Raw genomic sequence first — 55,800 nt, forward strand, 5'->3', positions numbered from 1 at the left:
CGGCGCCCGGTGAATACACCGGTCCGGAGCCCATTGCCGGTCTGCTGCAGCGCTTTCCGCGCCTGCGGCTGATCATCGCGCATATGGGCACACCCGAGTATTCCGAATTCCTGGATCTGGCACAGGACTACCCGGACGTGCACCTGGACACGACGATGGTGTGGACCGACTTCTCTGAGGCGAATGCGCCGTTCCCCACCTCGGAGCACGGTAGGTTGCGCGACTTCGGCGACCGGATTCTGTTCGGCAGCGACTTCCCGAATATCCCGTATTCCTATGGTCATTCGATCTTCGCGCTGGAACGCCTCGACTTGGGCGACTCTTGGCTACAACAGGTCTGCTACCGAAATGCCGCTCGGCTCTTCGAGATCCAGTAATTCCTAGGCCGACGCGACGGTGAACCTGGTCCGCCGGTGCGCGGGCCGCTCGGCCTCGTCGAGCAGCGCGACCGCGAAATCCGCCATGGAGATGGCAGAGACGCCGTCGGCGCGGGTGAGCAGTTCGTCCGCGCCGACGCGGTAACTGCCGGTGCGCGGTCCCGGCACCAGTTCGGCGGGTGGGCTCAGATACGTCCAGTCGGTGGCGGTTTCGGCGCGGCAGATGGCCAATTGATCGGCGCAGGCCTGCGCGATGGCACGCAATTCGACCGGGAAATCCGGGCTTTCGTGCAACGTCACCGCCGCCGAACCAGGCATGAGCAGAGTTGCCGCGCCGCCGACTACGAGCAAGCGGACGCCGGTGCGCGCCAGACCGGTCAAGAGCACCGAGGTGATCGCGGGGAGTTCGTGCTCGCGACCGGGTGCGGGACGGGTCGCGGTGATCACCAGATCCTGGCCCGCACTGAGGGATACGACATCATCGAGATTCGCGGCATCACCCGTGCGCAGGGCGGCCGCGGCGGGCACCGCACCGGCCCGCGCGGGATCGCGCACCACCGCCGTGACCTCGTGCCCGCGCTCCAGCGCCTCGGCCACTACCCGACTGCCTACATCGCCCGCTGCTCCGAACACGGTGATACGCATGATGATTCGCCTTTCATCGAGAATATCGATTGCTTAGCTCTAAGGAACATAGCTTAGCGTTAAGCAATTCCCGCTATGAGATACCTCACCGCTGAGATATTCGCTAGGCTGCGGACGTGACCGATCATGTCGAACGGGTCCTCGATCAATGGCGCACCCAGCGCCCAGACCTGGACGTCTCGCCGATGGCCGTGCTCGGCAGGCTGACCAGACTGTCCCAGGTCGTCGGCGCCGAACTGCGCAAAACCTTCGCCGCACACGGACTCGACGCCGCCTCCTTCGACGTACTCGCCACCCTGCGCCGCAGCGATCCACCCCACGCCCTCACCCCCACCGAACTCATGCGCTCGGCGATGATCACTTCGGGCGGGGTCACCCAGCGCCTCGACCGCCTCGAGGAACGCGGCCTCGTCACCCGCAGCCGCAGCGAATACGACCGCCGCGGCATCCAGGTAACCCTCACCGAACCCGGCCGCGACCTCATCGACGCGGCCCTCCCCGACCACGTCGCCACCGAAGCGCGCCTACTCGAACCCCTCACCCCCGGCCAACGCGACCAACTGGCGACGGCCCTGCGCACCCTGCTGGAGGCCCTCGGCGATTCGGTCTGACGCGACTAAGCCGCGGGGCGGTAGCGGTCGGCGCGAGTGCCGGCACCGACCACGCGCAGTGCGGTGCGCAGACCCCAGTGGTTCATGCGATTCGGGACGATGCGACCGCCCTGGGCGAGCGCGGTGGACATCGCGGCAAAGGCGGCGGAATCGGCATTGCCCCAGGGGATTTCGAAGCGATCGCGCACCACCTCGGGGAGGCAGCCGTAGGTGAGCAGGCGCAGCGGGGGTGAGAGCACGACTCCCGCGGCGCGCCCCAGCCGGTCCGGCGCCATGGGTACGACATTCAGGTTGCCCGCGCCGCGCTCGGCGATATGCAATGCCCGGGCCGCCGAGGGGGTCAGCTCCAGCACCTCGGTGCAGATGTGGCGGAATTTCGCTTGGAACGCAGCGTAATTCGGTGGCACGGGGCGGGTGCTGACACCATAGCGTTCGTACCATTCGACGCTCTCGTCATACAGACGCTGCTGTTCGGCGACGGTCAGCGTCTCCGGATGGAAGAACTGGACCGACCGGAAGATCTCCCAGGTGAACGTGGCATGCGCCCACCAGAAGGTCTCCGGCTGCAGCGCGTGGTATCGACGCCCGCGCGCGTCGACGCCGCCGATACCACGGTGCAGATCCCGGATGTGGTGGGCGCGTTCGGTGCCCTCGGGCGTCAGGATGGTCGCCCAGATCTGCGGCACCGATCGGGTAATGCGCTCGAATGGTTCGTTGAAGAAGTCCGAATGCTCCTCCACTCCCGCACCGAGCTGCGGATACATCAACTGCATCACCCCGGCCGCAGTACCGGGCAGCAGCGAACGCATATCCGCCGCGTACCGCCGCAGCAACGATTCGGAACGACTCATCGAAACCTCCCACAACCACGCTGTTGTCCCACCACGGTAAGGCGACTGAGACAGTGAATCAACGCTTGCCTCAGTCTTGTTGACGACTCGTTAGACGCGGCGACTGTGTTGGTTCGGCTACCGGGGTTCAGTCGGTCAGGTCGATGCGGATGGTCAGGAGGTTGGTGCCGAAGGCGCGCACCATTGCGCTGTTCATGCGCGGGAGGGTGGCCAGGCGGGCCGTTGCGTCGTCGTCGGGCAGCGGGTGGGCGATGCCGCTGTGCCAACGGCCGTCGATGCGGACCCGAACGGCGGGGTCCGCCTTGATATTTCGCACGTAGTCGGAGTGCTCGCCATGGTTGGAGACCATCCAGAACTGCTCCCCCACTACCTTCCCGCCGACCGGGGTGCGCCGCGGTTCGCCGGACTTGCGGCCGGTGGTCTCCAGCAGGATCTGATCGCGCATGCGCGTGGTGATCGGGTTGGCGAGGCGGCGGTGGAAGGCGTGATCGAGACGCAGCCGCCAGGAATTCTTAGCCGGTGATGTCATGGTTCGAGTGTTGTCGAGACTGACAGTCTCGTCAAGGTAGCATTGGTCATGGCCGAAAACGCGAGCACGCGCGCACACACCGGATCCCGCCGCAATGCGGCGGCGCGCGCGGCGATCCTGACCGCTGCCGCCGAACTTCTTGCCACACACGGGAGTTCGGGGGTCACCGTGGACCGCATCGCGGCGCACGCGGGCGTCGGCCGTCAGACCATCTACCGCTGGTGGCCGTCCAAGGACGCGGTCCTACTGGACGCGCTGGTCCACTCGGCCGAACAGGCCGTCGCGATCCCCGATACCGGTAGCCTGCGTGGGGATCTCGAAATCTTCCTCCGCGAGACCTTCGCCGCCGCGCACGCCGAACGCAACCGTCAAGCCCTGATCGCCGCCGTGATCGCCGCCCAGGACGACTCGAATCTCGAACAAGCCCTCGGCGAATTCCTCGCCCGCCGCCGAACGGCACTGACCGAGGTCATCGAACAGAGCCGATCGCGCGGCGAGATCCCCGGCGCGGCCTCGATCGAACTGGCCGTCGAGCAGGCCTTCGGCGTGCTGTGGTATCGAATCCTGTTCCAGCCCAACGCCCTACAGGCCGAAGGTGCCGCCGAACTCGCCTGGGCGCTGGCCGCCCAACTCGCCGCCGTCTATCCGTTCGAGTGAGTGCGAGGCGACAACTCGCAGCCGCGCTGGCTGCGGGTTGTCGCCACTGACGCTCAGCTATCGAAGGCGTCGAGAATCTGTTCGGCCGCCAGCGCGGCGGTCAGCGTACCCTCGCGCACCTGTTTCTCCACTTGGGCGCGAATGGCGTTGACGTTCGAGTTCTCCGCGAGGCGGCGCAGGAGTTGGTCGTGCACCATGGTCCAGGTCCAGTCGACCAACTGGCGGCGGCGCTTTTCGGCGAACTCGCCCGCCTCGGTGAGTACCCGGCGGTGTTCGAGGACGGTGTCCCAGAACTTGTCCAGCCCATGGCCTTGCAGGCCGCTCATGGTGAGCACCGGTGGGCGCCACAGCGCGTCGTGCGGATGGATGAGGCGCAGCGCCCCGGCCAGCTCGCGGGCGGCGGCCTTCGCCTCCATCTCGTGTTTGCCGTCGGCCTTGTTGACCGCGACCAGGTCGGCGAGCTCGAGAACACCCTTCTTGATGCCCTGCAACTGATCTCCGGTGCGGGCCAGGGTGAGAAAGCAGAAGACGTCGACCATATTCGCGACCGTCACCTCGGACTGGCCGACCCCGACCGTCTCCACCAGGATCACGTCGTAGCCCGCGGCCTCGAGCAGCACGATGGTCTCGCGGGTCGCCTTGGCGACGCCGCCGAGAGTGCCCGCGGTCGGTGACGGACGGATATAGGCGTTGCGCTCCAACGACAATCGCGCCATGCGGGTCTTGTCACCGAGGATGGAGCCGCCGGTGCGGGTGGAGGACGGGTCGACGGCCAGCACCGCCACCCGATGCCCCTTACCGATCAGATCCATGCCGAGCGCGTCGATGAACGTCGACTTGCCGACGCCCGGAACACCGGTGATACCAACACGATTCGAGGTGACGGTATCGGTCGGCGGGGTCAGCTTCAGCAGCAGTTGCTGCGCCAGCTCCCGATGATCGGCCCTGGTCGACTCGACCAGAGTGATGGCCCGCGCCAAGGCGGCCCGCTCCTGGGAGCGAACCGCCTGCGCGAGTGCGTCTATATCAATGACGCGCTGCCGCCCGCCCGTGGCCCGACCACCACCCCCCATGGGATCGCTGCGGGATGCTGAAATCATTGGCCGCTGCCGCCACCGATCTCGTGACCGAGCTCGCCCGCCAACTTCTTCAGCAGATCGATCGCGGCATCGGCGATCACGGTGCCGGGCGGGAAAATCGCCGCCGCACCGGCCGCGTACAGCTCCTCGAAGTCACCGGGCGGGATGACGCCGCCGACGATGACCATGATGTCGGGTCGCCCGACATCGGCCAGTGCCTGCCGCAGGGCGGGCACCAGCGTGAGGTGGCCAGCCGCCAGCGAGGACACACCGACGACGTGCACGTCGTTATCGGCCGCCTGCTGCGCCACCTCTTCCGGGGTCTGGAACAGCGGGCCTACGTCGACGTCGAAGCCGAGGTCGGCGAAGGCCGTGGCGATCACCTTCTGACCTCGATCGTGCCCGTCCTGGCCCATCTTCGCGACCAGGATGCGCGGTCGACGGCCCTCCGCCTCGGCGAACTCCTCGACGAGTTCGATCGCCTTGCTGATATTGGTCACCTTCCCGGCCTCGTCGCGGTACACACCGGAGAGGGTACGGATCTCGGCCTGGTGGCGGCCGTAGACCTTCTCCAGCGCATCGGAGATCTCGCCGACGGTGGCCTTGGCGCGCGCGGCGTCGATCGCCAGGGCGAGCAGATTGTTCTCCATGCCGCCTTCGGAAGAGGCCGCGGCGCGGGTCAATTCGTTCAGCGCCCGCTGCACTGCCTCGGGGTCGCGGTCAGCGCGCAGCTGCCGCAGCTTCTCGATCTGCTCGGCGCGCACCCGCGAGTTCTCGACCTTGAGGACCTCGACCTCGTGGTCCTCCTCCACCTGGTACTTGTTGACGCCGATCACCGGCTGCTGGCCGGTGTCGATCCGCGCCTGGGTCCTGGCGGCGGCCTCCTCGATGCGCAGCTTCGGGATGCCCTCCGAAATCGCCTGCGCCATACCGCCGTGCGCCTCCACCTCGGCGATGTGCGCGCGGGCACGGTTGGCCAGCTGGTGGGTGAGCCATTCGACGTAGTACGAACCGCCCCATGGATCGATCGGCCGGGTGGTGTTGGACTCCTGCTGGATCAGCAGCTGGGTATTGCGGGCGATGCGCGCGGAGAAGTCCGTGGGCAGTGCCAGGGCCTCGTCGAGGGCGTTGGTGTGCAGGGACTGGGTGTGGCCCTGGGTCGCGGCCATGGCCTCGATGCAGGTGCGCGCCACATTGTTGTACGCGTCCTGCGCGGTCAGCGACCATCCGGAGGTCTGCGAATGGGTGCGCAGCGAGAGCGATTTCGCGCTCTTGGGCTCGAATTTCGCGACCAGTTCGCTCCAGAGCAGCCGTCCCGCACGGAGTTTGGCGACCTCCATGAAGAAGTTCATGCCGATGGCCCAGAAGAACGAGAGCCGGGGCGCGAACTTGTCGACCTCCATACCCGCGGCGATACCCGCGCGGATGTACTCGACTCCGTCGGCGAGGGTGTAGGCAAGCTCCAGGTCGGCCGTGGCTCCGGCCTCCTGAATGTGGTAGCCGGAGATGGAGATCGAGTTGAACTTCGGCATCTTCGCGCTGGTGTAGGCGAAGATGTCGGAGATGATCCGCATGGAGGGCTTGGGCGGATAGATGTAGGTATTGCGGACCATGAACTCCTTCAGAATGTCGTTCTGAATGGTTCCGGCCAGCTGTTCCGGTGCGACGCCCTGTTCCTCGGCCGCGACCACATACAGCGCAAGGATCGGCAGCACCGCGCCGTTCATGGTCATCGACACCGAGACCTGATCCAGCGGAATGTGATCGAAGAGCTGACGCATGTCGAGAATGGAGTCGATGGCGACACCGGCCATACCGACATCGCCCTGCACGCGCGGGTGATCGGAGTCGTATCCGCGGTGCGTGGCCAGGTCGAAGGCGACCGACAGCCCCTTCTGGCCCGCCTGCAGATTGCGACGATAGAAGGCATTCGAATCCGCGGCGGTGGAGAAGCCCGCGTACTGGCGGATGGTCCACGGCTGGTTGACATACATGGTCGGATACGGACCGCGCAGGAACGGCGCGATACCCGGCACGCTGTCGAGCGGATACCCCTCGGCCGCAACGGCATCGCGATCGGCCTTGGTGAAAACCGGTGGCACGTCGATACCTTCGGGCGTCGACCACACCAGCTGTTCGGGGGTGTAGTTGTTCGCCTCGGCCGCCGTGCGCACGTAGGCGTCGACCTGCGTGGCGTCCACCTCGGCGGGTTCCGCCGGATGCTCGGCCAGCGGCACTTCGGCGAAACTGCCGATCAGATGCTCGACCGCATCCGGCTTGTCGATATGACTCAGTGTCATCAGGCTCCCACCTTCTCCAGCAGGTCGGACAGTGCGGCGACCGCATCGATGCGGGCCGCGAGATAGCCGTCCGGGCGCTGCGCCTCGCTCAGTTCGGCCACGGCCTTCTCCGCACCGGCCAGCAGCACCGTCTCGATTCCGGCGGCGCGCAACTGTTCGACGGCCGCACCCGCCTGTTCGGCATAACGCTTGTCCGAACCACACAGTACGGCGATCGCCGCTCCGGATTCCGTTGCGGCCGCACCGATTCCGGCCACCTCCAGCGGGCCCGGATGCAGCGTTTCGATGCCGCCGGAAGCCAGCAGGTTCGCGATGAACGTCACCCGCACATTGTGCTCGGCCACCGTGCCGAGCGGCACCAGCAGCGCACGCGGGCGCGCACCGTTGGCGGCGAGGTAGGCATCCGAGCGGTTGCGCAGCGCCTCGAAGGCGGCGCCGTAGCGTGCCACCTGCCCGGTCTGTCGCGCGGCTTCCGACAGCGGCTGTTCGGCCAGATTCGGGAATTCGTTCACGCCGGTGACCGCCGTCTTGCGGTGTGCCACATCGGCATCCCGGGCCGATCGGGTGGCGGCGATCCGCTCGGCGAGCAGTCCGGAATCCAGTGCGGCCGGATACCCGCCGGCGGCCTCGATCTCCTGCATGAACTCCCACGCCTTTGCGGCGAGCGCGGCGGTGAGATCCTCGACATACCAGGAGCCAGCGCCCGGATCCTGCACATGACCGAGGTGCGACTCCTCGAGCAACAGCAGCTGAGTATTGCGAGCCATGCGGTCCGCGAAGGACTTCGAGACGCCGAGTTCGCCGGGCGGCAGTGCCGAATCGAAGGGCAGCACGGTAACCGTATCCGCGCCACCGACACCCGCGCCGAATGCGGCCAGGGTGGTGCGCAGCATATTCACCCACGGATCGCGCTGGGTCATCATCGCCGCCGAGGTCACCGCGTGCTGCGGTGCGTCGCCGAAGTCGGGTGCTCCGCACACATGCGCGACGCGGGCCCAGAGCTGGCGGGCCGCACGGAATTTCGCGATGGTGGCGAACTGGTCGTCGGTCGCGGCGAAGCGGAACTCCAACTGTTCGAAGGCATCCGCGATGTCCTGCCCCTCGGTGAGCGCGCGCAGATAGGCCAGACCCGCGGCCACCGCGGCACCCAGTTCCTGTGCGTCCGAGGCGCCCGCATTGTGAAAGACGGTGCCGTCCACCGTGATAGCACGCACCGTTTCCGGTCGCGTCACCGCCGCACCGGCCAAGGTGATCGCCTCCGCCAGCTCGACATCGGCGGTTCCGGCGAAGCGGCTGGTGAGCGGGGCGGCGCCGAGCGCCACCTGGATACCGGACCGGTCGGCCACCTGGTAGCCGTCCAGCACCGCGAACACCTGCTGCGCCGCAGCCGAAACCGCGGTCCCGGCATCGATGGTCAGCGGCGCCAGCTCGAACAACAGACCGGATAGTGCCGCGGGCAGTTCGGCCACCGGCACACCGCGCTCGCCGACGCCGAGCCACAGCGCGCTGATCCCGTTCTCCAGACCGGCCAGGATCTCGCGATTGGCCGCGGCGCCAGCTGCCGCGCCGACGAAGGCGCTGACATACCAACCGCGGTGCACGTCCCGGGTGGCGTCGCGGCCACGCACGAACGGATACTCGCCCGGCAGCGGCAACTCGGCCCGCTCATCGCGGCGGGTGTACAGCGGGGCGATGGTCAGCCCGTCGTAGGTCTTCTCCTCGAGCAGCTTCTCGGGCTCCTCAGGAAGCTCGGCGACGTCGACCCGACGGGCCTTCGCGAGCACCCCGGCCACGCCCTTACGCCATGCGGCGTAGTCGGGAACGTCTGGTCGCTCCGCTCCGGCCAGCGGCTCTGAAGCAATCGGCATAGCTGCTGTTCCTCTTCTCCTCGACGCACACCCCGTGTGCGCCCGAAACTGTTGCATTCGCCCAGCTCAGCGAGCACATCAGTTAACGAGCATTCGTCCCGTTTCTTTTGATGCTAGCGGCAGCGCCGCAGCCGGTTGACCGTGGCCGCCACTACCAACCGGTAACCTGACCCGGGTGAACCGGCTGATCCGTGACCCACGCGTCGTCGCCCTGCTCGTCGGCGGCGCGGCGCTGTTCATCGCGGCCATGCTGGTTCCGCTGCCGACACCACAGCAGCTGCAGGACTGGGCCACCTCGGTCGGCCCGGTCTTCCCACTGCTGTTCTTCGTGGTCCACGCGCTGGTCACGGTGGCGCCGGTGCCGCGAACGGTGCTGACGGTGAGTGCGGGCGTGCTCTTCGGCCCGGCCCTCGGCATCGTCTTGGCCGCCTCCGCCACCACCGTGAGCGCCGCACTGGCCATTCTGCTCGTGCGCGCCCTCGACCGCGACCGCGTCGCCGCCCACCTCACCCACCCGGCGGTGCGCTCCATCGATGAGCGCCTCGAACGCCGCGGCTGGCTCGCCGTCGGCTCGCTGCGGCTGATCGCCTTCGCCCCCTTCTCGGTCATCAACTACTGCTGCGGCCTGTCCTCGATCCGCTTCTGGCCCTACATGATCGCCACCGTCATCGGCATCCTCCCGGGCACCATCGGCACCGTCATCCTCGGCGACGCCCTCACCGGCAACACCCACCCCGGCATGCTCGTGGTCTCCGGGATCCTGATCGCCATCGGCATCATCGGACTCGTCGTCGATGCCCGCTGGTCGCGAACTCACGAGCTGACCACGGAACCCACCACCGCGGCACCAGCCCCGATCGCGCAGCGCTAGTCGACGGTCAGTTCGATGGGAATGGCGAATACGTCGACCATGGCGCCGTTGCGCAATACCGTCACGGGCATGGAGACGCCGATGGCGTCGCCGAAGAGTTGGCGTTGGATGCCCTGGGCGTCGGCGACTTCGGAGCGGGCGACGCTGAGGACCAGGTCGCCGCGGCGCAGGCCCGCGTGGTCGGCGGGGCCGCCGCGGACCACTTCGACGATGCGGACACCGGCGTGCTGGCCGGTGCGGGCGGCGACGGATGCGGGGAGCGGGGCGGGGACGCCGACGAGGCCGAGGTAGGCGCGGCGGACTCGGCCGTCCTTCAGCAAGGTGCTGATGATGCGGCGGGTGGTGGCGTTGATCGGGATCGCAAGGCCCAGACCAACTCCCGCCACCGCGGTATTGACGCCGACCACCCGACCCGCCGAATCCGCAAGCGCGCCACCGGAATTGCCGGGGTTCAGGGCAGCGTCGGTTTGGATCACGTCCTCGATCACCCGTCCGGCGCGACGGGAGGCGACCGGGACCGCGCGGCCGAGCGCACTCACCACGCCCGCGGTCACCGAGCCCGCCAACCCCAGCGGGCTCCCGACCGCCACCACCAACTGTCCGACCACCAACTTGTCGGCATCGCCGAGGACGACCGCGCCCGGGGCGCCGCCGCGGGCCCGCAGCACCGCCAGATCCGACAGCGGGTCGACGCCGACGATATCGATGCGTGACTCCACGCCGTCGGCGAAGACGACATCACCGCTGCCCGCCGAGCCGACCACATGGGCATTGGTCAGCAGAAATCCGTCGTCGGTGAAGACCACCGCGGATCCGCTCCCCCGCCTGGTCCGCACGCTCGCCACATGCGGGGTGACCGACGCCGCCACCGCGACGACGGTGCGCGAGTACGCGTCCATCGCGGATTCGTCCAGGTTGTGTTGTCGTGCGGCGTCGCCCCGACCCGACAACGGGACCGACTCGTCGTCCACGCTGACCACCATCCTGCTCATCGGGCGCGCACTCGATTCGAGGGCGCCGTCTCCAGCATGCCCCGCCGCAACGGCCCGTGCACCGTGTTCGCCACAGGCGCAACCGGATTCGTCCGACGATGGCGTCCGAGCCCGCGCGTCCGGAACGGCGTGTTGGTATCAATCCGCGCAAGGGTCTTGCCTCAACCGTCTCAGACGGTATCGTACTAGTAGTACCGCATACCCACGGTATCGAGCCCAATGAGGTGCGCTATGACGGAGCAGACTGTGCGGGCAAAGGGCCGCACCACCCCCGGATATCCCAAGGCCAGACGAATCGCCTTCCGCTTCGGTGAGCCGGAGCCCATGTCGAAGTACTTCGCGCACGGCGATATGGTCTTCAGCCATTTCATCGCCGGACTCTCGGCGGGCTTCCCGCCCGGCGAGGAGTCGTTCATCAGATCGGTCCGCAAATTCGCCGATCAGATCACCGATCCGGGGCTGAAGAAGCGGGTCGCCGGCTTCATCGGCCAGGAGGCGACACACGGCCAGGAACATCGGCGGCTCAACGAGAAGCTGGTCGATATGGGCTACCGCATCGAATGGGTGGACGCCCCGACCGCGATCGAGCGGCAGATGCGCATCGAAGCGCGGCTGCCCGACAAGCTGCACCTGGCGGCCACGGCAGCCGCCGAGCACTACACCACGGTGCTCGCGGGCCGGGTGCTGACCACACCGGAGATCCAGGCGCTGGCGGGCGACGATGAGGTCCGAAACCTGTTGAACTGGCACGCTTTCGAAGAGGTCGAGCACAAGTCGGTGGCGTTCGACGTGTACCGCAGCGTGGGCGGCACCGAGGCCATGCGCATCCTCACCATGGCCACCCTGCTGGCACTGACGGTTCCTCTCACCGCGGTCACGATGGGCCTGTCACTCGGACGCGACCCGCACGCCAGGCAGCACCCGCTGACGCTGGCCCGCGAGGCGTACACGCTGTTCCGCGGTCCGATCTTCAAGGGCATCGGCCGCGAACTCGCGGTGTATCTGCGTCCCGGGTTCCACCCGGACGATATCGATACCCGAGAACTGCTGCAGCGCTGGCAGAAAGAGCTGTTCGGCGCGGACGGCGTGCTCGTCGATCACCTGAAGTAATAACCGAATACCCCTTGAATCAACGGAGATTCACATGGCTACCAGCGTGAAATCCAACGGCGGCTATCCGAGGGTGCGCCGCATGCGGTTCCGGTTCGGCGATCCCGCCCCGATGCGCAAACACTATGTCGAGGACGACATCGTGATGAGTCATCTGACCGCCCTGCTGTCCTCGGCCTTTCCACCGGGCGAGGAGTCCTTCATCCGGTCGGTGCGGCGGGTCTCGGGCCAGATCACCGATCCGGCGCTGAAGAAGCGGGTGGCGGGCTTCATCGGCCAGGAGGCTATGCACGGACAGCAACACCGCGTGCTCAACGACAAGCTCGTCCAGATGGGCTATGTGCTGGTGCGGATTCCGAATTTTCCCGCCGACAGCTGGCGCGAGCGCGTCATCATCCGCGCGGAGCGGCTGATCCCCGCCCGGCTGCATCTGGCCGGAACCGCGGCGGCCGAACACTACACGGCCATGCTCGCGCGCCGTGTGCTGAGCAGCCCTGAGCTGCAAGCGCTTCCGGCCGATCAGGAGGTACGCAACCTGCTCAACTGGCACGCGCTGGAGGAACTGGAGCACAAATCCGTCGCCTTCGATGTGTACCGGGCCGTCGGCGGCACCGAGCGGATGCGGATCGGGCTGATGATCTTCCCGTATGTCGGTGCCATTCCACTGGTTTCGGCGGTGGTGCTGTTGTCGATCCTCACCGATCCGTCGGCTTGGCGGCCGATCGAAGTGGCCCGCCAGAGCATCGCGGTACTGCGCGGTCCGCTGGTGAAGGGACTCACCGCCGAGGTCCGCGAATACCTGCGTCCGGGCTTCCACCCGGATGACCTCGACACCGAACCGCTGGTACGCCGATGGCAGCGCGAACTCTTCGGCGCCGACGGCGAATTACTCGACCGGGTCAGATAGGCGGAGCCAGCTCATGACCGGACAACACTCCCCCGACCACGAGGTGGTCGTGGTCGGCGCCGGATTCGGCGGTATCGGTGCGGCCATCGCGCTGCAGCACAAGGGCATTCACGACTTCGTCATCGTGGACAAATGGGATCGGGTCGGCGGCACCTGGCATGCCAACACCTATCCCGGTGTCGCCGTGGATATTCCGTCGTTCATCTACAGCTTCTCCTATGAGCAGCGCGGTGACTGGTCGCGGATCTTCGCACCCGGCAACGAGTTACGCGACTACGCGGATCAGATGGTCGACAAATACGGGCTGCGCGATAAGTTGCGGCTGAACACCACGATCGTCTCGGCGGTTTTCGACGCCGAGGACAGCATCTGGCTGCTCGGCACCGATAGCGGGCGATCCATCACCACGCGCTATGTGGTGATGGCCGTCGGCGGCCTGGAACGCCCGAAGATGCCCGATATTGCCGGCCTGCACGATTTCGGCGGCACGCTGATGCACACCGCGCTGTGGGACGACGATGTCGCGCTGGCGGGCAAACGGGTCGCGGTGATCGGCACCGGGGCGACGGCGCTGCAATTGGTGCCCGCGATAGTCGATGAGGTGGCGCATCTGACCGTCTTCCAGCGCACGCCGATCTGGGTATTCCCCAAATCCGATGCGGCGGTGGGCCGGATCGGCCGAGCGGTCCTGGAGCGGCCGTGGCTGCGCTCGTGCATTCGCCTGGCGGGCACCATCGCGACCGAGGTCGGAATGGGCGGCATGGTGGTCGGCCCGAGCTGGCTCACCGATACGGGCAGGCGGTTGGCCGAAATACCGGTGCGGCGGTGGATGCGGGCACAGGTGCACGATCCGGTCATCCGCGACAAGTTGACGCCCCGATACGGGCTCGGCTGCAAGCGGCCATCGATGTCCAACGACTACCTCTCGATGTTCAATCGCCCGGACGTCAGCCTGGTCACCGAGCCGATCGGGTTCATCGGCGAACATGGTGTGGTCACCGACGACGGCATCCATCACGACGTTGATGTGCTGATCTGCGCGACCGGATTCAAGCTGTGGGAGAAGGATTCGGTCCCACCGTTCCCGGTGCTCGGGCGCGACGGCCTCGATCTCGGCGAATTCTGGGACCGGCACCGATTCCAGGCCTACCACGGGGTTTCGGTGCCCGGTTTCCCGAATATGTTCAGCATCACCGGCCCCTACGGTTTCGTGCTCGGCTCCTATATCTGGATGATCGAGGCCACGGCCGCACATCTGAGCCGAGCCATCGCCGAGACCAAGCGGCGCGGCGCGACCGTCTGCGAGATCAGCCAGAGTGCGCATGCGGCGTACTTCGCGAAATGTCTACGCCGCCAACAGAAGAACTTCCTGTTCACCCCGACCTGCGCCGGCTCGAACACCTACTACATCAACAGCCACGGCGATTCACCGTTCCGTCCCTCGACACACGGCGAGATGTACTGGCAGAACCGACATTTCGACCTGAACGACTACCAGTACGGCAATGGCGTCAGCGCACGCCGCACCGATCCCGCGCTCGAGGAGTCCGCATGAAACTCGATACACACAGGCCCGAGCTGGTGGTGGTGACCGGTGCGGGCAGCGGCATCGGCCGAGCCACCGCGATCCGATTCGCCCGTGCCGGAGCCCATGTCGTGGTCTCGGATCGGGATCTGGATACCGCGCGCGCGACCGAGGCGATGATCCACGCGCGCGGGCTCCGGGCCTCTGCGGCGCGGTTGGATGTCACCGATCCGGACGCGTGGGAGGCCTTCGCCCGGGACGTGCTCGCCGACCACGGTATCCCCGATGTGCTGGTCAATAATGCGGGCATGCTGGTCAGCGGCGCATTCCTGGAGCTGACCCCGGCCGACTGGGACCGCCAGCTCGGCGTCAACCTGCTCGGTGTCGTGCACGGCTGCCGGGTGTTCGGTCGGCAGATGATCGAGGGCGGCCGGCGCGGTCATATCGTCAATATCGCCTCGGCGGCCGCCTTCACCCCGACCCCGGTGATGTCGGCGTATTCGGTGTCCAAGGCCGGGGTGAATATGCTCACCGAATGTCTGCGACTCGAGTTCGGCCCCAAGGGTATCGGCGTCAGCGCGATCTGTCCCGGGGTGATCAATACCAATATCGGCGAGCATGCGATCACCGTCGGTGTCGATCAGGAACTGGTCGAGCGCGGCAAGCAGATCGCGCGTCGAGTCCAGGACGTGGCGGCGAGGCTGCCGTTCTCGCCGCTGAGTCCGGATCTGGTGGCGCGGGCGGCGCAGCGGGCCGTGCGCTACGACCTCGCGGTGGTCCCGGTGCGCGCCGAGGCCTGGCTCGGCTATTTCATGCTCCGAATCGCGCCGGGTGTGAATCGCCGGATAACCCAACCGCTCTCGGTGGATCTGCTGGAGCGGCTCGGTCGGCGGGCGCTGGCGAGATGAACCCACGCGCCCATGTCGTGAAGGTCGCCGAGGTCATCGTCGAAACCGCGGACGCCGCCACGCTGGTCTTCGACATTCCCGGCGATCTCGCGGATCGATTCGCCTATCGGCCGGGTCAATACCTCACGCTGAAGGTGCCCAGCGACCGCACCGGGTCGGTGGCGCGGTGCTATTCACTGTGCAGCAGTCCGCGCTGCGACGACCGGCTCGCGGTGACCGTCAAACGTACAGCCGGCGGCTATGCGTCGAATCTGTTGTGCGACACCGTCGCCGCCGGTGACCTCATCACCGTGCTGGAACCGGCGGGTACCTTCGGACCGCGCGATTTCGATTCCGATGCGCTGCTCTGCGCGGGCGGCAGCGGGATCACCCCGATCATGTCGATCATGCGGACGATGCTGGTCGCCGGTCGCGCGAAAATTCTACTGCTGTATGCCAATCGGGATCGGGAGTCGGTGATCTTCGGGCGGCGGCTGCGGGAGATGTCCGTTCGGTATCCCGGTCGACTGCGGATCGTGCACTGGTTCGAGACCGATCGGGGTCGGCCGACCGGCGCCGCCGTTGCCGACCTCTTGCGACGGGATGCGCGACGTGAATGGTATGTATGCGGCCCGGTCGGATTCACCGATGTGATCCACCACGCCGCCACGATGTTGCGGGTGCCGCCGGGGCGCGTGCATCGTGAGGACTATCGGTCGCTGGACCATAATCCGTTCGAGAGCGCTTCGGAGACAACTACATTCGCTATGCCGAGCCCGGGAGCGGGAAGTGCTGGCAGCATCGGTGACTCCACCGTATTGCAAGTCGAAATCGACGGGCAGACCCACACTTTCGACTGGCCGAGGCGAACGAAACTCTTGGACCTGTTGTTGGACAAGGGGATCGACGCACCCTACGTCTGCCGGGAATCGGCCTGCGGCACCTGCGTCTGCTCCGTGAAACAGGGCCGAACGCGGATGCTCCAGAATGAGGCCCTCATCGACGACGAACTGGCCCAGGGCCTCACCCTCGCCTGCCAAACCCTCCCCGAATCCCCCCGAGTACACATCGTTTTCGACCAATAGGGATTCAGTTCGCCTCGAAGGCCAGGTGCGCGGGTTTGTCGACATCGATGGGCACATTGTTCAGCTGCGCCACCCCGTCGAGCATGCCCATGGCGATGGTGTTCACATGTTCGGTGAACCGCTCCGCCGACATCACCTCGTCCCTGGCGCGATTCGCACCCAGCCACCAATCAGTCGCCGACCCCACCGCCCCGAAGATCGCATAGGCCGCCAATTCCAGACTGCCCGTATCAACGTCCTGCCCTTCCAGACGTTCCTCGATCAGCCGCGCCACTCGCAATGCCGAGCGCTGTGCCACCTCGATCGCCCGCTCGGGCTGTTCGGCCTGCTGCGCCAACCGGCTGTGCACGAGAAAACGGAAGACATCGGGTTGTTCCTCGACCACCGCGACATATTCGGTGATCGCGGTGCGCACCAGCGCCGCCACCGAATCGTCGATCAGGTTGACCCGGGCCAGCACTCGGTCCCACAGCGTTGCCTGCACCCGGTCGAGTATCGCGAGATAGAGGTCGGTCTTATCGTCGAAGTGCCGGTACAGCTTGGGTTTCGCGCATCCGGCCGCGCGGGCGATGTCGTCCATGCTGACATCGGGCCCGTGCTCGGCGAGGGCGCGGAAGGTGGCGTCGACGAATTCCGCGCGCACCTGTTCTCGATGCTCGCGCCAGCGTTCGGTGCGGGCATCCGGGCGCGACGCGGACGCGGTGGTGCCACGCGAAGCGCTCCTACCGGCGGCCGTCATGGTGTCATGGTATTCAATACCGCCGGTACCGACGGCTGATCAGCCGCTACGCCAGGCGGTTCGTGAACCCGAATCCCGCCGCCACCGCGCGATCCGGCGTCCGATATCGGTGACCGGCGGTTCGCCGAGAATCCATTCGCGCGCGATCCGGTGCCAGTTATTGGTCACCGTCAGCTGGCCCAGCGTGCCGAAGGTCATCAGCTCGGCTCGACGCGAGAACAGATGTTCGGCGGGCAGCGTGTCCAGCCGCCGCATGGCGGAGTCGAATCGCGGGTCGACGGCGCTGGCGAAGGCGGCCGTCGCGACGTCGGGTGTCACCGTGATCTCGGCGTCGACCAGACTCCATTCGGCCGTGGCCGCCACATATTCCAGACATGCGTCGGCGCTGACATCGGAGCCGGCGCCGACGATCCCGCGTCCGATCAGCAGCGTACGGATGTCCTCGGCCCGGCCAGCCAACGCGGCACGCAGACACTCGAGTTCGAATTCCACCGGTGCGGGCGCCATCCGATGGAACAGTCCGAAGTCGATGAAAGCGACCGTCCCGTCCGCGGCCAGCAGCACATTGCCCGGATGCGGGTCACCACAGTACTCGTGGTCGACATACAGCGACCCGACGTAGAACCGGTACACGATCTCCGCGATCCGGCTGCGCTCGGCCGCGGGCAGCGCGCGTGCCGACTCGAACGGTTTGCCGTCGACCAACTCGGTGACCAACACCCGCGGCGTGCACAGCGCGGGCACGATATCGGGTACCCGCAGGTACGGATGCCCGCGATGGCGTCGCGCCATATGCCGTTGCGCCCGCGCCTCGGCGACGTAGTCCAGTTCGCCGCGGATGGCCAGTGACACCTCGTCGAGCAGGGTCGAGTCGGCCAGCGCGGGTATCACCGAGCGCCAGAACTTCGCGAACAGCCGCAGATTCGCCAGATCGGCGCGCACCGCGGCATCGATGCCCGGATACTGCACCTTCACCGCGACGGCTCGGCCGTCGCGCAGCCGAGCCCGATAGACCTGGCCGATCGACGCGGCCGCGAGGGGTTGCTCGTCGAAGTCGGCGAACACCCGGCTCAGCGCGCCCAGTTCGGCCTCGAGCACGCCACGCATTTCCGCGAAGGACGCCTTGGGTGCCTGATCGCACAGCACCGCCAGCCGGGATCGGAACCGTTCCCGATGCGACTGCGGGAACATGTCCACATCGAGCATGGACAGCATCTGGCCCAGCTTCATCGCCGCGCCCTTCATGCTGCCCAGAATCGTTACCAGCTGGTCGGCGGCCTGCAGGGTGGACCGTTCGGCCAGCCGCGCCCGCACCTGTTCCGACCGGCCGAGCATCGATATCCGTGCCCCGCCGCCGCGCAGCACCGGCCCGGCCATCGCCCGGCCGAGCCGGTGCGCGCGAACCACGCGGTTGGTGGGAATCCGGTCGGGCACACCCCATCGTGGTTGCCGTCCGAGCGCGGTGTCAACGCGTGCGGATCGGGTCCGGAAACACCTTGTGCCGGTCCGGAATTCGACTACGCCCCCGGCACCCGGTCCAGGAAACCGTGCACACCGAGGATGCGACCGTCCGCGGCCAGCGTGATCACATCGGTCCCGGCGACCGGCGCGCTCCCGTCGGCCACCGACACCAGCTCCCAGGAGAAGCGGGCGGTGTCGTGGTGGCCGTCCACCGCGCCGAGCTGACGGAATTCGAAGCCGGGGAACTGTTGGTGCACTCCCCCGATGGCGGCGCTCAGCTGGTCGTGCCCGGCGACATCGGCGAGCGGATCGGTGTAGAAGCCGTCCTCGTGCCAGGCCGCGGCCACCGCCTTCGCGCGCACATCGTCATCGGTGGCATTCCACGCCGTGAAGTACCGTTCGACCGCGTCCTCATACTGCGACATAGCGAATCATCCTCTGCTGGAAGGTATTTCGGTCATCCGCCAGTGTTTCCGAGCGGATACCTCAACCTTGCCCGCTGCCGATCACGGAGTCGATTACGCGCGAGGTAAGGATTACCGGGCGAACCACCGCGGCCATTGGTAGCCGCGCATCCAGACCGTGTCCCCGGAGACCACGATGAGGTCGCAGACCTCGGTGACCGCACGCCGCGACGCCCAGATGTGCTCCCTGCTCGGCACGATCACCGCACACGCGCCACAGCGCGCGATCGCCGCGAGCAGCCGCACGACCGGGTCACCCTGCGGACCCACCGTCATCGGGACCAGGGCGTAGCCCAGCCGGGCCGCACAGGTGCGGATGCGCCGCACCTCGTGATCCACCACCGAACCCGAAATATCCCACCGCACGAACCCGATCGCCCATGGTTTTGTCGCCACCCTGTTGCCAAGTGCTCCCATTTCGCTTCGCACCGGCTCGACAACCTCACATGACTCGGACCCGCTCATATCGCACACATCCTGTCTGCCGGCCCCCAATGCAACGGTAGGAAACCGGACGTGCCAGACACCATGGTTTTGCGAAGATTTGCGGAAGTTGTTGACCCTCATGGCGCTGACCGGCGACGATTATGCGCAGCCAGCGCAATTCTCACGCGAGACGAGGCCACTCTGATGCGTATACAACTGCTCGGCGGACCTACCAACAACACCGGCTCACCACGGCTCTGGATCGACGAGGATCGACATCTGTACCTGGTCCAGGGCTACCGGGTGGCCCATCACGCCAACCGCGTCGAGATACCCCATATGTTGCTGGGCTGGCTACAGCCGGGCACCTATATCGGCGCTCCCCTATACGATTCCGGGCACGGATCCTTCACTCTCGCCGGGCAACCGGTCACCGATCCGGATGCCTTGGCGCACATGCGGATTCCCGATCATGAAACCGCGATAGCGGTCCCGGTCGGACAGAGTCCGTGGGAATGGTAATCCAATGCTGTTCTTCACCATCGAGGAAACCAATGCACTCATTCGCGAGACCCGCAGCGATGCTTTCCATCTCGAAGTATCCGATGATCACTCCAAGGTCTCCGACGAGACCGAGCCGATGCGCCGGGTGCTGGCGGGGCTGCCGCCCTTCGAGCAAGAGTCCTATCCGCCGTCATGGCGGGCCTGGGAGGAACTCACCAGCGAGGTCGCCGGACGCGGCGTGCCGATCCGGCGCGTACGGGTAGTGTCGGAGCCGCTCACCGACTACGTTCGATTCCTGCACGCACTCACCGACCGAAATCAGCGCTATGGCGAGGATATTCGCTGGCTGCCGCGACATCTCGCCGATCCTTCGGAGTACACCGACGACGAATGGTGGCTGCTGGACGAGACGGTCGCCTTTACGATTTTCACCAAGTCCGGCGATCTTGCGGGCGCCGCGGTAACCACCGACCCTGTCCTGGTGGCACGATGCACGACAGTACGAGATATCCTGTGGAACAAAGCAATTCCGCACCACGACTACATGCCCGGCGGGCGGAGTGGATGACCGGTGTCGAACAGTCCCGGCAAGCCTTCGGGGCACGATTACGTGAAATGCGCAAGGCTGCACATCTGACCGGTGTGCAGCTCGCCGCCAACGCGGGCTGGCATTCGGCGAAGGTGTCGCGCATCGAACACGGCAAGCAGACGCCCAGCGATAACGACCTCGCGGAGTGGTGCCGGTTGTGCCGCGCCGAGCTGCTGCTGCCGGATCTACGTGCGGCGCTGGCGAATATCGAGGCGCTCTGGCAGGAGTGGCGGCGCATCGCCGCGACCGGACATGCCCAGCAGCAGCGCCGCCGCATCGAATTGGAGGCGCGCGCCGGCACGATCCGCAACTACGAGAACGCGGTGATCCCCGGTCTGTTGCAGACCGAACCCTATGCCAGGGCGGTCCTGGAGACCTGCATCGACTTCGTCGGCGGCATCGACGATATCGACCGCGCGGTGACGGCACGCATTGCCCGCCAGCGGATTCTGCACCATGGCACCCATCGCATCAGCATCCTGCTGGCCGAACAAACGCTCTACACCACCGTCGGCGGCGACGATGTGATGACCGGTCAGCTGGAACGGCTTCTCGACCTGATGCCACTGCCACGCCTGGGCCTCGGCATCATTCCGCGTACGGCGAATTTCCTCTACACCACCACCTGTTTCGTGCTGCTCGACAAACGCGTCGCCGAGGTGGAGACGATCTCGGCGGGTCTGACCATCACCCAACCCCGGGAGCTCGCGTACTACGAGAAGACCTGGGCGGCGCTGCACCGGCAGGCGCGTTATGGCGATGCCGCCCGTGCCTTGATCACCGACGCGCTGAAGCAGCGATAACGCATCTACAGTGCCGCACGGAGCTTCGCCGCATTCTCGTAATCGCGCTGCCATTGCGGGCCCGTCGGGGCGAGGATGACGCGCTCGACTCCGACATCCCGGTGCGCGGCGAGCAGGTCGGCGGCCGCCGCGTGATCTTCGGGCAGCGCTGGCGCGACAACGGTGACCACGGGCACCGGCCGGTCGAATTGCGCGGCGAGCGTGCGTAATTCGTCGATATCGGCCGCCAGTTGGTCGAGGCCCGGCTGCAAGGTGATCCAGCCGTCGGCGTACTGGGCCGCCCGCCGCCGTGCCCGAGTCCCGTTGCCCGCCACCAGGACAGGTGGCATAGCCGATCCCGGCGCCAAACTCACGTCCACGCCGTTGACCGTGGCGATTGATCCGGTGACGAGATCGGGCAGCACCCGCAAGGCCTCATCGGTGCGGCGGCCGCGATCCTCGAAGGCCATACCGGCCGCGCGCCAGCCGATATCGCCGTGCGCCGGATTCCCGGTGCCGACGCCGAGCAGCAACCGGTTGCCCGAAACGTACTGCAGCGTGCTGATCTGCTTGGCCGCCCAGGCCACCGGGCGCAGCGCGAGCAGCATGACGTTGTAGCCGATCCGGATCTGGTCGGTGACGGCCGCCGCCGTCGCGAGCGTCACGGTGCTGTCGAGCATGGGCGCACTCGCCACGAGATGGTCTGTGGACCAGACCGATTCGAGTCCGAGTTGTTCGGCGAGCCGAGCACTGGCCCGCACATCGCCGAGGATCGGCCGCGTGGGATCGGGGGTGGAGGTCGGGAGGATAACGCCGAGGTCGAAGGTCATGAGCCCAACATTAGGCATCGGAGGTGAGCGTTCCAATGGCCCGATCGCTCACCCCGATGTCCCGAACGCTCACTCCGAAGCGGCTGCCTGCTCGGCGGGCTTGCGGTGCAATCCCTTTCGGTCGTAGTACAGGGTCACCGCGGCGCCGACGGCCAGGCCGATACCCAACCCGAGCACCGCCATCCAGCTGCCGCGCGCGGCCCCGGCGTCGCCGTTGGCATTGAAGTACAGGATCGCGCGCACCCCGAGGAATACCTGATGCATCGGTTCGAAGGTGGCCAGCCACGCGAAATAGGTCGGCGTCGCCTCGATCGGCACGCTGCCGCCCGATGAGGGCAGGCCGAGCACGATGAACAGGATCAGATTGACCAGCAAACCCGCGGTGCCGAGCGCGGCGAGCACCGCCAGCGCGGTAACCCCGACCGCGATGATCGCGAGCACGCAGTAGAGGAACAGCGCGAGCGGATGGTCGAGCGGCACATCCAATGCCGCTGCGACGCCGAGGAATACCGCGGAGACGATGGGCGCGGTGACGATCAGGATCGCCCACTTCAGCAGCAGCGTGCGGAACCGGGAGATCGGAGCGGTCGGGTAGTGCACGTACCACGGCCCGTATTCGGTCGGTGCGAAGCCGAGCGCGGAGTCGGTCATCGAGTGGATGATCATCGCACCGGTGAAACCGGCGAGCAGCACCATCAGCGTGTAGAAGAACGCGGACAGCCCCTGTCCGGTGCCGTCGGGCAGCGGCCGATACGGTGCGACCACCACCTGGATCGGATGGGCCAGCATCAATTGACTGGCTCCGGCCAGTTCGGGCGCCGCGCCGCCCCCCGCGGGTCGCAGCTGGGCCTGCACGGTGTCGGTGAGTTGTTTGCCGACGGTCTCGTCGACGCGACTCAGCGCCTGCTCGGCGACGCGCTGCATGACCCCGGTGGCGAAACTGCCCGCGCGCGGGTTCGTATGCACGGTGATGATCGGCTGTTCGACCTTGCCGGGCACCACCCCGGCCGCGCCGAGAATGGCCAGCCGCTTGGTGAAGTCACTGGGAATGACGATCGCGCCATAGGCCCGGCCCTGGCTCAATTGCCGTTGCGCCTCGGCGAATCCGACGACCTGCAGGTCGATCTTGTCGGCGGGCAGGCCCGCGATGAGCGCTTCGGTGATCTGGTTGCCGACATTGGTCGGCTTGCCGCCGAGGGTATCGCCGTCGTCCTGATTGACCAGTGCGACGCGGAAATCGTGCAGATTCTTCGCCGGATTGACCACGTACGCGAGATACATGGTGGCCAGTAGCGACATGAGCAACGTGACCACGGCGATCGGGGCGATCCAGGCCCGTGGCCGCAGATGGCGGGCGGCTGTGTCCTCAGTCGTCATGGGCGCACGGTAATCCGTCGGGGCTGGGTTTCGGTACCGATCGGGCGGGTATCGGCTGCTGGTCACATCGCGATGGCGGAAACCATCACCGAGACCGCGATCACAGCCTCAGCGCACCAGCCCGGATCCGCGCCGACACACTGGCATCATGCGCTCTGTGAACCTTTGTTTCGGAATCCAGCTGGCGCCGACTGCCGACGAACTCCCCCGCATTCGCGCCCTCGCCCGACTCGCGGATCGGGAAGGGCTGGATCTGCTCGGGATTCAGGACCATCCCTACGCCGGTGGACTCGCCGACACGTTCGCGGTCATCGCGACCGTACTCGCCGAGACCGAGCGCCTGCGGGTATTTCCCGACGTGGCAAGCCTGCCGCTGCGCGGTCCGGCGCTGCTCGGCAAGCAGGCGGCGACGCTCGACCTGCTCAGCGGCGGGCGGTTCGAGCTGGCACTGGGAGCCGGGGCCTTTTGGCCCGCCATCAGTGCGATGGGCGGTCCCGCCCGGACGAATCCCGAAGCGCTGCAGGCACTCACGGAGGCGACGCAGATCATCCGGGCGATGTGGGTGCCGGGCGCGAAGGCGACGGTGCAGGGTGCGCATTACGCGGTGAGCGGTGTGCAGTCCGGTCCGGCTCCGGTGCATCCGGTCGGCATCTGGTTCGGCAGTGTCGGGCCGAAGGCAAATGCGCTGACCGGACGGATTGCCGACGGGTGGGCGGCCCCGATCCCGCACTACCTGCCCTACGAGAAATGGCAAGGCGCGCAACAGATCATCTCGGCGAGCGCGATCGACGCGGGACGCGATCCCGGCGATGTCATGCGGATGGCCCAGTTGGTCGGCGATATCACCGAGGCGCCCGGCTCGGTGAGGTTGCGTGGCGAGGAGCCGATTCGCACCGATGCGGCCGGATGGTCGCGCATCCTGGCCGATCTCGCCACCGAGACCGGGTTCGACACGTTCGTGTACTGGCCAGAATCACCGGATGAGACGCAATTGCGCCGGTGGGTCGCGGATGTAGTGCCGCGCGTGCGCGAACTCTGCGCCTGATCTCGGACGGCCGTCGCAGCGCGCGGGCGCGACGGCCTAACGAGTCGGCCCGTCGCTGGCGGCGCGCACCGGTAACCTTGGCACGTACTCGCTGGGCCCGGTTCCAGGAAGGGAGGGACGTGGCCGCATTCCGCACGCGCGGCGTCGGACTGGCCGTGCTCGCGATCGCGGGGCTGACCGGCTGTTCCGGCAATGCCACGCCGGACGCGGGTCCGACCGCCGCACCGACGGCCAACTCCCTGACGAACTGCACACCGCTGACCGATGAGCAGATCGGCCGAGCCGCACAGGCCGACACCCTCACCACCCACCACCGTCCACCGGTCTGCGTCTGGCAGGCGCAGCGCGGCGATGCCGAATCCGACCTGACCTTCACCTACACCGACCGCGAATCGCTGCAGCAGACGTGGCAGCGGGCCGAGAACGATGGGTTCCAGACCGAGCACCTGACGATCACCAGACAGATCTTCGGCGCAACGGTCACCGCGACCGGCTTCTACATCCGCAATCCACACGATCCGGGTGACTGCGCGGTCGCCGCCGCCGATAACGGCACCATCGTCTGGCGGGTCCAAAATCACTCGCACCCCACGACACCGGACCCCTGCGCCATGGCGCTCCAATTGGCAACGCTGACCATCGATCTCGCGCCGTAGTGCCGAGGGGGATCGGCGCGCACATCGCCGTCGGAACACCGAACGAAACCGCCCCGGACCTACGGGATCCGGGGCGGTTCGTTCGACTCCTATTGTGACGGCGGCTGCCAGGGACGACCCTGCGGCCCGGGCCCGTCCGGGTGGTACGGCGGTTGCTGCGGTGGAATCTGCTGCTGCGGCGGCACAACCGGCTGGTGTGCCGACTGTTGCGGCTGCCGGGTCGCCGGAGTCGACAGACCCTCCACCGATGCGCGGGCATCGGCCTCCGCCGCGCGCACCGCCTGTTCGATGGCTGGGTCGCGGGCAGTGTCGAACCAGCCCGCCACATCGGAATCGTCTTCCGGCTTGCTCTCCACCTCGTCGGCCGGGGCCGGCTCGTAACGGAATACGCCGTCCTCGCCCTTGGTGGCGAAGTTCTGTGCGAAGCCCTCGAGCGCCTTGCCGAAATCGCTCGGCACCAGCCACACCTTGTTCGCATCGCCGCGGGCGACCAGCGGCAGGGTCTGCATGTATTGGTAGGCAAGCAGTTCCGGCGTCGGCTTACCGGATTTGATTGCGGCGAAAACCTTTTCGATGGCCTTCGCCTGGCCCTGCGCCTGCAGGTAGGCCGCGGCCCGTTCACCCTGGGCGCGCAGAATCCGGCTCTGCCGTTCACCTTCGGCCGCCAGGATCGAGGACTGCTTGGCACCTTCGGCGGAGAGAATCTGCGCCTGCTTGGCGCCCTCGGCCGTCTTGATCTGCGATTCCCTGGTGCCCTCCGCGGTGAGGATCATGGCGCGCTTCTCGCGGTCGGCCTTCATCTGCTTCTCCATCGACTCCTGGATCGATGGCGGCGGATCGATGCTCTTGAGCTCGACCCGCGCGACGCGCAGACCCCAGCGGCCGGTGGCCTCGTCGAGCACACCGCGCAGCTGGCCGTTGATCTGATCGCGCGAGGTCAACGTCTGCTCCAGGGTCATACCGCCGACCACGTTGCGCAGGGTGGTCACGGTGAGCTGTTCGACGGCCGCGATGTAGTTGCTGATCTCGTACACCGCCGCCTGCGGGCTCGTCACCTGGAAGTACACGACGGTGTCGATGTGCAGGGTCAGGTTGTCCTCGGTGATCACCGGCTGCGGCGGGAAGGACACCACCCGCTCGCGCAGATCCACCTTGGCCCGGATCCGGTCGGCGAATGGCACCAGGAACGTCAATTGGCCCGAAACGGTGCGCGAATATCGGCCCAGTCGCTCGATGACGGCCGCCTCGGCCTGTGGGACGAGGGCGATCGACTTGAAGACCACCACCACGACCAGCAACACCAGCACGACGGCAACGATGAGCACAGCCATTACGGCTCCTTCCAGACGACGGCGGTCGCGCCGTCGATCTTCATGACGTACACCGTGGTTCCCTTCGGATATTCGACCGTCGAATCGAACGGTCGGGCGGTCCACTCCTCGCCACCGATTTTGACCAGACCTCTGTGCTCACCGACCGGTTCCAGCACCAGTGCCTGCTTACCCATCAGCGCGTCGACATTCGTCGGGATCGGCGGCGGAGTTCCGAAGCGCCGCCGCAGAACTGGCCGCACTCCGAGCAGGAACACCAGCGCCAGCACCGCGAACACCACGGCGTCGCCGACCAGCCCGGTATCGGCCACGGCACTGACGCCCGCGGTACCGAGCGCGGCGACGCCCAACATGAGCAGTGTGAGGTCCCCGGTGAGCATCTCCGCTGCCGCGAGCAGTAATCCCGCGACCAGCCAAACGATTGCGGCCACAGCCCCACTGTAGTGGTCCGGCGCACTTCTGTGGTGCGACAAACCCGAGATCAGCGACCGCGGCGGGCCCCAAAGAGCCGCTGAACTACCGGGTGCGGGATGCGGCCCGGCGTCCGCGCCTGGTCAACGAGCTCATCGGCCCTGCCGGTGACGAGTACGACCCGATCGACGCACCCGAGACGCGCCCGGTGAGATCTGTCAGCGGCCGCGGCGCTACCGATAAGCAGTTCGAGCAGCGCTGCCGCGTCGGCTACGAGCGCTATGTCGGGAATGTCAACAGCGATAACGAAGCCGATGTCCGGCAGAAAGTTGCCGCACAGTACGCGCTGCTCGCCAATAGTCGGTGACCGGCACACCAACTCGGTTGCGCCGCAATCCGAAGCGGCGGTGCTAGTTTCGGGCGGGTGAGCGGGCGTGACATCTATGGCGGCGACATCTTCTCCGGACATTCGCGAGCGAAGAAGCGAGCCGTACCGACGGTGACGGCGGAACGCGACCTCGTGGTGGAGGACGCGGCGAGCGGATTCTGCGGTGCCGTGGTCGGATTCGATCGCAGCTACGACGGCGAATTCGTGAAGCTGGAGGATGCGCGTGGTGCGGTGCGGTTGTTCGCGTTGCGCGAGGCGGCATTCCTGATCGACGGTGAACCGGTCACGCTGGTCCGCCCCAAAGCCACGGCGCCCAAGAAGGAAACCCGCTCGGCGTCGGGCTCCACGCGGGTCGAGGGGCTGCGCGCGCAGGTCGCCAAGACCAGCCGGATCTGGGTGGAGGGTGTGCACGATGCCGCGCTGGTGGAGCGGGTTTGGGGGCACGATCTGCGAGTCGAGGGCGTGGTCGTCGAACATCTCGAGGGTTTGAACAATCTGGCCGAACGGCTGACCGGATTCGCACCGGGCCCCGGTCGGCGGGTCGGTGTGCTGGTCGACCACCTGGTCACCGGCTCGAAGGAAACCCAGCTGACCACCGGTCTCGGCAAATATGTGCTGGTCACCGGGCATCCCTACATCGACGTCTGGCAGGCCGTGCGTCCGGCGGCGGTCGGCATCGCGGCATGGCCGCAGGTACCTCGCGGTGAGGACTGGAAGACCGGCGTCTGCCGCGGCCTGGGCTGGGGCACGCCGCAGGAGGGGTGGCGGCGGGTCTACAACGCCGTCGAATCCTTCCGCGATCTGGAATCCCCCCTGATCGGCGCGGTGGAGCGGCTCATCGACTTCGTCACCGAACCGGAGTGACCGGACCGGGGAGATCATCTGCGGGTCCAACCGCTGAAATCAGGTCCCACTACGCGGAATTCGATCCCTGTCCTGACAACCCGGAACCGGCGTCGGCAGGTGCGCTATTCCAGTACCCGCGGTACCGGCCGTCCGATCGATGCGCGCAGCTCACCGGGGTATCCAGCATGGACGCCCCCGCGGCGCAACCCTCCTTTATGCTCGATAATTATGTGCTCTCCTAGTGCCACGCTGACGGTGTGGGCCGGCTCATGGCTGGCCGGTTGCAGCGCGCCCGACGACATCCTGGAGGCGTTGTACGCCTGGGCGCCGCGGCACACCATCGCCGCGGGCGACCCGGCCACCGGCGGCCGCGACGACCTGCCGTGGTCCTCGCGTGACAATCTGTCCGGCACCGGAGTCATGGCGCTGCTCAAGGTGATTCGTGAGGCGATGGCGCAGCCCGGTGCGCAGCTGCGACTGGTGCTGCCGGTGCCCGGCGACGTACGCGGGCTCCCGACCGGAACGGCCTTCGCCGCGGATGCCATCGAGGCGGGCGAGGGGATGTTGTTCGGCGTGCCCGGCAGCGAGGGCACCGGACTGATTCCGCAGTTGGCCGATGACAACACCCTGCAATGGACTGTCTACAGCACGCCGATCCCGGCCGCACCCGGCCCGGATATGTCGCTCGGCGAGGCGGAGTACACGATGCGCGAGGCGGTGCGCGACGCCGCCGACGCCCTGATGCGACTGCACACCACCGCCGTCGGCGCGGCGGCCGACGCCGACCCCCGCGAACTCATCGAAGCCGAACTCGCCGACTACTCCCGCCACGCCTATCCGGACTCGATCCCGTTGCGCGCCAGGCGAATCCTCGACACCGCCGACCACGTCGCCGCCATCCTCACCGTCGCCCAGCGCGAACCGGCCTCCTCCCCCACCTCCGCCACCGCCATCGGCGCCCAGGAAGACCTGCTACGCCCACTATGGGACGCGATCCGCGCGGCCCGGTTGGTGGCGGTGCACGCCGCGGCCCGCGGCAATTCGTAGCGCAACAGCGTTCGACGGTCGTCGAAGGCGGGAGAACATCGCCGTCCTCTGGTTGAATAGGCCGACCGATCGCCTGAATCATCCGGGAGGCGGCATGTTCCGCATACCTCGCATTGCCGCGGCTGTGACCGCCGCACTGATCATCGGTCTCAGCGCACCCGCCGTTCCCGCCACGGCGATCGTGGGCGGCAATACCACCGAGGCTAGCGCCTACCCGTGGCTCGCCGCCGTCGGCAGCCCGTTGTACTTTCCCCGCCCATCCGGGCAGTTCTGCGGCGGTGCGCTCATCGCGCCCGATCGGGTTGTGACAGCGGCGCACTGCGTCGAGTTGGCCCGGCTGCTGCCGCGGGCGATCACCGTCACCTTCGGCCGCAGCGACCTGCGCTCGCACGACGGAGTTACCGTGGGGGTCAAGGAGATTCGCATCCACCCGGATTTCCGGGAAACCGATTTCGAGGGCGAGACCGTGCACCACAATGATCTCGCGATCCTCGTCCTCGACGATCCGAGACCCGGACCATTCCTGGAAATCGCCGCGCCACAGCATGATCCGCGCGCATACGGCGACACCGGCACCATCGTCGGCTGGGGCGCGACCTCTGAGAACGACATCTCGAATACGCTCCTGCGATCCGCCACCGTGCCGATCGTCTCCAACACCACCTGCGCCGCCGCCTATGGCTCTGCCTTCGACCCCGCCGATATGCTCTGCGCCGGATCCCCCGACGCGGATACCGCCGAATACGACAGCGGCGATCCACTTCTCGCCGCGGGCCGCCTGATCGGCCTCACCTCTTGGGGCAAGGGCAGCGCCCGCCCAGGGTTCCCCGGCGTCTACGCCTACGTCACCACCGTGAACTTCTGACCAACCATGGAAATGTCAACTCCCTGATCCCCTACGGCAGATACGAAGAATTACCCGGAGTCGCCCACAATCTGTGGTCGACCGATCCAAGCGTGTGGGTCGACCTCGTCACAAGAACATGCAGCGCGCACACGTGATCATTCGCATCCGGGTGAAAGGAACGCTTTACTTGGTGCCGACTGCCGAACATCGGTTCGAGCGATGCTGGTGCGACTGAAAAACCATCGAGCGCGCAGCCTGAATTCCATTCGCCTGAGCGTCGGCGCGAACGCCGATCGAGGGCTTGTGCTGGCGGGTTGCTGAGGACCGGTATTACGAGGTAGCCGAACATTGCTGCGACACTGCGGGCCGGTCGTATACTCACGTCATGGCGGATGAACCGTCCTCCACGGAATTCCCCGAGGCGCCGGTTCTTGTGGTGCAGACGAGGGATCGCGTCTATCGGCTACGCGCTGGGGCGGCATATAACGTCGGTCGCGACCCGGCGTCCGACATTGTTTTGACCGATCCGCGCGCATCTTCGTTGCACGCCGTTCTGGAGCGGAATGCGGACGGTTGGGAAATCGAGGACGCGGGCAGCCTCAACGGCACCTTTTTCAACGGTCACCGCGTCGCGCGGATGGTGATCGACCATGACGAGACATTCCAGCTCGGTCACGCTGTGGACGGCGAGCAGTTGGCCTGTTCCCTAGAGGGGCAAGAGGGACGACCCGACCACGAGCCCGATGACGATTTCGGAGGCGACACGATGGTCGTCCCCGATCCCGGCTACAACCTCGAGGACGAAGCAACTGTCACCCAGTTCTACCAGGGTCGGACCCGGCGAGTTTCGCGACCGTCACCTTCGGCGACCCACCCCAGCGCGGTCGTCCGGATCACATCGCCCACGCTTCGGATCGGACGTGCGGCCGACAACGACATTGTCGTGAATGACCTCATGCTCTCCCGCCATCACGCCGAGCTGCGCATGATCGGCGACGGCAGGTACCGGATCGTCGACCTCGACAGCCACAATGGCACCTGCGTCAACGGCCACCGGATCGACGCCGCGGACCTATCCGAATCCGATTTGATCGGCATGGGGCACACCACGTTCCGGCTGGTCGGCGACGAGCTGCGCGAGTTCGTCGACACCGGTGACATATCGGTTTCGGTGCAGAGCCTCACCGTGCGGACCCCGGAGGGCAAGGTACTCCTCGACGGGGTGAGCTTCCCCATCCCGCAGCGCGCGCTCGTCGGTGTCATCGGGCCCAGCGGAGCGGGCAAGTCGACATTGCTCGGCGCGGTCACCGGGTTGCGACCGGCAACGGAGGGAACCGTCCGCTACGACGGACGCGACCTGTACACCGATTACGACGAGCTCCGGCACCGCATCGGGCTGGTCCCGCAGGAGGACATCCTGCACAACCAGCTTCCGACCCGGCGCGCGCTGCGCTACGCGGCCGAACTGCGGTTCCCCGGTGACACGCGCGCCGAGGAGCGCGAGCAGCGGGTCGACGAAGTCCTCGACGAGCTCGGTTTGGCGCGGCACGCCGATACCCGCATCGATAGGCTTTCGGGCGGGCAGCGCAAACGGGTGAGCGTCGCACTCGAGTTGCTGACCAAACCGTCGCTTTTGTTCCTCGACGAACCGACCTCCGGCCTCGACCCGGGCCTGGACAAGACGGTCATGGAAATGCTGTCCGAATTGGCGCACGACGGGCGGACCGTCATCGTCGTTACGCACAGCGTGGCGAATCTCGATTCCTGCGACCGCCTGCTGGTTCTGGTGCCCGGCGGTCGGCTGGCCTATTACGGGCCGCCGGCGGAAGGGCTGCAGCAGTTCGCACAGCCCAGCTGGGCCGAGGTGTTCCAGACATTCGACCGCGAGGAAGACCGCGACTGGGCCGGTGAGTTCCGGACTTCGCCACGCTTCGAGAACTACGTGGCGGTCGGGCTGACCGACGAAGTCGGCCCGGAGGAAGTGCGCCCACCGGCGCCGCCGCCCGCGTCGCAGTCCAAGCTCAGCCAGCTCAGCACACTGTGTCGGCGATATCTGGCGGTGATCGCGTCGGACCGAAGCTATTTGGCACTCCTCGGCGTGATGCCCCTGCTTCTCGGCGGCTTGATCGCCGCAGTGCCATCGGGCGAGGGATTCGCCGGGTCGCCGGGATCCAATGTCGATGCCCCGACCAAGCTCATGGTTCTGGTGTTCGCGGCATGCTTCGTCGGCACCGGGAACTCGATTCGCGAAATCGTCAAGGAACAGACGATCTATCGCAGAGAACGCGCGGCGGGCCTGTCGCCAGGGGTCTACCTGATGTCGAAACTGCTGGTCCTGGGCGTGATCACCACCCTTCAGGCGGCGGTGTTGGTGCTGATCGGCACCATCGGTGTGAGTATGCCGCCCAAGGGGCTTTTCACGTCGGTCGAGCTGGAGTTGATCGTGGCGACGGCGCTGCTCGGCATCGCATCGCTGGCTTTGGGTTTGCTGGTGTCGGTATCGGTGAACACCTCGGAGAAGACACTGCCGCTGCTGATTGTGCTGTCGATGGCACAACTGGTGCTCACCGGCGGCCTGGTGCGGCTGCCCGGAACAATTGGCCTGGAGCAACTGGCCTACGTATCGCCGTCCCGTTGGGGGTTCGGCGCGGGAGCCGCCTCCATCGATCTCGACAACCTCTCACCGCACACCGGCGCGGCCGACCCGCTGTGGAAACACACCATCGGCACGTGGCTGCTCGACCTGGGAGTCGTCACCGGGCTAGGGGCCGTCTTCCTCGCGCTGGCCTGGTACCGCCTGTATCAGCTGCGTCCACGGCGCCGCGGCACCCGCCGCGAGAGGCTTTGACGCCCAGTGACGCAGACCAGTGGTGCCGTCGACGTCCACCTCGAGAGCTAGGTTGCCGCGGCCGGGCGTCGCGGTGGGGTGCAGCAGTCGATCGCGCAGGGGGCACCGTTTGCGGTGCAGCCGTAGCCCGGAATGTCGCCGAGTCGGCGTGGCGATATACCGGTCAGGTGCTCGTTGATCAGTTCGACGACCAGTTGGGCGAAGCGGGGGTCGGTGCCGGGTGTGGCGGCCCTGGCGAAGGCCATGCCCAGTTCGGCGGCCTTGTCCTTGGCTTCGTTGTCCAGATCCCAGATGACTTCCAGGTGGTCGGAGACGAAACCGACGGGGCAGACCACCACCGCGTCTACGCCCTTGCCGGACAGATCCTCGAGATGATCGACGATATCGGGGTCGAGCCACGGGATCCGGGGCGGACCCGAGCGGGACTGCCACACCAGATCGTAGTCGGTGAATCCGGTTGCGGCGGCGCACAATCGGGCGGCTTCGGCGACTTGGCGACTGTACAGACGGCCACCGTCGGCAGGCGGACCCGCGGAAATATCGGCCGAGACCGGGATCGAGTGGGCGGTGAACACCAGTCGAGCGCCTTCCCGGCGCTGCGCGGGAAGAGATCCGACCGCAGCGCGAATCGCCTCGGCGAATGCCTGGATCAACAGCGGGTGGTCGAAGTACTGCCGCAACTTCACCAGTTCCGGCGCGTCCGGCCCGAAAGCCGCACGCGCCCTGCTGATGTCCTCGTCGTACTGCAGACAGCCCGAGTACCCGCCCCACGCCGAGGTCGGGAACACCAGCGCCGACCGCACACCGTCGGCGGCCATCCGCGCGACGGCGTCCTCGACCATCGGATCCCAGTTGCGGTTGCCGAAGTACACCGGTAATTCGATTCCGGCAGCGGCCAATTCGCGCTCGACCGCGGCGATGATGTCGCGGTTGAGCGCATTGATCGGCGAGACACCACCGAAGTGCAGGTAATGCTGGGCGACCTCGTCGAGGCGTTCGCGCGGCACGCCCCGGCCCCGAGTGACGTTCTCCAGGAACGGCAGCACGTCCTCGGGCCGCTCGGGGCCGCCGAACGACAACAGCAGCAGGGCGTCGGCGGCCCGAACCACGATGTCTCCCTTCGAATTACGTCAGTTGATCGACATGTTCTCCGGGAACCAGGTGTTGTGGCTGGCTCCACCGTCGACGTAGATGATCGAACCGGTGGTACCCGGCAGCCAGTCCGAGAGCAGCGTGACGATCGACTTCGCCACCACCGTCGGGTCGTCGACATCCCAGCCGATCGGCGACGCGCCGTCCCAGTAGACGTTGAGCTGGTTCAGCTTGGCCGCATCGTCGGTCGCGGTGCCGGCGATGGCCTTGGCCGCGAGGGTCTTGATCGGACCGGCGGCGATCAGGTTGGAACGAATCCGCTTGGCGGTGCCCACCTCGCGCGCCACATACCGGTTCACCGACTCCAGCGCGGCCTTCGCCACACCCATCCAGTTGTAGAACGGCATCGCGGTGCGCGGATCGAAGTCCATGCCGACGATCGAACCGCCCTCGTTCATGACCGGCAGCACCGCGCGAGCCAGCGAGGCGTAGCTCCAGGCCGAGATCTCGAAGGCCTTGGCCGCGTCCGGGCCGGGACCGTCCAGGAACGGACGCGCCTCCGGGCCCATCAGCGTGCGGGGTGCGAAGGCGATCGAGTGCAGCACACCGTCGACGCCGTCGGGCGCGATCTCGCGCACCTTATCGGCCAGCGCGGCGAGATCCTCCTCGCTGGTGACATCGAGCGGGATGGCCGGGGCGACCTCCTGCGGCAGCCGCTTGGCGATCCGATCGATCAGCCGCAGCCGCTCCGGAATGCCGGTGATGATCACCTTCGCACCCTGCTCCTGCGCGACCGCGGCCGCGTGGAACGCGATCGACGAATCGGTGATGATGCCGGTGATCAGGATGGTCTTGCCTTCGAGCAATCCGCCCATGGGTTTTCGGTTCTCCTGTAGTCGAAGTTCGTATGCTTATGCGACCGCCGAGGCGGCGCAGGCGTTTCGGTTGGCTCAGTGGCCCATGCCCATGCCGCCGTCGACCGGGATCACGGCGCCGGACACATACGCGGAATCATCGGAGGCCAGGAAGCTGATCACGGCGGCGACATCTTCCGGCTGGCCGAGGCGCTGCAACGGAATGAACTTCTTCGCGGTGTCGCGCAGATCGTCGGGCAGTTCGGCGGTCATATCGGTCTCGATGAAGCCGGGCGCGACCACATTCGCGGTGATCGAGCGCGAGCCGAGCTCACGGGTGATCGAGCGCGCCAGACCGATCACACCGGCCTTCGAGGACGCGTAGTTGATCTGGCCGGGTCCACCGCCGAGGCCGACGACCGAGCCGAGGAAGATCATCCGGCCCCAGCGCGCCCGCAGCATGGCGCGGTTGGCCCGCTTCGCGCAGCGGAACGCACCGGTCAGGTTCGCATCGATGACCCGGGTGAACTGCTCCTCGGTCATCCGCATCAGCAGGGTGTCGTCGGTGATGCCCGCATTGGCGACCAGCACCTCCACCGGCCCCTGATGCTGCTCCACCTCGGTGAAAGCGGCATCGACCGAAGCATTGTCCGTCACATCGCATTTCACACCGAACAGCCCGTCCGGCACCCCCGACCCACGATGTGTGACGGCCACCTTGTGGCCATCGGCAAGCAGACGCTGTGCGACCGCGAGGCCGATGCCGCGGTTGCCACCGGTCACCAAGACCGACCGGGAGGTGATGTTCGACATAGGGACCAACCTATCTGTTCGGGTTCGTGCGCCACGCCCGGGCCACGCATAGTGTGTTAGGTGGCTCCGGGCGCGTCGCGACGTCGGACATTGACGACTACGGCAGGCGTTGACGATAGAGCAAGCCGGTGATCACCCCGGCAGCGACAACCAGCATGCCGAGCAAAAGCCATGGCCGACTGGCATCGCCCCTGGTCAGTTCGAAGCCGATCTGCTCTTCGAGGGTGTCGTAGACGGCGGTCAACTCGGTCAGGCTCGAGGCGGTATAGAAGTCGCCGCCGGAGAGCTTGGCGATCTCGCGCAGCGCGTCGTCGTCGACAGGCACCTTGACGCGCTGTGCGCCCTTACCGTCCTGGTCCGGGATCTCCACCGTGCCCCAAGAGGTGCCGAACGAAATCGTCGACACCGGAACGCCTTTGTTCTTGGCCAGGCGCGCGGCGGTGAAACCGTGCCGTGGATTGTCGACATCCTTATCGTCGGGCACGGTCTGTTTACCGTCCGACATCAGCACGATGCGCGCGGGTGGCGGGGTTTCCGCGCCGCCGAGCACCGTGGCGATGGTGTCGATCGACTGCAGTGCGGTGAGAATGCCCTCACCGGTGGCGGTGCGTTCGGCGAGTTTGATGTTGTCGATAGCGGCCTTGACGGCCTCGCGGTTCGTCGTCGGCGGCACCATCACCGAGGCGGTGCCCGCGAAGGTCACGAATCCGAGGTTGATGCCCGGCGGCAGCCCGTCGACGAATTCCTTACCCGCCTTCTGCGCCACCTTCAGTCGCGACGGCGGCACGTCGGTGGCCTCCATGGACAGCGAAACGTCCATCACCAGAACGACTGTCGCACGATTGCGCGGCACCTTCTTGACCGCCGTCGGTCCCGCGGCCGCGATGGTGAGGAACACCAGACCGATCAGCATCAGAGCGATCGGCACATGCCGGATCGGACTCGGCCGCGACGGAGCGACCTTCTCCAGCAGTTCCATATTGCTGAACCGCAGCATGTGCCGGTGGCGGCTGCGCTGAACAAGGATGTATCCCAGCGCGATCAGCACGACGACGGCGAGGAAGCCGAGCCAGACCAGCGCGGTGAAATGCGAAATGCTCACTGGCGCGGCGCCCGTCCGCTCGGGGCGCCGAAGGCGTGGCGCCGGGTTGACACGAACCGGACCACATCCGAGATCCAGTCCCGATCGGTCTGCAGGGTGAGCACCGGTGCGCCGCAACTGCGCAGCGCCTGTTCGACCTGGACGCGATGCCGCTGGGCCGCCGCCGCGAAATCGGCGCGCAGCGCGGGCGTCACGCTGAATTCGCGGGTGCGCCCGGTCTCCGGATCGTGCAGCACCACATCACCCATATCGGGCAGCGACAGATCGCGCGGATCGAGCACCTCCACCGCGAGCAGATCGTGGCGCGCGGAGATGGCGCGCAGTGAGCGCTGCCAGTTGATGTCACCGAGGAAGTCGCTGATGACCACCGCGAGTCCGCGCTTGCGCTGCGGGCGGCGCAGCGATTCGATCGCCTCGCGCAGATCGCCGCGCACACCGTCGCGGGCGTGCGGCGTGGTCGCGATGTCGCGCAGCATCGACTGCGCGTGCACCCGGCCGCTGCGCGCCGGAATGCGCGTCAATTGCTCGCCGGTCGCGACGACCGCGCCGATCCGGTTGCCGCCGCCGCTGGTGAGGTGGGTGATCGCCGCGGCGGCCGCGATCGCCAGATCGCGCTTCTGGCACAGCGCGGTGCCGAAGTCGAGGCTGGCCGATAGGTCGACCACCATCCAGGTCTCGAGTTCCCGGTCCGCGATCATCTGCCGCACATGCGGATGGGTGGTGCGGGCGGTGACCGACCAATCCATTTGCCGCACATCGTCGCCCGGCTGATAGGTCCTGGCCTCGCCCGGTTCCGAACCGGGACCCGGGATCAGTCCGAGATGATCGCCGTGCAGCACACCGTCGAGCCGACGCCGCACGGTCAGTTCCAGCGTTTTCAGCGCTGCCGTCAGTTTCGGATCGGAGAGTTCACCCGATCGGAAGGACGGCGGTGCGTGGGATGACATCGGCACTGGTGGAACCGGATCCGATGCTGAGGTCACTTCGGCTGGTTATTGCTGGCGGCCGGGGACATCTGCGCCACCGGCGGCTGCGGCACCGCATCCTGTGGTACGGGCGGCTGCGGAATCGGCGAGCCGTGCGGGCCCATGGCGGGCGGGGCGGCCGGAACCGGCGCGGCCGCGGCGCCCGGCGCGACCGCCTGCGGCGCCACCTGCGGCAGACCGACGGTCTGCAGTACCCGCTTGATCACATCGTCCGGGCTGATCTCGTCGGCGAGCGCGTCGTAGGACAGCACCAGACGGTGGCGCAGCACATCCGGAATCACCTCGACGACATCCTGCGGCACCACATAGTCGCGGCCGCGGATCAGCGCGACGGCGCGGGCCGCGGCGATGATGCCGAGGCTGGCGCGCGGCGAGGCGCCGTAGGCGATCCAGCTCGCCACATCCTGCATGCCGAACTCGGCGGGCTTGCGGGTCGCCGCGATCACCCGGACCACGTAGTCGACCAGCGCGTGGTGCACGAACGTATTCGCGGCCACCTGCTGCAGCCGGATCAGCTCGACGGGTTCGAGGATCGGCTTGGCCTCCGGCGGGGTGACACCCATCCGGTAGATGATCTCGCGCTCTTCCTCAACCGACGGGTAGTCGACCATGACCTTGAACAGGAAGCGGTCGCGCTGGGCCTCGGGCAGCGGGTAGACGCCCTCGCTCTCGATCGGGTTCTGCGTCGCCATGACCAGGAACGGATCGGGCATGGGGTAGGTCTTGCCGCCGATCGACACATGCCGCTCGGCCATCACCTCGAGCAGTGCGGACTGCACCTTGGCGGGTGCGCGGTTGATCTCGTCGGCCAGCACGAAGTTCGCGACGACCGGGCCGAGTTCGGTATCGAATTCCTCGCGGCCCTGGCGGTAGATCCGGGTACCGATGAGGTCGGTCGGCACCAGGTCCGGGGTGAACTGGACGCGGGCGAACGAACCGCCGACGACCCTGGCGAAGGTCTCCACCGCAAGGGTTTTGGCGATACCCGGCACACCCTCGAGCAGTACGTGGCCGCGCGCGAGCACTCCGACGAGCAGCCGTTCGACGAGCCGATCCTGGCCGACGATAACGCGCTTGACCTCGTATATCGCCTTTTCCAGGGTCTGGACGTCACGCTCCAGGGTGCTGGGTGCGGGAGCAGCGGCCCCTTTCGCCAAACTTGCCCCGCTCACACCGTCCGTCGAAGTCACCAACATCCCCGCTTTCGCTTTGGTCCTGTGCGTGCTGCCACAACTATTCCAGGTAATGGCCGCATACGCCGCAACCGGACCCGAGATCACGGCAAATCAACAGATTCGCGCGGCCGGGTTCGCGGCGTACGGCCCCAGCCTAGGGTTAGGAGACGATCCGCACCGCGTACGGCATGATGCCGCCCTCGCGCACCGGAGACACCCTTACCACTTCGCCGGATTGCGGCGCCTCCACCATCTTCCCGTTTCCGAGGTAGAGCGCAACATGTTCGCTGCCGTTCGGTCCCCAGAACAGCATGTCGCCGCGGGTGCGCTCGGCAACGGGCACCCGGGTGCCCGCGTTGTACTGGTAGCCGCTGTAGTGCGGCAGCGAGACGCCGATTCCGGCGAAGGCGTAGATCATCAGGCCCGAGCAGTCGAAGCCGACCTTGTTGTAATCGCCGTAGCTGTCGGCGACGCCGCCGTCGTGGATGCCGAGCGTCGGCCCGTCCTCGTCGCCGCCGCCCCAGGCATAGATGACACCCAGCTGCGACATCGCGCGGTCGACAACGGTTTCGATGGCCGCGGAGCCGCCGATGGACGGCATGCTCGGCCGGGTGGCGCGCGGCCTGGTCTGACGCGGCGGCGGCGAATCATCCATCTGGATATGCGGGCGCTTACCCTCGCCCGCCTGCGCCGCGCGGTCCTTCGCGGCCTGGTCCTGTGCGGCGCGTGCGGCGGCGGCCGCCGCGGCGGCGCGCACGGCGGCCTCCTCGGCCTTGCGCTGCTCGTCCCAGGCCAGGTAGGCCTCGCGTTGTCCTTGCAGCCCAGCCACATTCGTGCGGGCGAGATCCAAACGTCCCTGCGCCGCGGTGCGCTCGCGTAGTAGGCCCTCCCGTTGGGTGGCCTGCTGATCCTGTTCGGCCTTCACCGCGGCGACCGCGTGCTCGGCGTCGGCCTTCTTCTGCTCGGCCGCCGCGGCGGCGGCGTCGGCAACCGACTTCGCTTGGCGCGCACTGGAATTCTTATTGCCCTGATCGATCTGGGCGCGGCGCAACGAGTCCAGTACCGACTGCTGATTTTTCGAGACCAGGGTGAGTACCTGGGCGCGGTTGAGGGCGAGGTCCGGGGTGGCCGAGGACAGATAGGTGACCATCGAGGTCGCGGCGGGCCGGGTATAGGCCTGCACCGCGAACTGGTCGAAATTGCGCTTGGCCTGCTCGACCTGGGTTCCGGCGTCGGTGAGTTCGCGCTGGGTGTCCACGACCGCGGCGGCGGCCGCATCGGCGGCGTCGCGCGCGTTCTGCAGATCGACGAGGGCCTTATTGACCTCTTCGCGCTTCTGGGCAACCGCGGCGTCGAGTTCCTGCAGCTTCTGATCCACGGTGGCGACCTGGTTGATCAGCGCACCGACCTCGCTGACTCTGGCGTCGACTTGTGCTCCGGCATCGGCGATCTGGCTATCGCTCGGGTTCGGTGGGGCAGGCGGCACCGCGGCGACGGGTCCGGCCGTGCCGAGTACAGCGGCAGCGACCAGCAACCCCAGAGCGACCCACAGCGGACGCCGAGAACCGGCTACGCCGTTGTTGCGCATCGCACCTCCAAAGGACCCGACTGCGGCTTAACCTCACGAGCCCCCTGCGAACCATCCCGCTCAGTGGTTGACAGATAGCTCTCTCAACACTTCTTCCCCATCAGTAATCATTCGAACCGTACGTCACATCATTCACCAAAGAAACTCCGGCAACAGAACTACAGCCGCGTAATTTAACCGTCGCCCGGGGATAGCCGAACGATTACGGGGATTCGGTCGCGCAAAACAAACCGACCGACAGGAAAAATTGCTGAACGGATACCAGCTACGAAGTGGAGTCCCGGTCGTCGTCGAGCCCGGAAACCCCTACCGGCACGAACTCCTGGGCAGGCCGACGAGACTTGATCCAGTAGAGTCCGCCGACCACGACTGCCGTGCCGACCAGCAACACGCTGGTGATCGCGGTCCAGGAGAACTTCTCCGGCCGGTCGAGCCGATCGACGAAAATCTGCGCCGCCTGTGCCGAATGCCCCTGCGTGCTCTTGGACGCGTCCTCGGCCCACTCCAGCTTCACCCGGCTGATCGAATCGCTGTAGGTGCCGACCCAGTCGTCGCTCAACACCACCACGGTTCCGTGCTCGGTCTTGCCGACCTCGGTGGCCAGGTCACGTAGATTGGAGTCGTGACCTGGATTGCCGGGAATCACCACGATGCTGAGCTCGATGCCATGAGCTCGGGCGTCGGCGACAACCGCCTCGAGCGCGTCCTGGTCCTTACCCTTCGGGGTGGCGACGTGGTTGTCGACCACATCCTCTTTGATCTGCGCCAAGGTCTTGTCGTCGATACCAGGCGGCAATTCGGCGCGCATGGGCGTGAAAACCGAGGTGTGCGAGACGGTCATCTTCCATCCGGTCTGTCGAGCCGCATCGGCACGCGAGGCGACGGGCATCCAACACTGCAGGGTGAACCGGTACTTGCCCACCGGTCACCCCGACTAACTCGCAAGCACAGTACGCGACCGCGTGTCGTACCACCTTCTGACGGCGCGCAGAACGGCACCCGCGCGTTTCACAGGACAAGCGTACTGTTAGGCTCGAAGGCGCGAGGAGCCAGCACCTTCCGGGGTCTGGAACCCTCCGAAGACAGCCGTAGCGACTGCTTACAGGTCGCTCGAAAAAACCAGCAGTAGCGACCGCTCGCAGGTCGCTCGACAAAACCGGTCATCGGCACAGCCCCGCCGATGACCACCCTCACAGATGAGTGGAGCTGACGTGACGACAAGTATCGATACTTTCGGCGCCAAGGGCACCCTCGAGGTCGGAAGCAACTCCTACGAGATCTTCCGTCTCTCGGCCGTGCCGGGCACCGAGAAACTCCCCTACGCACTGAAGGTCCTCGCGGAGAACCTGCTCCGCACCGAGGACGGCGCCAACATCACCGCCGATCACATTCGGGCCATCGCGAACTGGGATCCGAACGCACAGCCGGACACCGAGATCCAGTTCACCCCGGCCCGCGTGATCATGCAGGACTTCACCGGCGTGCCCTGTGTCGTCGACCTGGCAACCATGCGTGAGGCCGTCACCGCTCTCGGCGGCGACCCGAACAAGGTCAACCCGCTCTCCCCCGCCGACATGGTCATCGACCACTCGGTCATCCTCGATGTCTTCGGCCGCGCTGACGCCCTCGAGCGCAACGTCGACCTGGAGTACCAGCGCAACGGCGAGCGCTACCAGTTCCTGCGCTGGGGCCAGGGCGCCTTCGACGACTTCAAGGTCGTCCCGCCGGGCATGGGCATCGTGCACCAGGTGAACATCGAGTACCTGGCGCCGACCGTCATGGTCCGCAACGGCCAGGCCTATCCGGACACCTGCGTCGGCACCGACTCGCACACCACCATGGTCAACGGCCTCGGCGTGCTGGGCTGGGGCGTCGGCGGCATCGAGGCCGAGGCCGCCATGCTGGGCCAGCCGGTCTCCATGCTGATCCCGCGCGTCGTCGGCTTCAAGCTGACCGGTGAGATCAAGCCGGGCGTCACCGCCACCGACGTCGTGCTCACCGTCACCGACATGCTGCGCAAGCACGGTGTGGTCGGCAAGTTCGTCGAGTTCTACGGCAAGGGCGTCGCCGAGGTTCCCCTCGCCAACCGCGCCACCCTGGGCAATATGAGCCCCGAATTCGGTTCCACCGCCGCGATCTTCCCGATCGACGCCGAGACCATCAACTACCTGCGCCTGACCGGCCGCAGCGACGAGCAGCTCGCGCTCGTCGAGGCGTACGCCAAGGAACAGGGCATGTGGCACGACGCCGATCACGAGCCCGCGTACTCGGAGTACCTGGAGCTGGACCTGAGCACCGTCGTGCCGTCCATCGCGGGACCGAAGCGCCCGCAGGACCGAATCCTGTTGTCGGACTCCAAGACCGCGTTCCGCAAGGACATCCACAACTACACCAGCGACGCGGAGAGCGGCCCCGCCGCCGTGACCCCGCACTCGCACCTGGACGAGGCCGTCGAGGAGTCCTTCCCGGCCAGCGATCCGGCCGTGCTGTCCTTCGCCGACGACGACGCGATCCTGCCGTCCGCCGCCAACGGCAACGTCGGCCGTCCGTCCAAGCCGGTCAAGGTCTCCGATCCGGAGCGCGGTGATTTCGTGCTCGATCACGGCGCCGTCGTGGTCGCCGGCATCACCTCCTGCACCAACACCTCGAACCCGTCGGTCATGCTGGGCGCCGCCCTGCTGGCGCGCAACGCGGTCGAGAAGGGCCTGTCCTCCAAGCCGTGGGTGAAGACCAACATGGCGCCGGGCTCGCAGGTCGTCGCCGACTACTACGAGAAGGCCGGACTGTGGCCGTACCTCGAGAAGCTCGGCTTCTACGTGGGCGGCTTCGGCTGCACCACCTGCATCGGCAACACCGGCCCGCTGCCGGAGGAGATCTCCAAGGCGATCAACGACAACGATCTGTCGGTCACCGCGGTGCTCTCCGGTAACCGCAACTTCGAGGGTCGCATCTCCCCCGACGTGAAGATGAACTACCTGGCCTCGCCGCCGCTGGTCATCGCGTACGCGCTCGCGGGCACCATGGACTTCGACTTCGAGACCGACGCCCTGGGCCAGGACACCGACGGCAACGATGTCTTCCTGAAGGACATCTGGCCGTCGCCGCAGGAGATCGACGACACCATCAAGTCGGCGATCAACCGCGAGATGTTCACCAAGTCCTACGCCGACGTCTTCAAGGGCGACGCGCGCTGGCAGAACCTGGAGACCCCGGAGGGCGACACCTTCGCGTGGGACGAGAACTCGACCTACGTCCGCAAGGCGCCGTACTTCGACGGCATGGAAATGGAGCCGGCCCCGGTCACCGACATCAAGGGCGCTCGCGTGCTCGCGCTGCTCGGCGACTCGGTCACCACCGACCACATCTCCCCGGCCGGTCCGATCAAGCCGGGCACCCCGGCTGCGCAGTACCTCGACTCGCACGGCGTCGAGCGCAAGGACTACAACTCCCTGGGCTCGCGTCGCGGTAACCACGAGGTGATGATCCGCGGCACCTTCGCCAACATCCGGCTGCGCAACCAGCTGCTGGACGACGTCTCGGGCGGTTACACCCGCGACTTCACCCAGGACGGCGGCCCGCAGGCGTTCATCTACGACGCCTCGCAGAACTACCAGGCCGCGGGCATCCCGCTGGTCGTGCTCGGCGGTAAGGAGTACGGCTCGGGTTCCTCGCGTGACTGGGCCGCCAAGGGCACCTCGCTGCTGGGTGTGAAGGCCGTCATCACCGAGTCCTTCGAGCGCATCCACCGCTCGAACCTCATTGGTATGGGCGTCATTCCGCTGCAGTTCCCGGCCGGTGAGTCGGCCGCGTCGCTGAAGCTGGACGGCACCGAGACCTTCGATATCGAAGGCATCACCAAGCTGAACGAGGGTGCGACTCCGAAGACCTTGAAGGTCACCGCCACCAAGGAGAACGGTGATGTGATCACCTTCGACGCGGTGGTCCGGATCGACACGCCCGGTGAGGCCGACTACTACCGCAACGGCGGCATCCTGCAGTACGTGCTGCGCAATATGATTCGCGGCTGATCGACTGTGCTGTAGTGGGTCCGCGCACCGCAACCGTGCGGTGCGCGGACCTGTTCACATTGCATTGCCCGCTTCGCTCGGAGGAGCCAGATGCCCAAGGTCAGTGACGATCACCTCGCCGCCCGGCGTAGTCAGATACTCGACGGGGCGCGGGCGTGTTTCGCCGAATACGGGTACGAAGGCGCCACCGTGCGCCGCCTGGAGGAGGCAATCGGCCTGTCCCGCGGCGCGATCTTCCATCACTTCCGGGACAAGGACGCCCTGTTCCTCGCGCTCGCACAAGAAGACGCCGACCGCATGGCCGACGTCGCGGCCAACCAGGGTCTGGTACAGGTCATGCGCGATATGCTGGCCCATCCGGAGCAATTCAATTGGCTCGGAACGCGTTTGGAGATCGCGCGCCGGTTGCGCACCGATCCGGAGTTCCGCGCGGGCTGGACGCAGCGCTCCGCAGAGCTGACCGCCGCGACGCTGGCCCGTTTGGAACGCCGCAAGGCCGCCGGTGCTTTGCGCGACGATGTGCCGACCGATGTCTTGCTCGGCTATCTGGACCTGGTGCTCGACGGGCTCATCGCCCGCATCGCCTCCGGGCACACCAACGAAAACCTTTCCGCGGTACTGGATCTGGTCGAAGCGTCGGTGCGCCGCAAGGACTGAATCAGCCGCAGCATCCCCCGCGGGGGCCATCCGGCGGCGGCGCCATAGCCGCGTGAGGACCCGACCGATGCTACGACAGGCGGCAGCGCGTCCTCGCTCCCGACAACCGCCGCCGCTACGCCGTGCGACCTGGGATGCCACGCGAAATGCGGTATCTCGACGATAATCGTGCGCATGAAACTGAACGGAGCGCGTGTCCTGGTCACCGGGGCGACAGGCGGGATCGGGGTCGCGATCGCCGCCGCGGTCGCGGGTCGAGGGGCGAGCGTGGTGCTGTCCGGACGCCGCGCCGACGAACTCGATAAGGTCGCCGCACGGTTCGGGGCGCGGGCGGTCGTCGCGGACCTCGCCGTGCCGGGCGCCGTCGAGAAGCTGCTCGCGGAGGCCGGTGACCTCGATATCGTCATCGCCAATGCGGCATTGCCCGGTTCGGGAGACCTGCTCGACTATTCGCCGACCGAGATCGATCGTGCGCTGGAGGTCAATCTGCGCGCACCCATCATGCTGGCCCGCCTCGCGGGTGAGCGCATGGCCGAACGCGGCAAGGGCCACCTGGTCTTCATCAACTCCCTGTCCGGCAAGGCCGCATCCGGTAAGGCGGCGATATACAACGCGACCAAATTCGGACTCCGCGGCTTCGCCTTGGCCGTGCGCGCCGACCTCGAGGACCGCGGCGTCGGTGTCTCGTCCATCTACCCCGGATTCGTCAGGGACGCGGGCATGTTCGTCAAATCCGGCGCGGCACTACCACGGGGCGTCGGCACCCGAAGCCCGGAAGACGTCGCGAACGCCGTGGTTCGTGCGATCGAACGGAATATCGCCGAAACCGACGTCGCACCGCTGCCGGTTCGTCTCGGCGCCAGCTTCGCCCTGATCGCCCCGAATCTCTCGAACCGCGTCCAACACCTCTTCGGCGCCGACAAGGTAATGACCGAACTAGCCGCAGGTCACCGCGACATGCGCTGAGCCGGAACGCATTACCGCCGCGATAAACGGCTGAATACGACGCTCGCGCCGGCGAATCCGAGGGTCGCGAGGATGACGCACCAGAGGATGGCGAGCGGGGCGTGGTGTCCGGCGCCGGTCGCGTTGAGGAGGCCACGCACCGTTTCGATGATGGGGGTGGCGGGTTGGTAGTCGGCGAAGCCGCGCAGCCAGTGCGGCATGGTGGCGGTTTGGACGAAGGCGCTGCTGATGTACGGGATGAACATGATCGCGTAGGTGAGACCGCCAGCGGCTTCCGGATTCTTGGCGGCCAAACCGAGTGCGACGGCGATCCAGGAGATCGCCGTGACGAACAGGGTGATCACCGCTAGGGCCGCCACCCAGCCGAGTAGACCGGCCTGGGGCCGGTAACCGAGCGCGATCGCCACCGAAACCGCGATCGCAATGGCCGCGAGATTGCGCATCACCCCCTCGGCGACATGTCCGGCCAGCACGGCCTGCCGGAACATCGGCAGTGTGCGGAACCGGTCGATACTGCCCCTGGTCATATCGGTGGATACCGCCGTGGCCGTGATGGATGAGCCGAAACCCGTGCACAGCAACATGATTCCGGGCACCACATAGTCCAGGTAGGGGCCGCCGACATCGATGGCCCCACCGAAGACGTAGGTGAACAGCAGCATGACCAGGATCGGCATGAGCAGCGAGATGATCAGGGTGTCCCGGCTGCGCAGCGTATGCCGGACACAGCGGCGGAACATGACCATGGTGTCGGCGAAGACGTCGATCGTCACCGGGCGGCGGCCTCTACGATGTCGGCGGTGCGCGCGGCGGCGTCCTCGGTGCTCAGCGTTTTCGCGAATTCCGCTGCGCGGGAACGACGTTCGGGTGTCAACAACGATGCGACACCCTGTTCGAGCCGCGACTCGGTGAGTCGCGTGAACGGCAGGTGCGCACCCACGCCGAGACGTTCGACCTGTCCACCCCACATGGGCTGCTCGAACGACACCGAGCACACGAGCGTCGGCAATCCGGCGCGCAGACTCTCGAACAGCGTCCCGATGCCGCCGTGATGCACCGCGGCCGCGCAATGCGGAAAGACCAGGTCGTGTGCGAACGGACCGACGACCTTGACGTTCGGTCCCGCCTGTGCGTCGGCGATATCCAGATCACTCCACCCGGCGCTCACCAGCGCACGCACCCCCAGCCGAGCCGACACCTCGGACACCATCGCCAGCACCGCCGCGGTATCGCGGATCGGCATGCTGCCGAAACCGAAGAACACCGGCGGCTCGCCCTCCTCGATCCACGACAGGATGCCCGCATGGTCGCCAGCGAGATCGCCGACGGCCTCGCGGGCGGCGTGATCGAGGGTCAGAAATCCGGTGAACGGCCTGCGCTCATCCCATTGTTCGGGCAGTCCGGGCACCAGTGCCGGATCGTAGATCTGCACCTCCGGGACATTCGCCCGGGCCAGCACCGCGGCCGTGCTGGCCCGCGATTTCGGCAACCCGAGCGTCACCCGCAGGTCATTGAGGTAGCGCATGAACACCACGCGGCGCAGATTCTCCGCGATCATCCACGTCGCCCGATTCACCGCCGCTGGCGGATTCCAGCGCGGCGGCAGCGCACCCGGAAACGGATAGGCGCCATTGCTCCGGCAGGGGAAGTAATGCAGGCTGACCAGCGCAACGCCCATCGCCTCGGCGACCGAACTGGCCCGGTCCTCGGTGACCGTGCTGGCCACGATCAGATCGGCCCCCGCACACACATCGATGACCTCGCGGTTCATCTGCTGGGCGTAATCGGCCATCTGACTGGCCACCAATTGCATCAGCCGCAGCGTATTTCCGGCGGCAAGGGCCCGCTGTCCGGCATCCGAACTGTAGAGCTGCTGCACATCGGGTCCGCAGGCGACGGCGGCGAGGCCGGTGGCCGTGGCGAATTCGACGAGATTCGGCGGCGCCCCGAGCAGCACGTCGTGGCCGCGGCGGCGCAGCTCCAGTCCCAGCGCCACGACCGGCTGGACGTCTCCACGAGTTCCGGTGAGCGGAATCGCTATTTTCACGGCGGCTCTTTCGGTATTGGGCCCGTGACCCGACTCCGAGCGGATAGTCCACGGAAATATGGGCTCTCCACAAAGGGCATGTATCAGTACAGTGCCATTGTGCACATCGCGATGTTCATGGACTACCACCCGACCACGCTCGGAGGGATCCAGACCGCGGTCGATTCGCTGTGCCGTGGACTCGAACGCGCAGGTCACCGCGTCACCCTCTTCGTCGCGCCGCAATCGGGCGCGCATACGGACCCGCATGTGGTCGAGCTGCGCGCCGCCGGTGGTCTCGAGGTGAACGGATTCCCGGTTGTGCTGCCTACCAAGCACAATGACGAACTCATCGACGCCGCCTTCGCCGCGCACGGACCGATCGACCTGGTGCATACCCACACCACCTACGGCGTCGCCATCGCCGGTATGAAAGCGGCACGGCGACACCGGCTTGCGCTGATCCACACGGCCCAGAGCCGCGACGACGCGTTCATCGAGAACACCTCGCCGGCACCGTATCCGGCGGCTCTGGCGCTGCGCGCGCTGCACGGCCGGTTCGTACCACACCGCCAGCACATGCCGCATCGCGCCGAAAGCCGTGCGGCACGACATGCCTGGTGGACGATCGTCGGGCAGGCGCAGGCGGCGGATCGGGTGATCGCGCCGACGCAGCACTTCGCCGAGCTGCTGCTCGCGCACGGCCTGACGCGCCCGATTCGGGTGGTGTCCAACGGTGTCGACGATGAGCTGATCGAAAGCCGCGGCAGCACAGCGGGAGTCGATCGGGCCGCCGACGCGCCGCTGCGGCTCATCTGGTGCGGGCGGTTGTCCGCCGAGAAGCGGCTGCTCCAATCCATCGACGCCGTGCGGCTCGTCGAGGACTGCACCCTCGATATCTATGGCGAGGGCGACCTGCGCGCGGCGGCGGCAGCCGCCATCGCCGAACACCGCCTCGAGGACCGAATCCGCTTACACGGCAGGGTCACTCAGGCCGAATGCCTCGCGGCCATGTCCGACGGCGACGCCCTGCTATTCCCATCCCACGGGTTCGACACCCAGGGCATGGTCCTGCTGGAAGCGGTGGCGGTGGGCCTGCCGATCATCTACTGCGATCCCGATCTCGACGAATCGGTACCCGCCGGCGGCGGCGTGCGCACCGCCGATCCTTCGGCGATCGCGATGGCCGATACCATCGCGAAACTCAACGCCGATCGCACCGCATTCGACGCGATGCGCGAGGTCCTCGCCGCACACGGCGACTCCGTGCGGCAATCACGGCAGACCGAGCAGGTGCTCGAAATCTACCGCCAGGCCCGCGAAGAGTCCGCGCGCAGTCCAGAATTGGTCATGCCGCAATCTCTTTCGGAGGTGCCGACCGCTCCTGGCGCGCTGCCACTGGTGGGACACAGCCTGCGGGCCCTGCGCGACGCCCCCGGATTCGTCACGTCGCTGGCCGACGTCGGGCCGATCGTGCGTATCCACTTCGGTCAGAAGACCGGATATCTGCTCACCACACCGGATCTCGTCCGCGAGGTCGGACTCGGCGATGCCGAACTCAATCGAGACGACCTGCGCGAGGCGATCAAGGACGTCGCGGGCGGATCGGTGAATGTCCTGCGCGGCGATGAACACAAACTGCGGCGCAGGATGATCGCGCCCGCGCTGCGGCAGAGCCGCCTCGCCGAGTACACGAGGTCGGCGGCCGACATCGCGGAAACCTGGTCGGCGGGACTGCCTTCGGGCGGTCGGGTGAATCTGATGGACGAGGCCCACGGCCTGATCCTCGACACGGTGTCCTCGACCCTGTTCACGGCCGATTTCAGCGATGACGCACGCCGTGAGATCCGGGACAATGTGCCGTGGCTGCTCAGCCAGGTCATTCTGCGGACCGCGCTACCCCCGCAGGTGCGCCGCCTGCGGCTGATCGCGAACTGGCGATGGCGCACGAAGGCACATCACCTGCGCGCCGCCATCGGTGACGTCATCGCCGAATACCGCCGCCGCGATGAGGATTTCAACGATGTGGTGTCCGCGCTCATTCGGCATACCGACAGCGAGACCGGTGCGACGCTGTCCGATGAGCACATCATCGACGAGGCGATTCTCATGCTGGCCGGTGGCGTCGGCTCGATGGCGTCGCTGACGGGGTGGCTATGGCATGAGGTCATGCGTCACCCGCGCATCGCCGAGCAGCTGTATGCCGAACTCGATGCCGTCGTCGGATCGGATTCGGTCCGGCCCGACCATCTCGGCGCCCTCCCGTACCTCAAACAGGTTGTGGCGGAGACACTTCGGTTCTGGGGCCCCTGGATCAGCGCCGGCACCGCCGACGGCGACGTCACCATCGGCGGACTCACCGTTCCGGACGGCACGGCGATCATGTTCAGCCCCTATCTGGTTCAGCACGATAAGCGCTACTTCACCCATCCGGAATCCTTCGACCCGGATCGCTGGTCGCCCGAGCGTGCCGCCGATATCGATAAGAAGTCCAACCTGTCGTTCGGCGTCGGCCGCCGCCGCTGCCTCGGCGACCATTTCGCCATGATCGAAATCGGCCTCGCCGCCGCGGCCCTGCTCGCCCGCTGGCGGCCGATCCCCGATCCGAAGTACGTGGTGCGCGCATCGAATCGCGACTTCGTCCTCTCCCCGTCGGCACTGCCGGTCACCCTGCACCCACGTTGATCACTTGCTTGGAGTGCACTCCAGGTGACTACCGTGATCACATGAGCAAAGTTTGGTTCATCACCGGAGTCTCACGAGGATTCGGCCGCGAATGGGCACTCGCCGCACTGGAGCGCGGCGACCAGGTGGCCGGTACGGCACGCGAGTTGAGCACACTCGACGATCTCGTCGCCAAATATCCGGATACCTTTCTGCCGCTACGCTTGGACGTCACCGACCGGGACGCCGACTTCGCCGCGGTACAGCAGAGCGCCGAACGATTCGGGCGGCTCGATATCGTGATCAACAATGCGGGCTACGGACAGTTCGGCATGATCGAGGAGCTCAGCGAGGCCGAGCTCCGAGCACAGTTGGAGACCAATGTCTTCGGCGCACTGTGGATCACCCAGGCGGCGTTGCCGATCCTGCGGGCCCAGGGCAGCGGCCACATCATCCAGGTCTCGAGCATCGGCGGCATCTCGGCCTTCCAGAACCTCGGCGCATACCACGCGTCGAAGTGGGCACTGGAAGGGTTCTCCCAGTCCCTCGCGCAGGAAGTCGCGCCGTTCGGCATCCATGTCACCCTGATCGAGCCGGGCGGCTTCGATACCGACTGGGCCGGTCCGTCCGCGCGCCACGCCACCCCGAATCCGGCCTACGATCCGGCCAGGGAGGCCAGGGCCGCGCAGCGTTCCGCGGTGCGCCGGGGCGATCCGGCCGCCACCCGCGCCGCCATCCTGGCCGTCGTCGACGCAGCGGAGCCGCCGCTGCGTATCTTCCTCGGCGAGATCCCCCTGGCGATCGCGACCGCGGACTACGAATCCCGCTTGGAGCTCTGGCGCAAGTGGCAGCCGGTCTCCGCTGCTGCGCAGGGTGATTGATCAATACAGCACGAGTGCGACGCCGCCGGGAAGAGTGGGGATGATGGTGGATCCCTCCCCGGCGGCGCCGACTATCCGAGACCGCGCCCTCGCTGGCCGACGGCGCGGGTACAGGCCGAAAGGGCCCGCCGCTGGCACGCCGTCCGGAAGTCACGGACGCCTCCGTAACTCCTCGTTCGAAACACGATGACGCGCCAGCGAATTCAGACTCTACGATGCGACCGCTCGCCCATGCAGCATCCTTTCAGCAAATTAGGGACTGTGATGCACGCAACTACATGCAACAGTGCTGGTGGTCACCTGAATCCGGGCCAGGCTCGGGTTTTCGCCGACTTCCGGTACGAAACCGCCCCCGGCACACGGCGTTCAGTAGGTGGCATTCAGATAGTCGGCGGCATGGGTTGTCCATAGGACATTGGTGCCGGGCATGTTGTGCCCGGAGTAGAGGACGTGCTGACCATCCGGCCACGGCGTCAGATAGCCGATGACGCCATCGACCGCGGCGGCATACCGATTCAGGTTGGCGACCGGGTCGTCCATCAGGAACCGGAGCAGTTCGGCGAAGATCAGCGGGCCCACATTGCCGATGCGGGCGCCCTCCACGAAGGAAAACGGCGAAATGCCGACATCGATGATGTGCAATGGGGAGTCGCCGGGCGAGGAGGTGATGATGTCGCCCGGATTCGCGTACTCCTTGACGTCGAGTGCGGGCCAGCCACCGTGTTCGCCGTGCAGGCCGTAAGTCGTTGGCGGGCAGAGATTGCCGACCGACTGGCCGCGCTTGCGCATCGGGTTGGCGATATTGACGGCGAATGCGATCTCGAGGGGTGAGCCGTCGGTGTTCTTGTACACCCCCGACCGCACCCCCTCCAGGATCTTGCTCGCGCAGATGCCGCCGAGCGAATAGCTCAGCAGTCCACACACATTCGGCGAATCCTGAATCGCTTTGACACCCGCGGCGACACCGAGGCGGATCGAGGTGTCCAGCGACGGACCCCATAGGTCCGGGTCCGGCCCGACCGAGGCGGGCCAGTCCGGCTCGAAGGCGGTGAAGCGGGCGGTATCGAGCAGTTTGGTGACATCGTGGAGCATGCCGGTCGGTGTCCCATTGCTGTTCCGCGGCTCGCCCGTGCCGCGGAGGGTGATGATGTCGATCATCGTGCACCTCCTTGTGCACCGCCCATCGGTGCCATGATCCAGGTTGCATCAATGACCGCGCGGGCGCGCGAGTATCGAGCTACCTCATCTCGCGCTCCGCTCGAAGCTGCCGAGCAGCACCCGGGCGATGCGGTCCAGATCGTGGCGATCCTTCGCCGAAAGCACCGACAACATGCGAGTTTCATTCTCGGTATGCGCGGTGACGACCTCATCGATCAGGGTGCGGCCGGCATCGGTCAGAGCGACCCGAACGGCGCGGCGATCCGCCGCGTCCGCGATGCGCCGGACCAACCCGGCCAACTCCAGGCGATCGAGCCGTCCGGTCATCCCGGCACGCGACATCATCAGCGTGTCGGCGAGCACCGACGGATTCAACTCGAACGGCTCCCCCGAACGACGCAGCGCGGCAAGCACATCGAACTCCCCGCGTTGTAGCCCGTGCGCGGTGAAGACCGCCTCGATATCCCGCTGCGCGACCATCAGCAGCCTGCCGAGCCGTCCGATCACGGCCATCGCCTCCAACTCGAGGTCCGGCCGTTCCCGGCGCCACTGCTCGATGATCGCGTCCACCGGATCCTGTTCCGCCTCAGCCATGGACAACATTCTATTCGCCAAGATATAGTTCGGTAGCGAATTATCAATCACCGAATCATCTGGAGTGAACATCATGAGCGCCACCACCGAACGCCCCTTCGCCATCCGCCAGCCGCAGGATGCCGAGACCCTGGTGACCCCGTCGGTCACCATGCGCCTGCTCATCGACTCGAACGAGGCGGGCGGCGCGGTCAGCCACCTGGAGGTCAATATGGATCGGGGCGCCGACGGCGCGGCGCCGCACTACCACACCAAGTCGGACGAGCTGTTCTACGTCGCCGACGGCGAACTGCAGGTCCTGGCGGGGGACGAGATCGTCACGGTCGCCGCGGGCGGTTCGATCGTCGTGCCCAAGCTGATGCCGCACGCCTTCGGCGCCACCCCGGACAGCTCGGCCCGAATCCTGATCGCCCTCATGCCCGCCGTCGAACGCTTCGGCTACTTCCGCCTGCTCGACCGTCTCGTCAAGGGCGAGGCCACCTTCGAGGATCTGGCGGCATCCCAGGAGGAGTTCGACAACTGGTTCGTGGAGTCTGCGCAGTGGTGGGCCGAGCGCAATGCGAATCGGCGGGGATGATCGAGACCGGATGCACGGCCGCCAATCCCGGGCAATACATACCGAACAGCACCCATTCAGAATTAGCTAGATGATTGCGGAGAGCTATTTACCATCTCGCCGAAAATCTTTCGGCGCTAGTGCATCCCGAGTGCAAATCCGGTTTGCCAGCGGCGGTGAAATCTCTCGATCCGGACCGTGCGGACCCCCTTGCGCGTTATGATCCAGTTCCCGCTCGGGAGTCCTGGCAAATCGCGAGCAGATCGGAGCGCTCACAATGACCGACGCAATCCACCTCCCCGGTACCGCGCCGACGGGTGACCGCGTCCCCGCGTTGCAGGGACTGCTGGTGGCCGAGTCGGAACGAGATTTCACCGTCAGAGTGACCGAAGGAACGTGGACCTTTCGTCGCGACGACGTACTTCGGGTAGTGGACTGGACCGATGGCGCGGCCGCCGAGCGCGACGGCCGCCCGGTGCTGATGGATATCCGCCCCGGCGCCACCGCGGATTTCACCCGGCGCCTGCGCATCGATCTCGTCGACCGGCCGATGACATTGGCCGCGGAGCCCTCCGCGGCACTGGGAGATGAAGCGCTGCAACAACTCACCGCATCGTGGGCCAACAGCCTGCAGCTCGCCGAATGCCCGGCCACCAGCGGGGCAACCTTCACCTACTGCCAAACCAAATCGCTCGCGACCAGCGACGACGGCATAAACTGCGACAGCCTCGACTGAACAGGACTGCGCATGGCGGCGCGCCGGACAGGTTCGGTCCTCATCGTCTCCGAATCCGATGATCTGCACGGCACCGCGATGGCGGCGACGTTGCGAGAACACCACGGGCTCAGCCCGATTCAGCTAGATCTGCGTGACTTCCCGCGCGAATCCGGAAGTTTCCGACTCGACCGGCACGGCACCGCGCGTTCGCTCTCACATGTAATCGGACTCGACGACGTCCGCTCGGTCTGGTGGCGACGACCGCATCCGGCACAGGTTCCCGCCGGTGTGCGCGCCTCGGATGACGCCTACCGCCAGGCCGAATGCGACGGCTTCATCCAGGGCATGCTGTGGTCGATACCCGCGTATTGGGTCAACGATCCCGGCGCCGATCGCACCGCCAGCCGCAAGATCGTCCAGTTGGAGACGGCGCGACGAGCCGGATTCGCGGTCCCGGAGACCCTGATCACCAACGATCCCGACGAGGCGCGCAGCTTCGTCGAATCACGTTCGGGCGCGGTCGTTTACAAGCGCACCGGGACCGGACGCGCCGAATTCGCCGAGACCAGGCTCATCACCAAGGCCGATTTCGGCAGACTCGCGGGCATCCGTTCCGCGCCGACCACCTTCCAGGACTACATCGAAGCCATATGCGATCTGCGCGTGGTGTGGATGGACGGCGTCGAATGGACGGTCCGCATCGATTCGCAGTCCGGCGTCGGCCGCGTCGACTCGCGGCTGGACACCACCGTCGACTTCGCCCCGGAACATCTGCCCGCCTCGGTCAGCAAGTCGCTGGCCACGCTCATGGGGGCACTGGGCCTGAGCTTCGGCGTGCTGGATCTGCGCCTGGGCCTCGATGGCGAGTACTACTTTCTCGAGGTCAACCCACAGGGCCAGTTCGCGTATCTGGAGATCAAGACGGGCCTGCCGATGTTCCGCAGCCTCGCCAACCTGCTGGTCAACGGCGACGGCGCGGTGCCGGGCTACTAGGCGCGCTCGATCCCGCTCGGTGTCGGCGAAATCCATTCGCCGACACCGGATTCAGATCCGAAAC

54 protein-coding genes (1 of these 54 running past the window's edge) are annotated in these 55,800 nt (G+C 66.6%); 27 read left to right on the forward strand and 27 right to left on the reverse strand.

The features are described 5' to 3' along the window. Positions 1-377, forward strand: the 3' portion of a protein-coding gene (locus ACHQ4I_RS17680) for an amidohydrolase family protein (RefSeq protein ID WP_420772879.1). It extends 505 nt beyond the left edge of the window; only the last 377 of its 882 coding nucleotides appear in the window; its start codon lies off the left edge, out of view; the stop codon is at positions 375-377. Positions 378-380: 3 nt separating this feature from the next. Here the strand turns inward: ACHQ4I_RS17680 and ACHQ4I_RS17685 are convergent, their stop codons facing one another. Continuing rightward, positions 381-1,022: an NAD(P)-dependent oxidoreductase gene (locus ACHQ4I_RS17685; RefSeq protein ID WP_420772880.1), complete on the reverse strand. Its 642-nt coding sequence runs from the start codon at positions 1,020-1,022 to the stop codon at positions 381-383. A 116-nt stretch (positions 1,023-1,138) separates the two neighbouring features. Between ACHQ4I_RS17685 and ACHQ4I_RS17690 the strand changes: the two genes are divergently transcribed. Next, the gene (locus tag ACHQ4I_RS17690) at positions 1,139-1,633 is read left to right on the forward strand and encodes a MarR family winged helix-turn-helix transcriptional regulator (protein WP_420772881.1); all 495 of its coding nucleotides are present in this window, start codon (positions 1,139-1,141) and stop codon (positions 1,631-1,633) included. Between the two features lie 5 nt (positions 1,634-1,638). On the opposite strand, the gene ACHQ4I_RS17695 is transcribed toward ACHQ4I_RS17690, so the two are convergent. Both ACHQ4I_RS17695 and ACHQ4I_RS17700 read right to left on the reverse strand, forming a co-directional pair. Then, complete coding sequence (locus ACHQ4I_RS17695; protein ID WP_420772882.1) at positions 1,639-2,484, reverse strand: oxygenase MpaB family protein; 846 nt, start codon at positions 2,482-2,484, stop codon at positions 1,639-1,641. A gap of 127 nt (positions 2,485-2,611) precedes the next feature. Next, a complete protein-coding gene (locus tag ACHQ4I_RS17700; protein ID WP_420772883.1) occupies positions 2,612-3,013 on the reverse strand; it encodes a nitroreductase/quinone reductase family protein in 402 nt (133 codons plus the stop codon). A 48-nt stretch (positions 3,014-3,061) separates the two neighbouring features. On the opposite strand from ACHQ4I_RS17700, the gene ACHQ4I_RS17705 reads away from it, so the two are divergent. Beyond that, positions 3,062-3,670 carry a TetR/AcrR family transcriptional regulator gene (locus tag ACHQ4I_RS17705; RefSeq protein WP_420772884.1) on the forward strand — a complete coding sequence of 203 codons (609 nt, stop codon included), beginning with the start codon at positions 3,062-3,064 and terminating at the stop codon, positions 3,668-3,670. Between the two features lie 53 nt (positions 3,671-3,723). Here the strand turns inward: ACHQ4I_RS17705 and meaB are convergent, their stop codons facing one another. From meaB to ACHQ4I_RS17720, 3 genes are read right to left on the reverse strand one after another with little or no spacing between them, the layout of a single operon-like run. Next, a complete protein-coding gene (gene meaB, locus ACHQ4I_RS17710; protein ID WP_420773087.1) occupies positions 3,724-4,743 on the reverse strand; it encodes a methylmalonyl Co-A mutase-associated GTPase MeaB in 1,020 nt (339 codons plus the stop codon). A gap of 23 nt (positions 4,744-4,766) precedes the next feature. Beyond that, positions 4,767-7,049, reverse strand: a complete 2,283-nt coding sequence (gene scpA / locus ACHQ4I_RS17715) for a methylmalonyl-CoA mutase (RefSeq protein ID WP_420772885.1) — start codon at positions 7,047-7,049, stop codon at positions 4,767-4,769. Next, positions 7,049-8,917 (reverse strand): methylmalonyl-CoA mutase family protein, encoded by a 1,869-nt coding sequence (locus ACHQ4I_RS17720; RefSeq protein ID WP_420772886.1) that lies wholly within the window; start codon positions 8,915-8,917, stop codon positions 7,049-7,051. Before ACHQ4I_RS17720 ends, scpA begins: the two co-directional genes overlap by 1 nt. 175 nt (positions 8,918-9,092) lie before the next feature. On the opposite strand from ACHQ4I_RS17720, the gene ACHQ4I_RS17725 reads away from it, so the two are divergent. Beyond that, the gene (locus ACHQ4I_RS17725; protein ID WP_420772887.1) at positions 9,093-9,788 is read left to right on the forward strand and encodes a TVP38/TMEM64 family protein; all 696 of its coding nucleotides are present in this window, start codon (positions 9,093-9,095) and stop codon (positions 9,786-9,788) included. Here ACHQ4I_RS17725 and ACHQ4I_RS17730 read toward each other — a convergent pair. After that, a complete protein-coding gene (locus ACHQ4I_RS17730; protein WP_420773088.1) occupies positions 9,785-10,687 on the reverse strand; it encodes a S1C family serine protease in 903 nt (300 codons plus the stop codon). The two genes, ACHQ4I_RS17725 and ACHQ4I_RS17730, sit on opposite strands and share 4 nt — an antisense overlap. A gap of 324 nt (positions 10,688-11,011) precedes the next feature. Between ACHQ4I_RS17730 and ACHQ4I_RS17735 the strand changes: the two genes are divergently transcribed. The 5 genes from ACHQ4I_RS17735 to ACHQ4I_RS17755 are packed head-to-tail and all read left to right on the forward strand — an operon-like array spanning position 11,012 to position 16,294. Next, entirely contained in the window at positions 11,012-11,890 is an 879-nt protein-coding gene (locus ACHQ4I_RS17735; RefSeq protein WP_420772888.1) for a metal-dependent hydrolase, read from the forward strand. Between the two features lie 34 nt (positions 11,891-11,924). After that, the gene (locus ACHQ4I_RS17740; RefSeq protein WP_420772889.1) at positions 11,925-12,797 is read left to right on the forward strand and encodes a metal-dependent hydrolase; all 873 of its coding nucleotides are present in this window, start codon (positions 11,925-11,927) and stop codon (positions 12,795-12,797) included. Positions 12,798-12,810: 13 nt separating this feature from the next. Further along, complete coding sequence (locus ACHQ4I_RS17745; protein ID WP_420772890.1) at positions 12,811-14,352, forward strand: flavin-containing monooxygenase; 1,542 nt, start codon at positions 12,811-12,813, stop codon at positions 14,350-14,352. After that, entirely contained in the window at positions 14,349-15,230 is an 882-nt protein-coding gene (locus ACHQ4I_RS17750; protein WP_420772891.1) for an SDR family NAD(P)-dependent oxidoreductase, read from the forward strand. The genes ACHQ4I_RS17745 and ACHQ4I_RS17750 overlap by 4 nt, the downstream gene beginning before the upstream one ends. Next, positions 15,227-16,294 (forward strand): 2Fe-2S iron-sulfur cluster-binding protein, encoded by a 1,068-nt coding sequence (locus ACHQ4I_RS17755; protein WP_420772892.1) that lies wholly within the window; start codon positions 15,227-15,229, stop codon positions 16,292-16,294. The genes ACHQ4I_RS17750 and ACHQ4I_RS17755 overlap by 4 nt, the downstream gene beginning before the upstream one ends. 4 nt (positions 16,295-16,298) lie before the next feature. Here ACHQ4I_RS17755 and ACHQ4I_RS17760 read toward each other — a convergent pair whose 3' ends face one another. The 4 genes from ACHQ4I_RS17760 to ACHQ4I_RS17775 form a co-directional block, all read right to left on the reverse strand. Continuing rightward, positions 16,299-17,033 carry a TetR/AcrR family transcriptional regulator gene (locus tag ACHQ4I_RS17760; RefSeq protein WP_420772893.1) on the reverse strand — a complete coding sequence of 245 codons (735 nt, stop codon included), beginning with the start codon at positions 17,031-17,033 and terminating at the stop codon, positions 16,299-16,301. 39 nt (positions 17,034-17,072) lie between these two features. Next, on the reverse strand, positions 17,073-18,467 hold the full coding sequence (locus tag ACHQ4I_RS17765; protein ID WP_420772894.1) for an ABC1 kinase family protein: 1,395 nt from the start codon (positions 18,465-18,467) through the stop codon (positions 17,073-17,075). An 83-nt stretch (positions 18,468-18,550) separates the two neighbouring features. Continuing rightward, a complete protein-coding gene (locus tag ACHQ4I_RS17770; RefSeq protein WP_420772895.1) occupies positions 18,551-18,919 on the reverse strand; it encodes a nuclear transport factor 2 family protein in 369 nt (122 codons plus the stop codon). Positions 18,920-19,030: 111 nt separating this feature from the next. Further along, entirely contained in the window at positions 19,031-19,354 is a 324-nt protein-coding gene (locus tag ACHQ4I_RS17775) for a hypothetical protein (RefSeq protein ID WP_420772896.1), read from the reverse strand. A gap of 234 nt (positions 19,355-19,588) precedes the next feature. Between ACHQ4I_RS17775 and ACHQ4I_RS17780 the strand changes: the two genes are divergently transcribed. The 3 genes from ACHQ4I_RS17780 to ACHQ4I_RS17790 are packed head-to-tail and all read left to right on the forward strand — an operon-like array spanning position 19,589 to position 21,280. Next, entirely contained in the window at positions 19,589-19,906 is a 318-nt protein-coding gene (locus ACHQ4I_RS17780; RefSeq protein ID WP_420772897.1) for a hypothetical protein, read from the forward strand. 4 nt (positions 19,907-19,910) lie between these two features. Further along, on the forward strand, positions 19,911-20,456 hold the full coding sequence (locus ACHQ4I_RS17785; protein WP_420772898.1) for a DUF6879 family protein: 546 nt from the start codon (positions 19,911-19,913) through the stop codon (positions 20,454-20,456). Further along, the gene (locus ACHQ4I_RS17790) at positions 20,453-21,280 is read left to right on the forward strand and encodes a helix-turn-helix domain-containing protein (RefSeq protein WP_420772899.1); all 828 of its coding nucleotides are present in this window, start codon (positions 20,453-20,455) and stop codon (positions 21,278-21,280) included. Before ACHQ4I_RS17785 ends, ACHQ4I_RS17790 begins: the two co-directional genes overlap by 4 nt. 5 nt (positions 21,281-21,285) lie before the next feature. Here ACHQ4I_RS17790 and ACHQ4I_RS17795 read toward each other — a convergent pair whose 3' ends face one another. Both ACHQ4I_RS17795 and ACHQ4I_RS17800 read right to left on the reverse strand, forming a co-directional pair. Further along, the gene (locus ACHQ4I_RS17795) at positions 21,286-22,089 is read right to left on the reverse strand and encodes an LLM class flavin-dependent oxidoreductase (protein WP_420772900.1); all 804 of its coding nucleotides are present in this window, start codon (positions 22,087-22,089) and stop codon (positions 21,286-21,288) included. A 69-nt stretch (positions 22,090-22,158) separates the two neighbouring features. Beyond that, entirely contained in the window at positions 22,159-23,466 is a 1,308-nt protein-coding gene (locus ACHQ4I_RS17800; RefSeq protein ID WP_420772901.1) for a YhgE/Pip domain-containing protein, read from the reverse strand. 148 nt (positions 23,467-23,614) lie between these two features. Here ACHQ4I_RS17800 and ACHQ4I_RS17805 point away from each other — a divergent pair, with 148 nt between their 5' ends. Both ACHQ4I_RS17805 and ACHQ4I_RS17810 read left to right on the forward strand, forming a co-directional pair. Then, positions 23,615-24,511, forward strand: a complete 897-nt coding sequence (locus ACHQ4I_RS17805; protein ID WP_420772902.1) for an LLM class flavin-dependent oxidoreductase — start codon at positions 23,615-23,617, stop codon at positions 24,509-24,511. Between the two features lie 119 nt (positions 24,512-24,630). Beyond that, positions 24,631-25,167 (forward strand): DUF3558 family protein, encoded by a 537-nt coding sequence (locus tag ACHQ4I_RS17810; protein ID WP_420772903.1) that lies wholly within the window; start codon positions 24,631-24,633, stop codon positions 25,165-25,167. 89 nt (positions 25,168-25,256) lie between these two features. Here ACHQ4I_RS17810 and ACHQ4I_RS17815 read toward each other — a convergent pair whose 3' ends face one another. Further along, positions 25,257-26,498 (reverse strand): SPFH domain-containing protein, encoded by a 1,242-nt coding sequence (locus ACHQ4I_RS17815; protein ID WP_420772904.1) that lies wholly within the window; start codon positions 26,496-26,498, stop codon positions 25,257-25,259. Then, positions 26,498-26,929: an NfeD family protein gene (locus tag ACHQ4I_RS17820; RefSeq protein WP_420772905.1), complete on the reverse strand. Its 432-nt coding sequence runs from the start codon at positions 26,927-26,929 to the stop codon at positions 26,498-26,500. Before ACHQ4I_RS17820 ends, ACHQ4I_RS17815 begins: the two co-directional genes overlap by 1 nt. A gap of 92 nt (positions 26,930-27,021) precedes the next feature. Between ACHQ4I_RS17820 and ACHQ4I_RS17825 the strand changes: the two genes are divergently transcribed. The 5 genes from ACHQ4I_RS17825 (at position 27,022) to ACHQ4I_RS17845 (ending at position 32,885) form a co-directional block, all read left to right on the forward strand. Continuing rightward, the gene (locus tag ACHQ4I_RS17825) at positions 27,022-27,276 is read left to right on the forward strand and encodes a DUF7373 family lipoprotein (RefSeq protein WP_420772906.1); all 255 of its coding nucleotides are present in this window, start codon (positions 27,022-27,024) and stop codon (positions 27,274-27,276) included. A 57-nt stretch (positions 27,277-27,333) separates the two neighbouring features. Continuing rightward, positions 27,334-28,161, forward strand: a complete 828-nt coding sequence (locus ACHQ4I_RS17830) for a DUF3097 domain-containing protein (RefSeq protein ID WP_420772907.1) — start codon at positions 27,334-27,336, stop codon at positions 28,159-28,161. 210 nt (positions 28,162-28,371) lie between these two features. Then, positions 28,372-29,190 carry a hypothetical protein gene (locus ACHQ4I_RS17835; protein WP_420772908.1) on the forward strand — a complete coding sequence of 273 codons (819 nt, stop codon included), beginning with the start codon at positions 28,372-28,374 and terminating at the stop codon, positions 29,188-29,190. A 94-nt stretch (positions 29,191-29,284) separates the two neighbouring features. Next, entirely contained in the window at positions 29,285-30,055 is a 771-nt protein-coding gene (locus ACHQ4I_RS17840) for a S1 family peptidase (RefSeq protein ID WP_420772909.1), read from the forward strand. A 367-nt stretch (positions 30,056-30,422) separates the two neighbouring features. Next, positions 30,423-32,885, forward strand: coding sequence for an FHA domain-containing protein (locus tag ACHQ4I_RS17845; protein ID WP_420772910.1), 2,463 nt, complete (start codon positions 30,423-30,425; stop codon positions 32,883-32,885). A gap of 47 nt (positions 32,886-32,932) precedes the next feature. On the opposite strand, the gene ACHQ4I_RS17850 is transcribed toward ACHQ4I_RS17845, so the two are convergent. The 8 genes from ACHQ4I_RS17850 to ACHQ4I_RS17885 all read right to left on the reverse strand — a co-directional run bounded on the left by ACHQ4I_RS17850 (position 32,933) and on the right by ACHQ4I_RS17885 (position 41,336). Continuing rightward, positions 32,933-33,994 carry a ferrochelatase gene (locus ACHQ4I_RS17850; RefSeq protein WP_420772911.1) on the reverse strand — a complete coding sequence of 354 codons (1,062 nt, stop codon included), beginning with the start codon at positions 33,992-33,994 and terminating at the stop codon, positions 32,933-32,935. Between the two features lie 21 nt (positions 33,995-34,015). Further along, positions 34,016-34,852 carry an NADH-dependent enoyl-ACP reductase InhA gene (gene inhA / locus ACHQ4I_RS17855; RefSeq protein WP_420772912.1) on the reverse strand — a complete coding sequence of 279 codons (837 nt, stop codon included), beginning with the start codon at positions 34,850-34,852 and terminating at the stop codon, positions 34,016-34,018. A 75-nt stretch (positions 34,853-34,927) separates the two neighbouring features. After that, a complete protein-coding gene (fabG1, locus tag ACHQ4I_RS17860; RefSeq protein WP_420772913.1) occupies positions 34,928-35,644 on the reverse strand; it encodes a 3-oxoacyl-ACP reductase FabG1 in 717 nt (238 codons plus the stop codon). A gap of 97 nt (positions 35,645-35,741) precedes the next feature. Then, positions 35,742-36,746: a VWA domain-containing protein gene (locus tag ACHQ4I_RS17865; protein WP_420772914.1), complete on the reverse strand. Its 1,005-nt coding sequence runs from the start codon at positions 36,744-36,746 to the stop codon at positions 35,742-35,744. Then, complete coding sequence (locus ACHQ4I_RS17870; protein ID WP_420773089.1) at positions 36,743-37,693, reverse strand: DUF58 domain-containing protein; 951 nt, start codon at positions 37,691-37,693, stop codon at positions 36,743-36,745. Before ACHQ4I_RS17870 ends, ACHQ4I_RS17865 begins: the two co-directional genes overlap by 4 nt. A gap of 32 nt (positions 37,694-37,725) precedes the next feature. Continuing rightward, positions 37,726-38,928, reverse strand: a complete 1,203-nt coding sequence (locus ACHQ4I_RS17875; protein ID WP_420772915.1) for an AAA family ATPase — start codon at positions 38,926-38,928, stop codon at positions 37,726-37,728. 139 nt (positions 38,929-39,067) lie between these two features. Then, positions 39,068-40,495 (reverse strand): NlpC/P60 family protein, encoded by a 1,428-nt coding sequence (locus ACHQ4I_RS17880; protein ID WP_420772916.1) that lies wholly within the window; start codon positions 40,493-40,495, stop codon positions 39,068-39,070. 265 nt (positions 40,496-40,760) lie between these two features. After that, positions 40,761-41,336, reverse strand: a complete 576-nt coding sequence (locus ACHQ4I_RS17885) for an Rv1476 family membrane protein (protein ID WP_420772917.1) — start codon at positions 41,334-41,336, stop codon at positions 40,761-40,763. 355 nt (positions 41,337-41,691) lie between these two features. On the opposite strand from ACHQ4I_RS17885, the gene ACHQ4I_RS17890 reads away from it, so the two are divergent. From ACHQ4I_RS17890 to ACHQ4I_RS17900, 3 genes are all read left to right on the forward strand, one after another. Beyond that, positions 41,692-44,523: an aconitate hydratase gene (locus ACHQ4I_RS17890; protein WP_420772918.1), complete on the forward strand. Its 2,832-nt coding sequence runs from the start codon at positions 41,692-41,694 to the stop codon at positions 44,521-44,523. Between the two features lie 90 nt (positions 44,524-44,613). Continuing rightward, positions 44,614-45,180, forward strand: a complete 567-nt coding sequence (locus ACHQ4I_RS17895) for a TetR/AcrR family transcriptional regulator (protein ID WP_420772919.1) — start codon at positions 44,614-44,616, stop codon at positions 45,178-45,180. Between the two features lie 174 nt (positions 45,181-45,354). Continuing rightward, positions 45,355-46,146: an SDR family NAD(P)-dependent oxidoreductase gene (locus ACHQ4I_RS17900; RefSeq protein ID WP_420772920.1), complete on the forward strand. Its 792-nt coding sequence runs from the start codon at positions 45,355-45,357 to the stop codon at positions 46,144-46,146. Between the two features lie 11 nt (positions 46,147-46,157). Here the strand turns inward: ACHQ4I_RS17900 and ACHQ4I_RS17905 are convergent, their stop codons facing one another. Then, on the reverse strand, positions 46,158-46,919 hold the full coding sequence (locus ACHQ4I_RS17905) for an ABC transporter permease (protein WP_420772921.1): 762 nt from the start codon (positions 46,917-46,919) through the stop codon (positions 46,158-46,160). Further along, positions 46,916-48,193 (reverse strand): glycosyltransferase, encoded by a 1,278-nt coding sequence (locus tag ACHQ4I_RS17910; protein WP_420772922.1) that lies wholly within the window; start codon positions 48,191-48,193, stop codon positions 46,916-46,918. The genes ACHQ4I_RS17905 and ACHQ4I_RS17910 overlap by 4 nt, the downstream gene beginning before the upstream one ends. 78 nt (positions 48,194-48,271) lie before the next feature. Between ACHQ4I_RS17910 and ACHQ4I_RS17915 the strand changes: the two genes are divergently transcribed. Then, positions 48,272-50,857: a cytochrome P450 gene (locus ACHQ4I_RS17915; RefSeq protein WP_420772923.1), complete on the forward strand. Its 2,586-nt coding sequence runs from the start codon at positions 48,272-48,274 to the stop codon at positions 50,855-50,857. Positions 50,858-50,898: 41 nt separating this feature from the next. Further along, a complete protein-coding gene (locus ACHQ4I_RS17920) occupies positions 50,899-51,717 on the forward strand; it encodes an SDR family oxidoreductase (RefSeq protein WP_420772924.1) in 819 nt (272 codons plus the stop codon). Positions 51,718-52,083: 366 nt separating this feature from the next. On the opposite strand, the gene ACHQ4I_RS17925 is transcribed toward ACHQ4I_RS17920, so the two are convergent. Next, on the reverse strand, positions 52,084-52,875 hold the full coding sequence (locus ACHQ4I_RS17925; protein WP_420772925.1) for a hypothetical protein: 792 nt from the start codon (positions 52,873-52,875) through the stop codon (positions 52,084-52,086). 84 nt (positions 52,876-52,959) lie between these two features. Beyond that, a complete protein-coding gene (locus ACHQ4I_RS17930) occupies positions 52,960-53,469 on the reverse strand; it encodes a MarR family winged helix-turn-helix transcriptional regulator (RefSeq protein WP_420772926.1) in 510 nt (169 codons plus the stop codon). Between the two features lie 73 nt (positions 53,470-53,542). On the opposite strand from ACHQ4I_RS17930, the gene ACHQ4I_RS17935 reads away from it, so the two are divergent. The 3 genes from ACHQ4I_RS17935 to ACHQ4I_RS17945 all read left to right on the forward strand — a co-directional run bounded on the left by ACHQ4I_RS17935 (position 53,543) and on the right by ACHQ4I_RS17945 (position 55,736). After that, positions 53,543-54,046: a cupin domain-containing protein gene (locus ACHQ4I_RS17935; RefSeq protein ID WP_420772927.1), complete on the forward strand. Its 504-nt coding sequence runs from the start codon at positions 53,543-53,545 to the stop codon at positions 54,044-54,046. 256 nt (positions 54,047-54,302) lie between these two features. Then, a complete protein-coding gene (locus ACHQ4I_RS17940) occupies positions 54,303-54,761 on the forward strand; it encodes a hypothetical protein (RefSeq protein ID WP_420772928.1) in 459 nt (152 codons plus the stop codon). Between the two features lie 12 nt (positions 54,762-54,773). Continuing rightward, positions 54,774-55,736 (forward strand): MvdC/MvdD family ATP grasp protein, encoded by a 963-nt coding sequence (locus ACHQ4I_RS17945; RefSeq protein ID WP_420772929.1) that lies wholly within the window; start codon positions 54,774-54,776, stop codon positions 55,734-55,736. Positions 55,737-55,800 lie beyond the last annotated feature (64 nt).

Source organism: Nocardia nepalensis (assembly GCF_048910785.1).
GTDB classification, from domain to species: domain Bacteria; phylum Actinomycetota; class Actinomycetes; order Mycobacteriales; family Mycobacteriaceae; genus Nocardia; species Nocardia nepalensis.

Excerpts from the sequence above, each read along its gene's own strand:
- ACHQ4I_RS17760 (WP_420772893.1), bottom strand. The coding sequence starts at position 17,033 with ATGACGGCCGCCGGTAGGAGCGCTTCGCGTGGCACCACCGCGTCCGCG.
- ACHQ4I_RS17795 (WP_420772900.1), bottom strand. The coding sequence starts at position 22,089 with ATGACCTTCGACCTCGGCGTTATCCTCCCGACCTCCACCCCCGATCCC.
- ACHQ4I_RS17880 (WP_420772916.1), bottom strand. The coding sequence starts at position 40,495 with ATGCGCAACAACGGCGTAGCCGGTTCTCGGCGTCCGCTGTGGGTCGCT.
- ACHQ4I_RS17730 (WP_420773088.1), bottom strand. The coding sequence starts at position 10,687 with ATGGACGCGTACTCGCGCACCGTCGTCGCGGTGGCGGCGTCGGTCACC.
- ACHQ4I_RS17940 (WP_420772928.1), top strand. The coding sequence starts at position 54,303 with ATGACCGACGCAATCCACCTCCCCGGTACCGCGCCGACGGGTGACCGC.
- ACHQ4I_RS17870 (WP_420773089.1), bottom strand. The coding sequence starts at position 37,693 with ATGTCATCCCACGCACCGCCGTCCTTCCGATCGGGTGAACTCTCCGAT.
- ACHQ4I_RS17785 (WP_420772898.1), top strand. The coding sequence starts at position 19,911 with ATGCTGTTCTTCACCATCGAGGAAACCAATGCACTCATTCGCGAGACC.
- ACHQ4I_RS17835 (WP_420772908.1), top strand. The coding sequence starts at position 28,372 with ATGTGCTCTCCTAGTGCCACGCTGACGGTGTGGGCCGGCTCATGGCTG.
- scpA (WP_420772885.1), bottom strand. The coding sequence starts at position 7,049 with ATGACACTGAGTCATATCGACAAGCCGGATGCGGTCGAGCATCTGATC.
- ACHQ4I_RS17780 (WP_420772897.1), top strand. The coding sequence starts at position 19,589 with ATGCGTATACAACTGCTCGGCGGACCTACCAACAACACCGGCTCACCA.
- ACHQ4I_RS17735 (WP_420772888.1), top strand. The coding sequence starts at position 11,012 with ATGACGGAGCAGACTGTGCGGGCAAAGGGCCGCACCACCCCCGGATAT.
- ACHQ4I_RS17900 (WP_420772920.1), top strand. The coding sequence starts at position 45,355 with ATGAAACTGAACGGAGCGCGTGTCCTGGTCACCGGGGCGACAGGCGGG.
- ACHQ4I_RS17935 (WP_420772927.1), top strand. The coding sequence starts at position 53,543 with ATGAGCGCCACCACCGAACGCCCCTTCGCCATCCGCCAGCCGCAGGAT.
- ACHQ4I_RS17895 (WP_420772919.1), top strand. The coding sequence starts at position 44,614 with ATGCCCAAGGTCAGTGACGATCACCTCGCCGCCCGGCGTAGTCAGATA.
- ACHQ4I_RS17755 (WP_420772892.1), top strand. The coding sequence starts at position 15,227 with ATGAACCCACGCGCCCATGTCGTGAAGGTCGCCGAGGTCATCGTCGAA.
- ACHQ4I_RS17700 (WP_420772883.1), bottom strand. The coding sequence starts at position 3,013 with ATGACATCACCGGCTAAGAATTCCTGGCGGCTGCGTCTCGATCACGCC.
- ACHQ4I_RS17685 (WP_420772880.1), bottom strand. The coding sequence starts at position 1,022 with ATGCGTATCACCGTGTTCGGAGCAGCGGGCGATGTAGGCAGTCGGGTA.
- ACHQ4I_RS17745 (WP_420772890.1), top strand. The coding sequence starts at position 12,811 with ATGACCGGACAACACTCCCCCGACCACGAGGTGGTCGTGGTCGGCGCC.
- ACHQ4I_RS17920 (WP_420772924.1), top strand. The coding sequence starts at position 50,899 with ATGAGCAAAGTTTGGTTCATCACCGGAGTCTCACGAGGATTCGGCCGC.
- ACHQ4I_RS17890 (WP_420772918.1), top strand. The coding sequence starts at position 41,692 with ATGAGTGGAGCTGACGTGACGACAAGTATCGATACTTTCGGCGCCAAG.
- ACHQ4I_RS17695 (WP_420772882.1), bottom strand. The coding sequence starts at position 2,484 with ATGAGTCGTTCCGAATCGTTGCTGCGGCGGTACGCGGCGGATATGCGT.
- meaB (WP_420773087.1), bottom strand. The coding sequence starts at position 4,743 with ATGGGGGGTGGTGGTCGGGCCACGGGCGGGCGGCAGCGCGTCATTGAT.
- ACHQ4I_RS17930 (WP_420772926.1), bottom strand. The coding sequence starts at position 53,469 with ATGGCTGAGGCGGAACAGGATCCGGTGGACGCGATCATCGAGCAGTGG.
- ACHQ4I_RS17845 (WP_420772910.1), top strand. The coding sequence starts at position 30,423 with ATGGCGGATGAACCGTCCTCCACGGAATTCCCCGAGGCGCCGGTTCTT.
- ACHQ4I_RS17815 (WP_420772904.1), bottom strand. The coding sequence starts at position 26,498 with ATGGCTGTGCTCATCGTTGCCGTCGTGCTGGTGTTGCTGGTCGTGGTG.
- ACHQ4I_RS17885 (WP_420772917.1), bottom strand. The coding sequence starts at position 41,336 with ATGACCGTCTCGCACACCTCGGTTTTCACGCCCATGCGCGCCGAATTG.
- ACHQ4I_RS17705 (WP_420772884.1), top strand. The coding sequence starts at position 3,062 with ATGGCCGAAAACGCGAGCACGCGCGCACACACCGGATCCCGCCGCAAT.
- ACHQ4I_RS17915 (WP_420772923.1), top strand. The coding sequence starts at position 48,272 with ATGTATCAGTACAGTGCCATTGTGCACATCGCGATGTTCATGGACTAC.
- inhA (WP_420772912.1), bottom strand. The coding sequence starts at position 34,852 with ATGGGCGGATTGCTCGAAGGCAAGACCATCCTGATCACCGGCATCATC.
- ACHQ4I_RS17875 (WP_420772915.1), bottom strand. The coding sequence starts at position 38,928 with ATGTTGGTGACTTCGACGGACGGTGTGAGCGGGGCAAGTTTGGCGAAA.
- ACHQ4I_RS17790 (WP_420772899.1), top strand. The coding sequence starts at position 20,453 with ATGACCGGTGTCGAACAGTCCCGGCAAGCCTTCGGGGCACGATTACGT.
- fabG1 (WP_420772913.1), bottom strand. The coding sequence starts at position 35,644 with ATGTCGAACATCACCTCCCGGTCGGTCTTGGTGACCGGTGGCAACCGC.
- ACHQ4I_RS17740 (WP_420772889.1), top strand. The coding sequence starts at position 11,925 with ATGGCTACCAGCGTGAAATCCAACGGCGGCTATCCGAGGGTGCGCCGC.
- ACHQ4I_RS17805 (WP_420772902.1), top strand. The coding sequence starts at position 23,615 with ATGCGCTCTGTGAACCTTTGTTTCGGAATCCAGCTGGCGCCGACTGCC.
- ACHQ4I_RS17925 (WP_420772925.1), bottom strand. The coding sequence starts at position 52,875 with ATGATCGACATCATCACCCTCCGCGGCACGGGCGAGCCGCGGAACAGC.
- ACHQ4I_RS17945 (WP_420772929.1), top strand. The coding sequence starts at position 54,774 with ATGGCGGCGCGCCGGACAGGTTCGGTCCTCATCGTCTCCGAATCCGAT.
- ACHQ4I_RS17840 (WP_420772909.1), top strand. The coding sequence starts at position 29,285 with ATGTTCCGCATACCTCGCATTGCCGCGGCTGTGACCGCCGCACTGATC.
- ACHQ4I_RS17800 (WP_420772901.1), bottom strand. The coding sequence starts at position 23,466 with ATGACGACTGAGGACACAGCCGCCCGCCATCTGCGGCCACGGGCCTGG.
- ACHQ4I_RS17720 (WP_420772886.1), bottom strand. The coding sequence starts at position 8,917 with ATGCCGATTGCTTCAGAGCCGCTGGCCGGAGCGGAGCGACCAGACGTT.
- ACHQ4I_RS17770 (WP_420772895.1), bottom strand. The coding sequence starts at position 18,919 with ATGTCGCAGTATGAGGACGCGGTCGAACGGTACTTCACGGCGTGGAAT.
- ACHQ4I_RS17750 (WP_420772891.1), top strand. The coding sequence starts at position 14,349 with ATGAAACTCGATACACACAGGCCCGAGCTGGTGGTGGTGACCGGTGCG.